This is a genomic window from Kribbella hippodromi (assembly GCF_039531045.1).
Lineage (GTDB): Bacteria > Actinomycetota > Actinomycetes > Propionibacteriales > Kribbellaceae > Kribbella > Kribbella hippodromi.
The window spans coordinates 1-57,671 of the sequence record NZ_BAAAPH010000010.1 but is presented as its reverse complement, the minus strand read 5'-3'; the positions used below and the strand labels follow the sequence as shown (position 1 = coordinate 57,671).

Below are 57,671 nucleotides of genomic sequence, written 5' to 3'. Positions count from 1 at the left end.
GCGGCAGGCGGCGCTCACCAAACCGGCCGGTTCGCTGGGTGTACTCGAGGAACTGTCCGTTCGCGTGGCCGGGATGACCGGCACCTGCCCGCCCGCGATCCCAGCACCCGCGGTAGTGACCGTTTTCGCGGCTGACCACGGCGTCCACGCCCAGAACGTCTCGCCCTGGCCGCAAGCGGTGACCGCCGCGATGCTGGCCAACTTCGCCGCCGGTGGCGCCGCGGTGAACGCGTTCGCGAAGAACAACGGCGTCGACGTACGCGTGGTGGACGTCGGCGTAGCGACCCCGGTCGACCAGCTCGACATCATCCACGCCAACGTACGCCCCGGTACCCGCGACCTCTCGCAAACCCAAGCGCTCACCGAAGACGAGGTCGCCGCCGCGATCGCGGTCGGAGCCGACCTGGCCGACAGCCTGGTCCGCGACGGGTACCGCTGCCTGCTCACCGGCGACATGGGCATCGCGAACACCACCGCCTCGGCCGCGCTGATCGCCACCTTCACCGGCGCGACCGCCGCCGTGGTGACCGGCCGCGGCACCGGCATCGACGACGCCACGCTGGCCCACAAGACAGCAGTCGTCGAAACCGCCCTCGTACGCCACGCCGTGCCGCCGACCGAACCGCTCAAGGCCCTCCAGGCGTACGGGGGTCTCGAGCACGCCGCACTTGCCGGCTACATCCTCGGCGCCGCCGCCAACCACGTCCCGGTGATCCTCGACGGCGTGATCGCCGGCGCGGCTGCACTCGTGGCGCAGGCGCTGCACCCGGCCGCGATCGACTACTGCGTCGCCGGCCACCGCTCGGCCGAGCCGGGTCATGCGGTCGCGCTGAAGACGCTCGGCCTGCAGCCGCTGGTGGATCTCGACCTGCGGCTCGGTGAGGGTACCGGCGCGGTGCTCGCGTACCCGATCCTGTCCTGCGCGGTGCGTGCGCTCGCCGAGATGGCCACCTTCGAGGACGCGGGGATCACTTCGTGACACACCAGTACCTGTCCGGCCTCGTCCTCGACGGGCGGCGCGTGGTCGTCGTCGGCGGCGGTGGTGTCGCGCAGCGGCGGTTGCCGCGGTTGCTCGAGGCGGGCGCCCGGATCGACCTGATTTCGCCGTCGATCACGCCGACGATCGAGGGTCTGCTCGGCAACGCGTCGCTGACCTGGATCGAGCGCGGATACCAGGCCGGTGATCTCGACGGCGCCTGGTACGTGGTGGTCGCGACCGATGACGCCGACGTGAACGACCAAGTTTCGGCGGAGGCGGAAGAGCGGCGGATCTTCTGCGTACGGTCCGACGACCGTTCCCGCGCGACCGCGTGGACGCCGGCCTCGGGTCAGCACGACAACGTCACGATCGGCGTACTGGGTGGTGGCGATCACCGGCGGTCCGCGGCCGTCCGCGATGCGATTCTCGAAGGTCTGCGAATCGGTGAACTGGCGGCGCGCGATGTGGACCGCCGACCGGGCGTGTACTTGGTCGGTGGTGGGCCGGGTGATCCGGATCTGATCACGGTTCGCGGGCGGAGGCTGCTGGCCGAGGCCGACGTGGTGGTGGCGGACCGGCTCGCGCCGCAGCAGTTGCTGGATGAGCTGCATCCGGACGTCGAGTTGTTCGACGCGGCCAAGTTGCCGCGGGGACGGGCGGCGCAGCAGGAGGAGATCAACCGGATTCTGATCGAGCGCGGCCGGGAGGGGAAGGTCGTCGTCCGGTTGAAGGGCGGGGACCCGTACGTGTTCGGGCGCGGGTTCGAGGAGGCGCTGGCGTGTGCGGCGGCCGGGGTGCCGTGGACGGTGGTGCCGGGGATCACGAGCTCGATCTCGGTGCCGGCAGTGTCGGGGATTCCGGTCACACATCGTGGCGTGACGCATGAGTTCACCGTGGTGTCGGGGCATATTCCGCCGTCGCATCCGGATTCGCTGATCAACTGGGATGCGCTGGCGCAGTTGCACGGGACGCTGGTGTTGCTGATGGCGGTGCAGAACCTGCCGGCGATCGCGGCCCGGTTGATCGCGGCGGGGCGGCCGGCTGACACCCCCGCGGCGGCGATTGCCGACGGCACCCTGCCCGGTCAGCGGATGGTTACGTCGGACCTGGCCGGAATCGCGCAGGCGATGGCCGACGAGGGCGTCAGCGCTCCCGCGATCGTTGTCATCGGCAACGTGGTGGACGTGGCAGCGCAGGCACAATGAGCCCATTGGTTGAAATAACAGAATCAACTGACTCTCGGCTGGCTGATTATGTGCAGTTGCGGGAGGTGAATCTGCGGCGGTTGCTCGAGGAAGAGCATGGGCTGTTCATTGCCGAGGGCGACAAAGTCATCCGCCGCGCCGCCGACGCCGGGTTCGAGCCGCGGTCGTTCCTGCTCGCGCCGCGCTGGCTCGACTCGTTGCGGGACGTCATCGCGCAGTGGCCGGACAAACCGGTGTACGTCGTTTCCGAGGAACTCGCCGAACAGGTCACCGGGTTCCACGTCCACCGCGGCGCGCTCGCCTCGTACAAACGCCGCGCGCCGGTCCGGCTGAGCGACCTGCTGACACCGGACGTACGCCGGATCGCGATCTTCGACGAAATCGTTGACCACACCAACGTCGGCGCCGGGTTCCGGGCCGCGGCCGCGCTCGGCGTGGACCTCGTCCTGGTGACTCCGACCTGCGCGGATCCGCTGTACCGGCGGTCGATCAAGGTCTCGATGGGTACGGTCTTCCAGGTCCCGTGGACGCGCTTGCAAAGCTGGCCGGGCGACCTGCGGCACCTGCAGGACAACGGGTACGTAGCGGCCGCGATGGCACTCACCGACGACTCGATCACGCTCGACGAACTGTCCGACCGCAAGGACGAGAAGCTCGTACTCATCTTCGGCACCGAAGGTCACGGCCTCAAACCGAACGTCCTGCGCCAGGCCGACCTGACCGTACAAATCCCCATGTCCGGCGGCGTCGACTCGCTCAACGTAGCTTCCTCGGCAGCCGTCGCCTTCTACGCAACGCGACCAGAAATTCACTAGACGGCACTGATCCAATAGGGCGCATGCAGAAAGTAGTTCTCATCACTGGTATGCAGGCGGCCGGGAAGTCCACGATCGCGCCGATGCTGGCTGAGCGGCTCGGGCCGCCGGCGGCCACGCTCGACGGAGATGTGTTTTATCGCGGTGTGGTTGCGGGCGCCGCGGACATGACGCCTGACCCGTCGCCGGAAGCGCTCCGGCAGCTCGCGCTGCGGTACGACTCGACCGCGATGATCGCGCAGCACTACGCCGACGCCGGCTTCGACTTCGTCTGCAGCGACATCATCCTCGCCGCCGACGTCGAGCGCTGGTTCGACCGGTTGCGCGGCATCGAGCCGTACCTGGTCGTGCTCACGCCGTCGGTGGAGTCGATCGTGGAGCGCGAGATCGGGCGCGGCGGTGCCAACTCGTACCGCGATTGGCAGGAGGCGGGCGCGACGCTGGCTGACGGCGTCCGCGCGCTGCAGGCGGAGCTGGCCAAGATCCCGCGCCGGGGCCTGTGGCTGGACACCACCGGCCAGACCCCGGCCCAGACGGTCGAAAAGATCCTCGCCGACCTGCCCGCCGCCCGCTGGTAAACCTGTCGCCCCGGGCGGGCGACAGGGCAGCGCGTCAGGTGGCGGGGGTTTCCTCGTGGTCGTGGTCGACCATCGGGGTCACCGGCCAGTCCGACGGGTAGTCCGGCGCGAACTCCTCGGCCTCCGCGAACAACCGCTTCCGGTACTTCCGCGACAGCCGGTCACCGAAAACCATGCCCTGCGTGTGATCGGTCTCGTGCTGCAGGCAGCGCGCCAGCAGCCCGTTCCCTTCGTACGAGACCGGCTGACCGTGCTCGTCGACGCCGGTCACCTTCGCGTAGTCCGGGCGCGCGCACTTGGTGAACGCGCCCGGCAAGGACAGGCAGCCCTCGTCGCCCTCGTCGAGGTTCCGGTCCTTGCCCTCCGGCAACTCCAGCACCGGATTGCACACCACGCCCTGGACGCGATTGCCCTCCTTGTCCGGGCAGTCGAACACGAAGAGCTGCAGATCCACACCGACCTGGTTCGCGGCCAGGCCGACGCCTTCGGCCGCGTTCATCGTGGCAACCATGTCCGCGACCAGCGTCTGCAGCTCGTCCCCGAAGTCGGTCACGGGCTGATTGAGCCGATGCATGACATCTTCACCCCACCGGGTGATCGCCCGCACCGAACCATTCCCAGGCAACGTAGACATGCCCGAAATCCTAACCGCCCCACAAACCGCCGCCGCCACGCACCTCCCACCCCGGCTCTGAGAAGCCACCACGTGTTTTCGGGCCGGGTTTTACGTGGTGGCTTCTCAAAGGGCGCTGTCGGGCGCGGGCGGTCGGGCGTACGGGGGGAGGTGCTACTTGGAGTTGATCTCGTCGCGCCAGGTGATCCATTCGCGGAGCAGGCCGAGGTCGTAGTCGGGGCCGGACGAGGACACCGTGAAGAGGCGGGTGCCGACGTCCAGCAGGCCCTTGCCGATGGCTTCGGGGGACTTGTCGCCGACGCCCGCGGAGCGCTCGATCTCGCCCGGGTCGCGGCCGATCGCCTTGCAGTGCTCGTCCAGTACGGCGTGCTTGTGCGCGATCGTTTCCGCGTCACCGAAACCGTGCCAGATGTTCGCGTGCTGGGCGACCAGGCGGAGCGTCTTCTTCTCGCCGCCACCACCGATCAGGACCGGGATGTCCCGGGTCGGCGCCGGGTTGAGCTTGGTCCAGCGCTGCTCGATCCGCGGCAGCGCCTCGCCGAGCGCGTCCAGCCGGCGGCCGGCGGTGCCGAACTCGTACCCGTACTCGTCGTAGTCGCGCTCGAACCAGCCGGAGCCGATGCCGAAGATCAGCCGGCCGTCGCTGATGTGGTCGACCGTCCGCGCCATGTCGGCGAGCAGGTCCGGGTTCCGGTACGAGTTGCAGGTGACCAGGGCGCCGATCTCGACCCGCTCGGTCGCCTCGGCCCAGGCCGCGAGCATCGTCCAGCACTCGAAGTGCAAGCCGTCCGGCTCACCGGTCAGCGGATAGAAATGATCCCAGTTGAACGCGATGTCGACCCCCAGCTCCTCGGCGGAGGCGACCGTACGCCGGATGTCCGCGTACTGAGCATGCTGGGGCTGTACCTGCAAACCGATCCGTACCGGCAAAGCACTGTACGCACGATCGGTGGACTCGGAAGCTGTCATGCTGTGAATCCTATCCGGCGTTTCGGAGGGTCCTCCGGATAGGACCGGAATCCGAGAGGAGTACGGCCACGATGCCGGATGACGTCGACGAGTTCGCGCGGTTGTTCACGGGGTTCCTGGAGCGGATGCGGGTGGCGGGGGAGCCGCGGCCACGGCGGGAGAGCTTGCTGGGGCGGTTGCGCGCGCATCTCGGCGTGGAGCCCGAGCAGGTACCGGTGGTGAAGTCGGCGTACCCGGCGTACGACCTGCCCAATGTGCAGCGGGCGCTGGAAGCGTGCTTCGACTCGTACGAGGTGGTCGGGCTGGCCGGAACGAACCGAGACCATCATTCGCTCGGTGAGCTGCTGGAGCTGTCCGAGTACGACCGGTTCGGGGTCGGGCCGGTCGACTACCGGCGGATTCAGATCGACATCGACGAGGAGATGGACTGCGTCGCGTTCGGCTTCTACCTCGGGGTCCGGGACGGCGATCGGCTCGTCGTACTGCTTCGGGGGCCGAACGAGCAGTACGGGCGGGGGAACGTCGAGCTCGAGGTGCTTGCGGCGGAGCGGTCTGCCGGCGAGCGGTTCCTCGCCGCATTGCCGGAGCTGATCCGCGTGCACAACGTGTTCCGGCGCAAGGTGGTGTCGTTCGAGGGGCATGAGTTCGGGCAGGGCGCGGGGCCGTTCCGGTTGCATCCGCGGCCCGGTATTACGCGGGACGACGTCGTACTGCCGGAAGGTGTGCTCGAGCGGGTCGAGCGGGAGGTTCTCGGGATCGCCGAGCACCGCGAGCGGTTGCTGGCGGCGGGACAGCACCTGCGGCGGGGCGTGCTGCTCTACGGGCCGCCTGGTACCGGGAAGACACACACCGTGCGGTACCTGTTGTCGCGGATGCCCGAGTTCACGGTCGTACTGCTGGCGGGGTCGAGTATTCACTTCATCTCGTCGGCCTGTGCGTTGGCGCGGATGCTGCAGCCGGCGCTGGTCGTACTGGAGGACTGTGACCTGGTGGCGGAGGCGCGGGACTTCTCGCATGGGATGGACAACCCGCTGCTGTTCCAGGTGCTGAACGAGATGGACGGGTTGGCGCAGGACGCGGACGTCGCGTTCCTGTTGACCACGAACCGGGCTGATCTGCTGGAGCCGGCGCTGATGCAGCGGCCGGGGCGGGTGGACATGGCTGTCGAGGTGCCGTTGCCGGACGTGGCTGGGCGGGCGCGGTTGCTGGAGTTGTACGGGCCTGCGTTGACGCTCGATGACGGTGTCGTCGAGGAGGTCGTGGCGCAGACGGAAGGTACGACTGCTTCGTTCATGAAGGAGCTGGTGCGGCGCACTGTGCTGCTGGCGGCACAGGCAGACGCGACGCCCGGCGCCGAGCATCTCCGGGCGGCCGTTGCCGAACTCTTGTCCTCCCGCGACGCCCTCACCAGACGCCTCCTCGGCGCCACCGACGAAGAACCAGCCGCCGCAGTCAGCCCAGCCCCAAACACCCGCCACCGAGGCCCGATGCCCGGCGTCTACAAAGGCCTCATCAACTGAAAGGGAAGGACCCGTACCGAAGTACGGGTAGTGGTCCGGCCAACGACCACCGAACGCGGGTGCCGCACGCTCAGGATCTGGTGAAGGTGCAGAGCACTACCCGTCCTTCGGTACCAATGACGCAGGCCGTTGGGTTGTGTGCGGCACCTCCGGGTAGCCGTACGCCGTCTGCGGGGTCAGCCCCCGAGCAGGTGGGTTGGCCCCTCAAGATTCGAGGGGCCAACCCTCCTGCTCAGGGGTCAACCCCTGAGCGAACCTGCGCGCCGCACCTGGCCGCACGCCGTCTGCGGGGTCGACCCCGTCTGAGGGGTCGACCCCTGAGTTGGAGGGTTGGCCCCCGAAATTTCGAGGGGGCAACCCGCTGCGTCAGGGGTTGACCCCTCAGACGGGGAAGGTTCGGTCAGATGGGGATGGTTCGGTCAGATGGGGAAGGTTCGGTCAGGCGGGGGAGGTTCGGTCAGGCGGGGGAGGTTCGGTCAGGCGGGGAAGGTTCGGTCAGTGGGACGGGGGTGCGCATCGACTCGCCTGCGCTCGGAGTATGCGAATCGGAACCCTGGGCAACGGCCAGATGGCAACTGCCCTGGCCACCCACTGGATCGCCGCCGGCCACGACGTGATGATCGGTGGCCGCGACCCGCGCCGGGCCGCCGAGGTCGCGGACCAGTTCGGTGCGAAAGCCGGATCACTGGAAGAGGCAGCCGCGTACCGTGACGTGGTCCTGCTCGCCGTACCGGCCGATGCCGCCCTCGACGTCGCCGAAGCCGTGCCAGCCGACGCCGCCCTCGATGTCGCCAAAGCCGTGCCAGCGACGCTGCCCTCGACGTCGCCAAAGCCGTGCCAGCCGGCCGTACCTTGATCGACTGCACCAACGCTCTCGATCACCGCGATTTCACCCTCACCAACCCCGCCACGGCGGAGTCCCTCGCCCAGGCGCTCCCCGGCGTGAACGTCGTGAAGGCCTTCAACCTCGCCCCCGACAGCGCCTGGCGAAATCCACCTGCCAACCTCGGGGTACCGTTCTGCGGTGACGCCGACCTCGAGACCGTCGCCGAACTGATCAAGGACGTCGGTGGCGTACCTGTCCCCGCCGGCGCGCTGTCCCGGGCAAAGTTGCTGGAGGCAACCGCCGCGCTGGCGATCGGTATCTGGGCAACCGGCGGTGACGTACGCTCCACGTTCGTCTCGGTGACCGACGCCGTCGGCGATTCGCTGGACGCAATCCGCCCGGCACGCTCCGCGTAAGCACGCTCGCGGATCACGCCGGGGTCGACCCAATCGACGACCGCAGGCCCGATCGTGGAGCGCAGGCCCGATTGTGGAGCGCGGGCCCGATTGTGGAGCGTGGGCCCGATTGTGGAGTGCGGGCCCGATCCGATGAGCGCGGGCCGCGGTCAGGCGCGCTTGGGTGGTCGCGCGAAAAGGGTGTTGAGTTCGGCCTGGGGGATCTGGTCGGCGGCGAAGGTGATCGTGCCCTGAGTCGCCAGCTCCTCGGCGCTGCGCCGGACGAACGCGAGCGCGGCGCGCGCGATCGACCCGCCGAGGCTGATCCGGGTGACGCCGGCGGACTGAAGGTCGGCCACCGTGAGGGTGGATTGGCCCAGGCCGAGGACGACGTTGAGAGGTGCGTCGAGCTCGCGGACGAGCGTGTGGATCGTGTCCAGGTCGTTCATCCCGGGGACGTACACGCAGTCCGCACCGGCCGCGTGGAAGCGGTTCGCCCGGTCGATCGAGTCGGCAAGCGGCGGCGGCGTACGCAGCAACTGCCCGTCAGTGCGGGCCGTAAGGACGAAGTCGGGTCCGGCCGCCTCGCGGGCCGCGGTGATGCGGTCGATCGCGAGCTGTACGTCGTACAGCTCGCGGCCGTCGTAGTCCTCGATGTTCCCGCCGGCCAGCCCGGCTTCGCGGGCCAGCGTGATTGTCTCGGCGACCCGCTCCGGCGCGGCGCCGTACCCGTCCTCGAGGTCGCCGTTCACCGGTACGTCGACGGCGGCCGTGATCGCCCGGATGCGATCGAACATCTGCTCCCGGGACACCGCCGGCGCACCGTCCGGCAGGGTGTGATCGCCCTTGGCCAGCGAGAACGCGATCCCGGCGCTGGTCGTCGCGATCGCCGGAAACCCGGCCGCCGCGAGGATCACCGCACTCCCCGCATCCCACGCGTTCGGCATCACGAACCGGCCGTCGTGCAACTCCCGGAAGCTAGTCATACCCGCGAGTCTCCCACCCCAACACTTCGGCCCCCACCGAACTCCCGCACGCCCGGGAAGCCTACGCCCGAGAGCCCACGCACGGGGCGCGGCTCCCCGGGAGCTGGGGAGCCGACGGCCGGGCGTGGGTCAGCCGAGCTGTTGTGCTGCTGCCTGGTCGAGGAGCCAGAGGGTGCGCTCCTGTCCCTTCGGGTGCGCAGCGGGTACGTCCCCGCCGGCAAGCGCCTTGCCGACCGCCTCCGCCTTGTCATCACCGGAGACCACGAACCACACCTCCCGCGCCCGATCGAGCACCGGGAACGTAAGCGAAACCCGCGTAGGCGGAGGCTTGGGCGAGTCATGCACGGCCACCGCCGCCGCGTCCGTGACCGTCAACTGCGGATACCCCGGAAAGAGCGAAGCCACATGCCCATCCGGCCCAACCCCAAGCATCAGGATGTCGAAGACTGGTTCAGTAGTGAGCTCTTTCGCGTACGCCGCCGCGGCTGCCTCCGCGCCCTGGCCTGTGTCGGGGGCCATTGGGTGTACGCGGGCCGGATCGACGTTCACGTGGGACAGCAACGCGTCGCGGGCCTGTGTTTCGTTGCGTTCCGGGTCACCATCCGGCAGGAAGCGCTCGTCGCCCCACCAGAACTCGACTCGCTGCCAGTCGATCGCCGACCGGGCGGGGGAGTCGGCCACCGCCGCGTACACCCGGGCAGCCACCCGCCCGCCGGTCAGCACCACCTGCGCAACCCGGCCGTTGCTCTGGGCATCGACAACCGAAGTGATGAACCGCGCCGCCACCGCAGGCACCAAAGCATCCGCATCAGGATGCAGCAAAACCAGCGGTTCGCTCATTTCTTCTTCGCCGTCCGCTTGGAAACAGTCTTCGCAACAGCCTTTTTCGCCACCGTCTTCTTCGCGACAGTCTTCCGGGCAGCAGTCTTCCGGGCCGCGACGGTCTTCTTCGGCTCGATCACCTTCTTGCCGGCCGCGGTGACCTTCGCCGCGGTCGACTTCCGCGCCGTCGCGTCGACCTTCTTCTGCTCCGCCGGAAGCGCATCCCGTTCGACCATGCACGCCAGCGTCTTCGCGTACACATCGTCCGGATCCAACCGCCGCAGCTCCTCACTGAGCAGCTCGGAAGTCGTCCGCCGCTTCAGCGCCACCGGACGATCCGGCTGCCCCGGCACGCTGAACGTCGCCACCGCGCCGTCCGGCCGCGTCAACGCGATCGGCCCCGACGGCGTGAACAACCGCACTGCCGTCACCCCAGGCCCGCGCGTATTCCGCTGCTCGACCGGCACCTTCAACCGCGACTGCAACCAAGCAGCCATCAGGTCGGCGCTCGGGTTCCCACGCGCCGCGGAAACCTCAGCCCCGGTCACCTTCGTCGGATACTGATCAAGGGCAGCCGCCATCAGCGCCCGCCAAGGCGTCAACCGCGTCCACGCGAAGTCGGTATCACCAGGCGCGTACCCCTCGGCCCGCGCGGTGTAGTCCACCGACGCCCGCCGAGTCGCCGCCGCATCAGTCACGCGCCGCCGCCCGAGCCGGCCCAACGGGTCCTCGGCCGGCACCCGCGGCCCACCGCCCGGCCACCAGACGATGACAGGGGAGTCGGGCAGCAGCAGCGGCGTGATCACGGACTCGGGCACCTTGGCAAGCTCACCGTGCAGCCGCAGCAGCACCGCCTCGCCCGGCACGCCCTCGCCGATGCGTACCTCGGCGTCCAGCCCAGGCGCGCCCTTGCCAGGCCGCAGGATCGCGACCAGCACCCGCGACGGGTGCTCGCGACCGGCCTCGTTCGCGGCCTTCATCGCATCGTGGTGGGACGCTTCGTCGACAACGACCACGATGGTGCCGACCATGCCCATGGCCGGCGAGCCGGCGTTCCGGCGTGCCTTCAGCAGCGCGGAGGCGATCCCGCTGGACGTGGTGTCGGTCAGGTCGATGATCAAGGCCGCCTCCAGGCGCGTCCGTCGCGGGCGAGCATCTCGTGCGCCGAGTCCGGTCCCCAGTCGCCGGAGGCGTACTGCTCCGGCTTCCCGTGCCGGGCCCAGTAGTCGAGCACCGGGTCGAGGATCTTCCAGCCCAGCTCGACTTCGGTGTGCTGCGGGAACAACGGCGGATCACCGAGCAGTACGTCCAGGATCAGCCGCTCGTACGCCTCCGGGGACGACTCGGTGAACGAACCGCCGTACTGGAAGTCCATGTTCACGTCGCGGATCTCCATCGACGTACCAGGCACCTTCGCGCCGAACCGGACCGTGATGCCCTCGTCCGGCTGAATCCGCAGCACCAGCGCGTTCTGCCCGAGCTCTTCGGTCTCCGTCTTGGTGAACGGCAGATGCGGCGCCCGCTTGAACATCACCGCGACCTCGGTGACCCGCCGGCCGAGCCGCTTGCCAGTACGCAGATAGAACGGGACGCCCGCCCAGCGCCGCGTGTCGACGTCCACGCGCAATGCGGCAAACGTCTCGGTCGCCGACGATGACGGGATGCCGTCCTCCTGCAGGTAGCCCTTGACCTTCACACCACCGGCCCAGCCAGCCGCGTACTGGCCGCGGGCGGTGTGCAGGTCGAGGCGCTCCGGCAGCTGGACCGCGTTCAGGACCTTCTTCTTCTCCTGCCGCAACGACCAGGCGTCGAAGCTGACCGGCTCCTCCATCGCGACCAGGGCGAGCAGCTGGAGCAGGTGGTTCTGGATCACGTCCCGGGCGGCGCCGATCCCGTCGTAGTACCCGGCGCGGCCGCCGATGCCGATGTCCTCGGCCATCGTGATCTGGACGTGGTCGACGTAGTTGCTGTTCCAGATCGGCTCGAACATGGCGTTCGCGAACCGCAGCGCGAGGATGTTCTGGACGGTTTCCTTGCCCAGGTAGTGGTCGATCCGGAAAACCGCCTCGGGCGGGAACACCGACTCGACCACGTGGTTCAGCTCACGAGCGCTCTTCAGGTCGTGGCCGAACGGCTTCTCGATCACCACCCGCCGCCACGAGCCCGGCTTCTCGTCGGTCAGCCCGCGCTCGGACAACTGCCGCACGACCTCCGGGAACAGCCCCGGCGGGATCGACAGGTAGAACGCGTGGTTGCCGCCCGTGCCGCGGGTGATGTCCAGCTCGTCCACGGTCTCGCGGAGCCGCTTGAACGCCTCGTCGTCGGTCAGGTCACCCGGCACGAACCGGAAGCCCTCGGCAAGCTGCTGCCAGACCTCCTCGCGGAACGGCGTCCGCGCGTGCTCCTTCACCGAGTCGTGCACGATCTGGGCGAAGTCCTGGTTGGTGTAGTCCCGGCGGGCGAACCCGACCAGGGCGAAACCGGGCGGCAGCAGCCCCCGGTTCGCCAGGTCGTAGACCGCCGGCATCAGCTTCTTGCGGGCCAGGTCACCGGTGACCCCGAAGATCACCAGGCCACACGGCCCGGCGATCCGCGGCAGCCGGCGATCCTGGGGATCGCGCAGCGGGTTCACCGGTGCGGCCGGCTCTTCGTTGAGCTCAGCGGTCATCGCCGCTTCCTCCGTGTATTAGAGGGTTTACTTGAACAGGGACAGAAGCTGCTGTACGCCGGCCGCGACGTCCGTGAGGTGCAACCGCAGCACCGGACGGCCACGCTCGGCCAGTACGTTCGCGTCCCCGGCTGCCTGCGCCGAGATCAGCGTGCCGAAGGTGAACGGCCGGTCCGGGATCTCCACGTCGGCCGGGTGCGCGCCCGTGATCTGCAGGAACACGCCCTCCGGGTGGCCGCCCTTGTGGTACTGACCGGTCGAGTGCAGGAACCGCGGTCCCCAGCCGAAGGTCACCGGACGACCGGTCTTGGTCGCCAGCGCCGGGCGTACGCCGACCAGGTCAGCGTCCCGCTCGGAGTCGAGGTACGCCATCACGGCCAGGTACCCGACGTCGTCCAGCTTGCCGAGGAGCGCGTCCACCGCGCCCTGCAGCGAATCCACCCCGTCCAGCAACCCTTCCGAGCCACGAACCTCGACCGCGCCGTCGGTGAAAGCGGCCGCCTCGGGCTTCGGCTGCGCGTCGAGCAGACCGCGCGCGGCCTTCTTCGCGCTCTCCACGTCCGGCTGGTCGAACGGGTCGATGCCGAGCAGGTAGCCCGCCACCGCCGTCGCCATCTCCCAGAGCAGGAACTGGCCACCGAGCGATCCGGAGGTCAGCGCCGTCGGCACGCTGCTGGTCGCCTTCTCTGCGAGCAGCGCGTTGGTCAGGTCCTTCGCCTCGCTGCGCAGCTCCGGCGCGCCGACCTCGACGGCCACCGGCAGCACGCCAGTGCCCTGCTTGCCGGTGCTCTCCGCGATCAGCTGCTCGGCCCAGTCGGGGAACCCGACGATGTCCGAACCGTCAGCGGTGATGATCACCTTGTCCCGGCCCGCGCTGGCGGCGATCACCGCGCCCAGCCACAGGGCCGGGTTGTCGGTCGAGTCGGCCTGCAACGCCGGCGCGGCCTCGGCGGCCTGGTCCAGCAGCTCGGAGATGTCCGCGCCGGCCAGACCGGACGGCACCAGGCCGAACGCGGTCAGCGCGCTGTACCGGCCGCCGACGTTCGGGTCGGCGAGGAACGTCTTGCGGTACCCCTCGTCCTTCGACAGCTTCTCGAACGGCGAGCCCGGGTCGGTCACCACCACGATCCGCGACGCGGCGTCGATGCCCGCGTCCGTGAACGCCTTCGCGAACGTACGCCGGTGGCTGTCCGTCTCGACCGTCCCGCCGGACTTGCTGGACACCACGATCACGGTCTTCGACAGGTCACCGGCCAGCGCCCGGCCGACCACGCTCGGGTCGGTCGAATCCAGTACGACCAGGTCGACGCCCGCGGTCCGGGTGATCACCTCCGGGGCCAGCGACGAGCCGCCCATCCCGGACAGCACGATCCGCGTCAGGCCCTCGGACCGCAGGTCCGCGACGAGTGCCTCGACCTCGGCCAGCAGCGGCCGCGAGGTCTCGTGCAGGTCGACCCAGCCGAGCCGGATCGACGCCTCGGACTCGGCGTCCAGGCCCCAGATCGTCGCGTCCTTGGCGGCGATCCGGGACGCGATCTTCTCCGCGACCAGCTTGCCGACGACCTCGCTCCAGTCGCCGTTCTGGGTGGTTACAGCGGTCACTTGGCGGCACCCTTCAGCGCGGCGGTCACGGTGTCCTGCAGCTCCGACCAGGACGCGTCGAACTTCGCCACGCCCTCGTCCTCGAGCACCTGCACGACCTCGTCGTACGAGATGCCGAGCCGCTCCAGGTCGTCGATCACCTTCCGGTCGCCGGCGTAGTCGCCGCGGACCGTGTCACCGCTGAACTCGCTGTGCTCCTCGGCCGCCTTGATGGTTGCCTCCGGCATCGTGTTGACGACGCCGCGGGTGACCAGGTTGTCGACGTAGAGCGTGGGGGAGTACGACGGGTCCTTGGTGCCGGTCGACGCCCAGAGCGGACGCTGCGGCTTCGCACCGGCCGTCTCCAGCTCGCGCCAGCGGTCGGTGTCGAAGATCTCCTCGTACGCCTGGAAGGCGAGCCGCGCGTTCGCGATCGCGGCCTTGCCCTTCAGCGCCTTCGCCTCGTCGGTACCGATCGCGTCCAGGCGCTTGTCCACCTCGGTGTCGACCCGGCTGACGAAGAACGACGCGACACTGGCCATCTTGGTGACGTCGTGGCCGTTCTCGACGGCCTGCTCCATCCCGGCCAGGAACGCGTCGGCGACTGCCTTGTAGCGCTCCAGCGAGAAGATCAGCGTCACGTTCACGCTGATCCCGGCGGCCAGCGTGGTGGTGATCGCCGGCAGCCCCGCCTTGGTGGCCGGGATCTTCACGAACACGTTCTCCCGGCCGACGATGTCCCACAGCTCCTTGGCCTGCCGGACCGTGCCCTCGGTGTCGTGCGCGAGGCTCGGCTCGACCTCGATCGACACCCGGCCGTCCTGGCCCTCGGTGTCGTCGTAGGTCGGCTTGAACACGTCCGCGGCGTCCCGGACGTCGTCGGTGGTGATCACCCGGATCGCCTCGTCGGTCGAGACGCCCTGGGCGGCCAGGCTCGCGACCTTCGACGCGTACGCGTCCGCGTCCGAGATGGCCTTCGCGAAGATGGTCGGGTTCGTGGTCACGCCGACCACGTGCTTGTCCTCGATCAGGGCCTGCAGGCTGCCGCTGGTCAGCCGCTCCCGGGACAGATCGTCGAGCCAGATGGAGACACCCGCGTCGGCGAGTGCTTTCAAGCGATCGTTCATGATCCGATGCCTTCTTCCGGAATGTTCTGTTGTGGGTGTCAGTTGGCGGCGTGGGCGTCGGCCGGTCCGACCGGCCCGGCGGCGGCGCGGCCCGGCGGTACGCCCGGTCCGCTGACCTGCGCGGCGGCGGCGATGCTGTCCTTGGCGGCCTGCACGACGGCCTCGGTGGTGATGCCGAACTCGTCGTACAGCGTCTGGTACGCGGCCGAGGCGCCGTAGTGCTCGAGGCTGACCGAGCGGCCCGAGTCACCGACGATGTCGTGCCAGCTCTGCGCGATGCCGGCCTCGACCGAGACCCGGGCGCGAAGGTCCGCGGGAATCACGGACTCGCGGTACGCGTCGTCCTGCTCGTCGAACCACTCGCGCGAGACCATCGAGACGACCCGGGCCTTGACGCCCTCCTCGGCCAGCTTGGTCCGGGCCTCGACCGCGATCTGCAGCTCGGAGCCGGTGCCGATCAGCACCACGTCCGGCGTGCCGTCGCTGTCGATCAGGACGTAACCACCCTTGTGCACGTTCTCGGTGGTGGCGAAGCCGTCGGTGCCACGCGGGAAGGTCGGCACGTTCTGCCGGGTCAGCGCCAGGCCGGCCGGGCGGTCGGTGTGCTTGAGGATCGTCGCCCAGGCGGCCGCCGTCTCGTTCGCGTCACCGGGGCGTACGACATCCAGGCCCGGGATCGCCCGGAGCGCCGACAGGTGCTCGATCGGCTGGTGCGTCGGGCCGTCCTCGCCGAGTCCGATCGAGTCGTGCGTCCAGACGTACGTGACCGGCAGCTGCATCAGCGCGGCCAGCCGGACCGACGGGCGCATGTAGTCGGAGAAGACCAGGAACGTCCCGCCGTACGGGCGGGTCAGGCCGTGCAGGGCGATGCCGTTCAGGACCGCGCCCATCGCGTGCTCGCGGATGCCGAAGTGCAGCACCCGGCCGTACTCGTCGCCGGAGAACTCCTTGGTCGAGTACTCCGGCGGGATGAACGACGGCTGGCCCTTCGGGGTGGTGTTGTTCGAGCCGGCCAGGTCGGCCGAACCGCCCCACAGCTCGGGCAGCTCCGGCGCCAGCTTGCTCAGCACGTCACCGGAGGCGGCGCGGGTCGCGACCCCCTTGGCGTCCGGCTCCCAGCTCGGCAGCGCGTCCTCCCAGCCGGCCGGCAGCTCCCGCTTCGAGAGCCGGTCCAGCAGCGCGGCGCGCTCCGGGTTCGCGGCCTTCCACGCGTCGTACTTGGTGGTCCACTCGGCTTCCAGGGCCTTGCCCCGGTCGAGCGCGCCGCGGGTGTGCGCGATCACCTCGTCGGCGACCTGGAAGGTCTGCTCCGGGTCCCAGCCGAGCACCTTCTTGGTGGCCGCCACCTCGTCCGCGCCGAGCGCGGAACCGTGGATCTTGCCGGTGTTCTGCTTGTTCGGCGCCGGCCAGCCGATGATCGTGTGCAGCCGGATGAAGCTCGGCTTGTCGGTGACCGCGTTCGCCGCCTCGATCGCGTCGTACAGGGCCTGGACGTCCTCTTCGTACCCGGTGCCGCCGTTCGTCCAGTCGACGTCCTGGACGTGCCAGCCGTACGCCGCGTACCGGGCCGCGACGTCCTCCGAGAACGCGATGTCGGTGTTGTCCTCGATGGAGATCTTGTTCGCGTCGTAGATCACCGTCAGGTTGCCGAGCTTCTGGTGACCGGCCAGCGACGACGCCTCGGCCGAGACGCCCTCCTCCAGGTCACCGTCGGACGCGATCACGTAGATGTTGTGATCGAACAGACCCTCGCCCCTCGGCGCGTCCGGGTCCAGCAGGCCGCGCTCGCGGCGGGCCGCCATCGCCATCCCGACCGCGTTGCCGACGCCCTGGCCGAGCGGACCGGTGGTGGTCTCGACGCCGGGGGTGTGCCGGTACTCCGGGTGGCCCGGGGTCTTGCTGCCCCAGGTCCGCAACGACTTCAGGTCGTCCAGCTCGAGGCCGAAGCCGGCCAGGTACAGCTGGATGTACAGCGTCAGGCTGGAGTGGCCCGCGGACAGCACGAACCGGTCGCGGCCGGCCCAGTGCGGGTCCGCCGGGTTGTGCCGCATCACCTTCTGGAACAGCAGGTACGCCGCGGGCGCCAGGCTCATCGCGGTGCCCGGGTGACCGTTCCCGACCTTCTCCACGGCATCCATCGCGAGCACCCGCACGGTGTCGACCGCACGCTGATCGAGCTCGGTCCATTCAAGCTTGGGGCTGGTCTTCTCCGTCACGCCGCCGGCGCTCCTCTCGATGCTGCTGTTCTGAGTACTCAGTCAAGGACGAGCCTACTGTGGTGGAGTCCCTTGGCCGCGCACCTTCTCTGTGCCTCTCGACTGTTTGTCAACCGTTCAGCACCCTTGCCTGTTCCCCGATCCGCGATCGGTATGAGGGGGGTGCGGGAACCCCTCCTACGGGGCGTCGTAGACTGCTGAATCGTCAGCGCCGGAGCTCCGGCGGCAACTCAGTAGATGTTCGAGGTGTTCGTGACCGCCGTCGACCCGCGTCCCGCCGCGACGACGTCGTACCCGACGCCGCTGCCGGACGCCACCGCTGTGGTGAGTCCGTCAGTGCGCGACGTGGTGAAGGCGTACGTCGGTCTGACCAAGCCGCGCATCATCGAGCTGCTGCTGATCACCACCGTGCCGGTGATGTTCCTGGCGGCGGCCGGCGTGCCGGGGCTGAAGGTGGTGGTGGCGACGCTGATCGGTGGCATCCTCGCCTCCGGCAGCGCGAACACGATCAACTGTGTGCTCGACCGCGACATCGACGAGCAGATGCGCCGGACCAGGCGCCGCCCGCTGCCGCGGCACGCGGTCAGCCCGCGCTCGGCCACCGCGTTCGGCGTCGTCCTCGGTGTGCTGGCCACGCTCGAGCTCGGCTTCTTCGTGAACTGGCTGTCCTCCGGCCTGGCGCTGGCGGCGAACCTGTTCTACGTCTTCGGCTACACGATGCTGCTGAAGCGCCGGACCGTGCAGAACATCGTCTGGGGCGGGATCGCCGGCTGCTTCCCGACCCTGATCGGCTGGACCGCGGTCACCGGCAAGCTGGCCTGGACGCCGATCGTGCTGTTCCTGGTGGTGTTCTTCTGGACGCCGCCGCACACCTGGTCACTGGCGATGCGCTACCGCGAGGACTACGCCTCGGTCGACGTGCCGATGCTCCCGGTGGTCGCCACCCCGATCTCCACCGCGCGGCAGATCATGGCGTACTCGGTGGTGATGGTGCTGACCTCGATCGCGCTCTGGCCGGTCGCCGGCACCGGCTTCGTGTACCCGCTGGCCGCGATCGTGCTCGGTTTCGCCTTCCTCCGCGAGGCCCGCCGCCTGCTGCTCCGCGCCCACACCGGCGCCGAGGGCGCGGCCCTGCGCCCGATGCGGCTGTTCCACTTCTCGAACATCTACCTGGCGCTGCTCTTCATCGCGGCCGCGATCGACCCGCTGCTGCGCTGATCCTGCCGGGCTGATCGTGCCGAACTGATCCTGCTGGGCCGAAGTTCCTGAGTCCGCACTGAGCGTCGCGCGCCGTACGCTCAGCGTCCTCCCGTTGACCGCACCCGGTCCGCGTGCTCCTATGGTCAGGTCTGTGGAGGGGGTTCCACGCCTGGGGAGACGTAGCTTCAGGGGGATGCAGATGGGGGTACGAACACGCATTGCCGCGCTCGCGGCACTCGCCCTGGCCGGCTCGGTGCTGGTCGCGGGACAAGCCGATGCCGGCGGTCACCACTCGAGCCTGAAGCCGGTGGCGACCGGCCTGGACGGTCCGCGTGGGGTCGCGACGTACAGGAATCAGGTCGTCTACAGCGTCACGGACGGTTCCGTGTACGCGACGGACGGCCGCAGGACCTGGAAGCTCGGCCAGGTCCCGGGTGGGTTCGCGCCGGCGATCGACACCGACCGGTGGGGGCGCACGTACGCGTTGACGGGCGGCGGCGGTCCGGAGGGTGACACGCCACCGGGCGGCGCCACGCTGTTCCGGCTGCGGCCGGGCAAGTCGCCGGTCGTAGTGGCCGACATCGGGAAGTACCAGGCCACCGACCCGGATCCGTACAACGTCGCCGACTCGCCGACCGAGTCGAACCCGTTCGGTGTGGTGGCGCTGAAGGACGGCACGGTGCTCGTTTCCGATGCCGCCAACAACGACCTGCTCCGGGTCTGGCCGAACGGCCACATCAAGACCGTCGCGCGGCTCAAGCCCCGGGTGGTCAAGGTGCCGCCCGGTCTCGGCAACCAGGCACCACCAGCCGGTACGCCGATCCTGGCCGAGGCTGTTGCGACCTCGGTGACGGTCGGGGCAGATGGCTACTGGTACGTCGGTGAGCTGCGCGGCTTCCCGGCCACCCCGGGTACGTCGCAGATCTGGAGAATCAAGCCGGGCTCGGTGGGCGCGGTCTGTGATCCGGTGAAGCCCGCGAAGGGCAATTGCCAGCGGTACGCGGATGGGTACACGTCGATCGTCGACCTGGCCGGTGGGCCGCGCGGCACGCTCGCCGTCGTCGAGCTCGCGAAGGCGAGTTGGCTGCAGTTCGAGCTGAGCGGCAAGCCGCAGGTAGGTGCGCTGTTCCTGCAGTTCCCCGGCCGCAACCACCGGGCCGGCTACCGCACCGAGCTGGTGAAGGGCCAACTCACCCTGCCGGGTGGCACGGCGTTCAACCGCAGCGGTCAGCTGTTCGTTTCCGCACCGGTCTTCGGGCCGGGCGCGGTCTACCGAGTGAAGTGAGTTGCGAGCGGTGCGCCCGTGCTAGGTCGCGGGCGTACCGCGTTCGCCGTACACAGCTGTGACGAGCGCGATCAGCAACCCGGCCAGGAACATGTGGACGAGCACAACGGGCCAGGGCAGACCGGTGAAGTACTGCGTGAAGCCGACGGCGCCCTGCACCAGCTCGATCGCCAGCAACCAGGCAGCCAGCTTGCGGAGCGTACGCGAAGTGGCCGTGACGCGCGTCGCGATCACCAGCGCGATCGTGATGCCGAACAGCCCGAACACCACGTCCGAGTGCAGCTGACTGACCAGCTCGGGGTTGAACCCGTTACGCCCGGTCTCCGGGTCACCGGAGTGCGGGCCGGCGCCGGTGGTGACCGTGCCCAGGGCAACGGTCAGCCAGACCGCCACCACAGCGGCGGTAGCGAGCGCGCGGACCACCGGGGGAGTGTGTGGATACGGGCTGTTGCGCGACCGGCGCAGCATCGACACCGCGAGCGTGATGATGATCGGCGAGACGAGGAAGTGCGCGGACACGATCCACGGGTTCAGCCCGGTCAGCACCGTGACGCCGCCGATCAAACCCTGCAGCGGTACGCCGAGCGCTGCCGCCGTCGCCAGCCTGCGCAGGTCGCGGCGGATCGGGCGGTACCGCATCACGACCAGCCAGGTGCAGATGGCAACGATCGCGACCACGAAGCCGAGCATCCGGTTGGTGAACTCGATCGCGCCATGGACACCGAGCGCGGCATGCGGAACGTACGACTCGTCGGTGCACGACGGCCAGGTCGGGCATCCCAGACCGGAGCCGGTCAGCCGGACCAGGCCGCCGGTGACGACGATGCCGATGTTGACCGCCACCGAGGCCCAGCCCCAGCGCCGGACCACGTCCAGGCTCGGCTCGGGCACCAGCCGCCAGAATCCGCTGACTGGCTCGGTCTCTTGGGGCGGGGTTTCCGTCGTCATCACCGGCACACTCTAAAGCTCTGAATCACGCTCAGTCCCATCGGAACGTTCGGGAGACCAGGTACCCGAGGACTGCCGCCCAGAGCGCAAGCGATAGCGCAGCGGCCCACGGGATCACCCCTTCCACGGTCGAGTTGGCCAGGCCGTTCGCCAGCGCGGCACTCGGCAGTACGCGGACGACGCCCTGCATGCCGCCGGGATACTCGTCCACCGGCGTCATCACCGCGCCGCCGACCAGCAGCAGGAGGTACAACAGGTTGGCGGCGGCGAGCGTCGCCTCGGCCCGCAGCACGCCGGCCATCAGCAGTCCGAGCGACGCGAACGCCGCCGTACCGCAGAGAATGGTGAGAATCACACCGACCGCGGCCCGGGCGCCGCCGTGCGGATGCCAACCGAGCGCGAAGCCGGTGCCGATCAGGACCGCGAGCTGGATCACCTGCACGATCAGCACGGCGCCGATCTTCCCGGCCAGCAGACCGGTGCGGGACAGGGGAGAGGCGCCGAGCCGCTTGATCACGCCGTACCGGCGCTCGAACCCGGTCGCGATCGCCAAGGACGTGAACGACGACGACAGCACAGCAAGCGCCAGCACCCGTGGCACCGCCTCGTCGATCGGCCGCCCGCTGCCGAGCGGCAACCGCTCACCCAGACCGGTACCGCCGAGCAAGAGCAGGATGCCGAGCGGGATCACCAGCGCAAGCAGCAGTTGCTCACCGTTCCGGATGAGGAGCTTGAACTCCATCCGGGTGTGGCTCAGCACCTTGCGCGGCCAGGGCGCGCTGCCGGGCTGCGGTGCGTACGTGGTCATCGGGCATCCGGCTTCGTGAGCTCGAGGAACACGTCCTCGAGGGACTTGGTGTGGTGCTCGGTGAGGCTGTCCGGCGTTCCGGAGGCGATCACCGTGCCGGCCGACACCACATGCACCTGGTCGGACAGTTGCTCCGCCTCGTCCATCGCGTGCGTGGTGAGTACGACCGTGACTCCATCGTCGCGCAGGTCGCGAATCAGCTGCCAGATCTCCCGCCGGCCGTGCGGGTCCAGCCCGGTGGTCGGCTCGTCCAGGAACGCGATCTCCGGCCGGCCGACGATCGCCAGCGCGAACGACAGCCGCTGCTTCTGGCCACCGGACAGCCGCCGGTACGGGGTGCGTCCGCAACTGCCCAGGTCGAGCCGCTCGACCAGTCCGTCGAGGTGGAGCGGATGGGCGTGCAGCGTCGCCACGTACCGGAGCATCTCCACCGCGCGGACGCCCGACCACGCTCCGCCTTCCTGGAGCATCACGCCGATCTTCGGCATCAGCTTGTCGTGGTCGGCGAGCGGGTCCAGGCCGAGGACCCGGACGCGGCCGGAATCCGGGCGCCGGAAGCCCTCACAGGTCTCAACGGTCGTGGTCTTGCCGGCCCCGTTCGGGCCGAGCACGGCCGTCACCGTGCCGGCGGCTACGGTGAGACTCAGGCCGTCGACCGCGGTCTTCTCGCCGTACCGCACGACGAGCTTGTCGATCTCCACCGCGACTGGCACGTGCTGAGCATAGAGAAGGGCCCGGAGTGACCTCGCTCACGCCTCCCCCCTGAGCCCCGCCTGAGCACCCCCTGCGCCGGTGAACCGGTTAGGGGAACCTTATTTGAAGGCCCCGGGGAATTACGCGACACTGATGTTGTGAAAAATCCTGCGACCGGCGGAGCCGCCTCCCACGGCACCGGCAGCGCGCGGGACGAGTCCACTCGGGACCGGGTCGCGCGCTCGATCCTGACCAACGGCCCGTCCAGCGCCGCGGTGCTGGCCGAGCGGCTCGAGCTCACCCCGGCGGCGGTCCGCCGCCATCTGGACCACCTGCTCGACCAGGGCCTGGTCGAGGCCCGCGAGGAGCGGGTCTACGGCCCGCGCGGCCGCGGCCGCCCGGCGAAGGTGTTCGTGCTGACCGACACCGGCCGGCACGCCTTCCACCAGGCCTACGACGACCTGGCCGCGACGGCGATGCGGTTCATCGCCGAAGCCGGCGGTGACGACGCGGTCGCGGAGTTCGCCCGGCGCCGTGTCGCCGAGGTCGAGGAGCGGTACCGGGAGCAGGTCGCCCTGGCTCCCGAGAGCCGGAAGGCGGAGGTGCTCGCGCAGGCCCTGACGGCCGACGGGTACGCCGCTTCCACGGCGGAGGCGGGCCACGGCGCCCAGCTCTGCCAGCACCACTGCCCGGTCGCGCACGTGGCCGAGCAGTTCCCCCAGCTGTGCGAGGCCGAGACCGAGGTGTTCTCGAGACTCCTCGGCAAGCACGTGCAGCGCCTGGCCACCATCGCCCACGGCGACGGTGTCTGCACTACCCATATCCCGGGTGCGGTTCCTGCTGCCCCGGTTACCGACGGCGAATCTGCGAGGACTACCCGATGACGCAAACCGCTCACCCCGAACTGGAAGGCCTCGGCAACTACCAGTACGGCTGGGCCGACTCCGACGCCGCCGGCGCGGTGGCTCAGCGTGGCTTGAGCGAGGACGTGGTGCGAGGCATCTCCACCCTCAAGAACGAGCCGGAGTGGATGCTCGAGCTGCGCCTGAAGGGCCTGAAGCTCTTCGGCCGCAAGCCGATGCCGTCCTGGGGTGCCGACCTGTCCGGGATCGACTTCGACAACATCAAGTACTTCGTCCGGTCCACCGAGAAGCAGGCCACCTCCTGGGAGGACCTGCCGCCGGACATCAAGAACACCTACGACAAGCTCGGCATCCCGGAGGCGGAGAAGCAGCGCCTGGTCGCGGGCGTCGCCGCCCAGTACGAGTCCGAGGTCGTGTACCACCAGATCCGCGAGGACCTGGAGGCGCAGGGTGTCATCTTCCTGGACACCGACACCGGCCTGAAGGAGCACCCGGAGCTCTTCAAGGAGTACTTCGGCTCCGTCATCCCGGTCGGCGACAACAAGTTCGCCTCGCTGAACACCGCGGTCTGGTCCGGCGGCTCGTTCATCTACGTCCCGAAGGGCGTCAAGGTGGACATCCCGCTGCAGGCGTACTTCCGGATCAACACCGAGAACATGGGCCAGTTCGAGCGCACCCTGATCATCGTCGACGAGGACGCCTACGTGCACTACGTCGAGGGCTGCACGGCGCCGATCTACAAGTCGGACTCGCTGCACTCCGCGGTGGTCGAGATCATCGTGAAGAAGGGCGCCCGCTGCCGGTACACGACGATCCAGAACTGGTCGAACAACGTGTACAACCTGGTCACCAAGCGCGCCACCTGTGAAGAGGGCGCGACGATGGAGTGGATCGACGGCAACATCGGCTCCAAGGTGACGATGAAGTACCCGGCCGTCTACCTGATGGGTGAGCACGCCAAGGGCGAGACGCTGTCGGTCGCGTTCGCGGGCGAGGGCCAGCACCAGGACGCCGGCTCGAAGATGGTGCACAACGCCCCGTACACGTCGAGCTCGATCGTGTCGAAGTCGGTGGCCCGGGGCGGCGGCCGCACCTCGTACCGCGGTCTGGTCGAGGTGGCGCCGGGCTCGCACCACAGCAAGTCCACGGTGCGCTGTGACGCGCTGCTGGTCGACACCATCAGCCGTTCGGACACGTACCCGTACGTCGACGTCCGCGAGGACGACGTGGCGATGGGGCACGAGGCGACCGTGTCGAAGGTCAGCGACGACCAGCTCTTCTACCTGATGAGCCGGGGCATGGCCGAGGACGAGGCGATGGCGATGATCGTCCGCGGCTTCATCGAGCCGATCGCCCGCGAGCTCCCGATGGAGTACGCGCTGGAACTCAACCGGCTCATCGAGCTGCAGATGGAAGGGGCCGTCGGCTGATGTCGTCCGCTGAAACGCTTGTTGCTACCGGCAACAAGGCGCACTCGCACGGGCCGGGGTCCCCGGTCCCGCTGCAGGCCCGGAGCGAGCGGCCCACGTCGTACGACGTGGCCGACTTCCCGGTGCCGACCGGGCGCGAGGAGGAGTGGCGCTTCACGCCGGTCAAGCAGCTGAAGGCCCTGTTCGAGGACGCGGCCGGCACCGAGTCGCCGAAGCTGGACGCCTCCGGCCCGGACGGCGTGGTGATCGAGACCGTCGCCGCGGACGCGCTGAAGGTGCTCACCCCGCAGGACCGGTCGGCCGCGGTCGCCTGGAACCACGCGGGCGAGGCGCTGGCGGTGCGGATTCCGGTCGAGGCCGAGCTGACCGAGCCGGTGCACGTGAACGTCGCCAGCCTCGGCGGCCGTGGCTTCGGCCATCTGATCGTGGAGGCCGGGCGGCACAGCAAGGCGATCGTGATCGTCGACCACACCGGTGCCGGCGAGCTGAGCACCAACGTCGAGATCAAGGTCGGCGACGGCGCGGACCTGCGGGTGGTCGCCATCCAGCAGGGCGACCACGAGTCGATCCACCTGGCCCAGCACGACGCGCTGGTCGGGCGGGACGCGCGGCTGCACCACGTCGCGGTCACCCTCGGCGGCAAGGTCGTCCGGGTCGGCACCAACGTCCGGTACGCCGGACCGGGTGGCGACGCCGAGCTGGTCGGCGTGTACTTCGCCGAGTCCGGTCAGCACCACGAGCACCGGCTGTTCGTCGACCACGAGGCCACGAACTGCAAGAGCAACGTGCTCTACAAGGGCGCGCTGGCCGGTGACCAGGCCCGCTCGGTGTGGATCGGCGACGTCCTGATCCGGGCCGCGGCCGAAGGCACCGACACCTTCGAGCTGAACCGGAACCTGGTGCTCACCGACGGCGCCCGCGCCGACTCGGTGCCGAACCTGGAGATCGAGACCGGCGAGATCGAGGGCGCCGGGCACGCGTCCGCGACCGGCCGGTTCGACGACGAGCAGCTGTTCTACCTGCAGGCCCGCGGCATCCCCGAGGACGCCGCCCGCCGGCTGGTGGTGGCCGGGTTCTTCAACGACATCATCGGCAAGATCGGCGTCCCGGAGGTCACCGACCGCTTGCACGACGTGATCGAGGAGAAGCTCGCCCGCGCCGCCGAGCTGAGCGAAGCCGCACTGCGCCCATCGGGCGAAGAGGCGGTCACGGGCAAGTGAGCGACAGCTTCGAGCGCGCGTGCGCCACCGCCGACGTACCCGACGAGGGCGTGGTCCCGGTCGAGGTCGGCGGGGTGGAGGTCGCGGTCGTGAAGAGCGAGGGGCAGTTCTTCGCGGTCCGGGACGAGTGCTCGCACGCGCAGATCCAGCTGTCCGAGGGTGACGTCGGCGAGTGCGAGATCGAGTGCTGGCTGCACGGCTCCCGCTTCGACCTGCGCACCGGTGAACCGACCAGCCTGCCCGCGTACGACCCGGTGCCGATCTACCCGGTCCGGGTCGACGGCGACGACCTGCTGGTCGACGTGAAGAACCCCATCAACCAAGCTTCCCTGTAACGACGACGGAGATAGAGAAACTCATGGCGACACTCGAGATTCGCGACCTGCAGGTTTCGGTCGACACCGAAGCCGGGCCGAAGCAGATCCTGCGCGGCGTCGACCTGACCATCGCCGGTGGTCAGACGCACGCGATCATGGGCCCGAACGGCTCCGGCAAGTCGACGCTGGCGTACTCGATCGCCGGGCACCCGAAGTACAACATCACCGGTGGTTCGGTGACGCTGGACGGCGAGGACGTGCTGGACATGTCCGTCGACGAGCGGGCCCGGGCCGGCCTGTTCCTGGCCATGCAGTACCCGGTCGAGGTACCGGGCGTTTCGGTGGCGAACTTCCTCCGGACCGCGAAGACCGCGATCGACGGCGAAGCGCCGAAGCTGCGGACCTGGGTCAAGGACGTGAACACCGCGCTCGGCGACCTGCAGATGGACCCCGAGTTCGCGCAGCGCAACGTGAACGAGGGCTTCTCCGGTGGCGAGAAGAAGCGGCACGAGATCGTCCAGCTGGAGCTGCTGAACCCGAAGATCGCGATCCTCGACGAGACCGACTCCGGACTCGACATCGACGCGCTGAAGATCGTCTCCGAGGGCGTCAACCGGTTCGCCGGGCAGGGCGACAAGGGCATCCTGCTGATCACGCACTACACCCGGATCCTGCGCTACATCAAGCCGGACTTCGTGCACGTCTTCGTCGACGGCCGGGTCGCCGAGGAAGGTGGACCGGAGCTGGCCGAGGAGCTCGAGGCCAACGGCTACGAGCGCTTCCTCAAGGCAGGCGCGAAGTGACCTCTGCCCGGACCTCATTCAGCAGTCCGCTGGACCTGCAGTCGGTCCGGGCGGATTTCCCCATCCTGTCCCGTGAGCTCGCGGGCGGGTTCCCGCTGGTGTACCTGGACTCGGCGAACTCTTCGCAGAAGCCGCGCCAGGTGGTGCGGGCGATCGAGGAGCACTACCTCGAGCACAACGCGAACGTCGCCCGGGCCATGCACCAGCTCGGTGCCGAGGCGACCGCCGCGTACGAGGGTGGCCGGGACAAGGTCGCGGCCTTCCTCGGCGCCACCAACCGGGACGAGATCGTCTTCACCAAGAACGCCTCCGAGGCGCTCAACCTGGCCGCGCACACGCTCGGCGCCGGGCTGAAGCCGGGGGACGTGGTGGTGATCTCCGAGATGGAGCACCACAGCAACATCGTCCCGTGGCAGCTCGCCTGCGAGCGGACCGGCGCGACGCTCAAGTGGTTCGGCGTGACCGAGGAGGGCCGGCTCGACCTGTCGAACGTCGACGAGCTGCTGACCCCGGACACCAAGGTGGTCTCGCTGACCTGGGTGTCGAACGCGCTCGGCACGATCAACCCGATCAAGGACATCGCCGCCAAGGCACACGCGGTCGGCGCGACCGTCGTCGTGGACGCCTCGCAGGCCGTGCCGCAGTTCCCGGTCGACGTGTCCACGCTGGGCGCGGACCTGCTGGTCTTCACCGGGCACAAGGTGGTCGGCCCGACCGGGATCGGCGTGCTCTGGGGCCGGTACGACCTGCTCGCGTCGCTGCCGCCCTTCCTCGGTGGTGGCGAGATGATCGAGGTCGTCCGGATGACCGGTTCGACGTACGCGCCGCCGCCGGCCCGCTTCGAGGCCGGTACGCCGCCGATCGCGCAGGCGGTCGGGCTCGGTGCGGCGCTGGACTACCTGTCCGGGATCGGGATGGACAAGATCGCCGCGCACGAGCACGCGATCGTCGAGTACGCGCTGGAAGGGCTGAAGACCGTTCCGGGGCTCACGTTGCTCGGGCCGACGGATGCGACCGATCACGGCGGTGCGATCAGCTTCGCGCTGGACGGCGTACACCCGCATGACGTCTCGACCGTGCTGGACACCCGCGGCATCGCGGTCCGCGCCGGGCACCACTGCGCGCGGCCGGTGCACGAGCGGTTCGGAATGCAGTCGTCGACCAGAGCGTCTTTCTACCTGTACACGACTCCCGAGGAGATCGACGCGCTTGTCGACGGTCTTGGGTTCGTCCGATCGTTTTTCAAGGTGGACTGATAATGCAGCTCGACAGCTTGTACCAGGAGATCATCCTGGATCACTACCGCAGCCCGCATCACGCCGGGCTCGCGGATCCGTACGACGTGGAGGTGCACCACGTGAACCCGTCCTGCGGGGACGAGGTCACGCTCCGGGTCGAGCTGGACGGCGACACCGTGAAGGCGGTCACGCACGACAGCGTCGGCTGCTCGATCAGCCAGGCGGCGACGTCGGTGATGTCGGACCTGGTGATCGGCAAGCCGGTGGCCGAGGGGATGGCCACGTACGAGAAGTTCCTGGAACTGATGCAGGGCCGGGGGAATGTCGAGCCGGACGAAGAGGTTCTGGAGGACGGCGTGGCGTTTGCCGGCGTCGCCCAGTTCCCGGCCCGGGTGAAGTGTGCGCTGCTGGGCTGGTCCGCGTGGCGCGATGCCACCGCCCAGGCCCTGGCGACGAGAGAAGGAGTGAGCAATGGCTGACCAGACGGACGAGAAGATCGAGCTGCCCGAGGTCGACCTGACGGCCGCTCAGACCGGCTCCACCCCGCCGGCGGTGGAGGACGTGAACGAGGCCCTGAAGGACGTGGTCGACCCCGAGCTCGGGATCAACGTCGTCGACCTGGGCCTGATCTACGGCATCACCGTCGACGACACCAGCACCGCGATCATCGACATGACCCTGACGTCGGCGGCCTGCCCGCTGACCGACGTGATCGAGGACCAGACCCGGATGGCCCTCGATGGCCTGGTCAACGACTTCCGCATCAACTGGGTCTGGATGCCCCCGTGGGGCCCGGAAAAAATCACCGACGACGGCCGAGACCAACTCCGCGCCCTCGGCTTCAACGTGTGAGTTACTTCCCCGGCTCCGGCATTCTGCTAGCATTGACAGCAGATTGCCGGAGTTCAGGGAGGCGCTGATGGCCACACTCACGCTGCGCAATGTGCCTGAGGAGACCCGCCGGGCGCTGAAACGGCGCGCGGCCCGGCACAACCGGTCGATGGAGGCCGAGGCGAGGGCGATCCTGGACGCCGCAGTCGCGCCGCGGGGTTTCATCGAGGACTGGCTGGACAGTGCCGAGGACCTTCGTGGTGACGCGCTCGAGCTGCCCGACCGGTCGGCGCCCCGGGAGCTCGACCTGTCGTGATCGTTGCCGACACGAATGTGCTGTCCGAGCCGCTCCGCAAGGACCCGAGCGAGGCAGTGCTCGGCTGGCTGGCCGACCATGGCGGCTCGCTCGCTCTGACCACCGTTACGGTTCACGAGTTGTTGTACGGCGTCCTCCGGCTGCCTGAAGGACGGCGACGGACCGCGCTGACGGCGGCCGTGGATCGGTTGGTCACTTCCGCACAGGACCGGCTACTCGGGTACGACGAAGAGGCGGCCCGCGTGCACGCCGAGCTGCGAGCTGAACGGATGGCTGCCGGGCGGCCGACGTCGGTCGAGGACGGGATGATCGCCGCCATCGTGCTTTCGCATGGCGCGCAGGTCGCGACCCGGAATGTCGCGCACTTCGCCGGATTCGGACTCGAGGTCATCAACCCGTGGGACGCGTGACGCGCGTCGTCTCGGTGGGGCCGGGGCGGTTGGGGAAGTGGCTGGATGGGTTTGGGGTGCGGCACGGGGTGCTGCGGTACGAGGTGATGCCGGAGAGTGTGACGGTGTCGGCTGAGGATGGGTCTACTGCCGTTGTGACCGTGCCGTTCGAGCCCCTTGACGTGTTGTCGCGTGAGGGGCTGCTGGCGCATGTGTTGGTGGAGCGGCGGGTAGGGGTGTTGCTGGTTCGGCGGGGTGGGTATGGGGCCGGGGTGTTTGCTGGGGGCAAATTGCTGGCGTCGAAGGTTGGGGCGCGGCATGTGCAGGGGACTACCAAGGCGGGTGGGTGGTCTCAGCAGCGGTATGCGCGGCGGCGGGACAATCAGGCGCGGGAGGCGTTTGCGGCGGCTACCGAGGTTGCGGTACGGGTGTTGGTGCCGGCACGCCTCGATGTGCTGGTGTGTGGGGGTGACCGGCGGGCGATCGAGACGGTACTGGAGGATCCGCGGCTGAAGGAGCTCGCCGGGTTGGTCCGGCCGCCGTTTCTCGGGGTTGCTGATCCGAAACAGAAGGTGCTTGAGCAGGCCGGCGTCGACGCGCTGGCAATCCGCATCACCGTCGACCAGCCCGAGTAGCACCCGCACCGACCAGCCTGAGTAGCACTTGCCCTGACCGGCCTGAGTAGCCGGGTCAGATTGTCATTCCATTGGCCGGGTTGGCGGTGTGGCCTCGGCGGGCGGGGGTGCGGGGGGTGTCTTCGCCGGTGTGGGACCGGCCCATGCGGGAGTCGGTCTCGGCGAGGGCGGACGCGGGAATTCCGTGCTGCTGAAGTGCATCGACGACCGTACCGGTGAAGCGTCGTGACCCGTCGCCGGCCGCATGCAGCGCGCGGAGGTCGACCCGGCCCTCGGCGAGTACCGCGAGGCGCGGATGCAGTGTCGCGAACGCGGCCGCGAAACCACCGTCACCTCGACTCGTCATCGTCCCGTCCGGCCGAGCGACGTACGTGGTCCGCCCGCCTTCGGGTGCACGGACGGTCAGCCGGACATTCACGTGCTCCCGCCGCGCCCGGGCCAGTGCGTCCACCAACGGCTGGTACGGATGCTCGTGGTCACCAACGACATTCACCTGCACGGTCCGTACCCGTCCGGCCGGCCGTTGCGGGGCACGGTTCGCCTCCATGCGCGCCCGCATCTCGTCGTACTGGTGCCGGAACATCGTCAGGTACGCCTCACCGGAGCCCGCGTTCGGCAGCTTGCCGGTGAATTCGGCCTTGGCCCGATTGCGCCGCGTGCTCCGGAACCGCTCGAACTCCAGCCGATAGTCGACACTGACCTTGACCGTGACGACCTCGCCCGACTCGTACGCCCCGGTCTCGTGCCGCCCGCCGACCGTCCCGGTGTCCTGGTTGCTGATCATCCGGCCGGCCGTGACACTCGAACTGAGTTCGCCACCGGGCGTACCGCCACCGACTGTGCGCGAGCCCGGCAGCAACTCGTTGCTCCGCGCGGTCAGCTGGCTGACGTGCAACTCACGTGTGTTCTCACCGAGCTGCTGCGTCGAACCCTCCTTCGGATCCGAGACGAGCTCGAGCTCCGACACCTCGGCCCGCACCCGGACCACCACCGACCGTGCGGTCTGCCCAGGAATCGCGAGCGGCACCAGCTCGTACCCCGCCGAGCCGGCCATGTCCTGGAACGTCACCATCCGGTTCGCCGCGCCGAGCGCGGACTCGAGTGTGGTGCGATGCAGCTCGACGCCCTCCGGGGTCAGCAGATCAGGCTGCCCGAGCCGATCGATGGCCGCGTCGAAGAGCGTGTTCTCCTCCGCCTCGCCCGGCCGGTACGGCTGGGTGCCCTCGACCAGGTAGTTGGCCGGCAGCTCCGGTGCCCGGTGGTCCGGCGCATCGACTTCCTGCTCGGGCGGTACGGAGTCCAGCACCGACTCGGGAACGGCCAAACTCATCCGCCCAGTGGACTCCCGCCGGGTCACCGGCCGCCGGGAAGCCGGCGCACCGGGCGTCGCCGAGTCCTCGACCTCGATGATGACCTCGAAGTCACGCTCGACCCGAGCCGTGGCGACCGCCAGCCCGGTACTGATCCGGGTGTTCGTCTCGCTGCTCGCGGCCGTCGTCGACGTCCCGAGCTCGGCCCCGGCCGCGGCCGACACGGACGCTCCGTCGGTGCCGGAGATGTCGATCGTCCCACCGAACGAGGTGCCTTCGGTGGCGCTCCGCGACCGATCCCGCATGTTCCACAACTGGACGAGCCCGAAGCCGTTGCCGCTCTGACCGGTCGCCCCACCCGGTTCGGTGCTCGGCTGCCCGACGAACCTCAGGCGTACGCGAACCCGGACGTTCCGCGTCGTCATCCCGAGCTTCACCGGGAACTCGCGCACGAAGCCGCGCGGATCGAGCATGTCGTCCATCGTGTTGTTCGACCGCGTACCGGACAGGTCACCGCGCAGCGCGTTCAGCAGCACCGGGTCGTCCAGCGCCTCAGGGGAGTGCTGCGCCAGCGCAACGCAAGCCTCGCGGAACATGTCGGTGTCGTTGCCGTCCTGGTCCTGCAGCGAAGCCCAGTCGACCTGTGCGGCGCCGAGCATCCGTTCGTAGTGCCGGGGGAGTTGTGGTTCGATCCGCTGCCGAGCCAGTGCCTCGGCCTGCTCCAGCGCGCTGTCCAGACGCTGGTCGGGCTGCTCGGCCATACCGGTCGCCTTGCGGAGCAGGTCCGCCAACTGATCTTCGGAGTGCCGTGTCTGCTGCTCGGTTCGGTACCGGCGGATCAAGGCGGTTGTCGTACGCCGGGGGAGTACGAGGTTGCCGTTCATCATCCGCTCGACCGCATCGGACACCTGATGCAGCGGAAGATCGAGTTCACGCCGTCCGTACGAACGCAACGCGTCGCGCTCCGGGAGCGTGAGGACCACCGCACCGGTCTCCAGTGGAATGGCCTGGGGATTCGCGCCGCCGGATCGGAGCTGTGCCGCCAAGATCAGGTCACCGCAGAACTGGTAGTGCCGCCCGTCCCGCATCAGGGTCCGCTCGACCGCCGTACTCGCGGTTTCGGATGCGCTCGACGAAGTCGACGTCGATCTGGTCAGCCCGATCGAGCTGGCCCACGAATGCCCGTCGCCGGCGATCGAACCGGCGCCACCGCTGATCCCGCCGGTCACACCGGTGGACATCCCGGACGTACTGCCGGTGGACGCCATCGTCAGGTTGAGCTCGGCAAGGATCGGTTGCCCACTGCCGACGTACCGGAGATTCTCGACCCGGGTGGTGACGCTGAGCGTGGTCTGCCGTGGCACGAACCCGCGCTGCCGGATCGTCTCCAACGGATCGGACGGCGCGCTCCCGACCGCCAGCGCGGTCCGGTACTCGGTGGTCAGCAGCTCCGGCCGGCCGATCAGGTTCCGCGGCGCCAGGAACGCGCTCAGGTGATGCAGCGCGGAGCTGTCACCACGCCGCAGGTCCGGAATGGCCGCGGTCAGCTTCGCGATCGGATCCCGGGCGTCGACGTGGTGGATCGTTGCCGTGTCCATCAACCTCGGCGCGACCCGGCCGCGCAGCGCGAGTTCGGGCGGTTCCGGCCGGGCGCAGAACTCGCTGTCCAGCCAGACCTGCGCGCTGCCCTCCGACGACGCGATCGGCACCAGGTCACCCTTCGCCGTGACCTCGCTGATCGTGATCGTGTGCGGGATGTCGAACACCGCGACCCGCGAACTCGACTCGGCCACTGTCATCCGGTACGCGCCGCGGCTGGCCGACCAGCCCAGAAACCGGCCCCGCGAGGTACGCCCGAGCGATCCCCCCGCGTTCGGCGTACCCCCGGCCTGGCCGGCGGCCGGAGCATCGGTCAGCTTCAGCCGCGCCGACCACGGCAGGCTCTGCGACCGGCTGCCGGAGCGGCCCGACGTACTCACGCCGATGTCGACGTTGACGACCATGTCGTTGTCGGCGGCACCGATCGCGGTGGCCCGGTCGAAGTGCTGCTTGAGGTTGATCTGGTAGGACCTCACCCGCGGCGGATATCCGGTCCGGTGCTCGGTCAGCTGGAAGGTCAGCCGGTCCTGCGCGGCATGGTCGTACCCGGTCTCCAGCCGGTGCTTGGCGATCTGCTGGCAGGCGCGTTCCCAGTTCTCGGTCCGGCTCAGGATCACCGCCGGGTCCTCGCCGGCGAGGGCCGACGGCAACGGATTGCCGTCGGCGTCGAGCGGCGGGATGAGGGACTCGTCGGACAGGTGCTGCAGGAAACCGCGCAGCGCCTCGTCGGCACCGGTGAGCTGGCGGATCATCGCCGGACCGGCGCCCCGCAACTGGCCGGGCCCGGAGCCCGACCAGGTCGGCAGCCGCAGCGGTACGTCAAGTGGCTGCGGATCGCCACGCAGCAACAGCCGGCCGTCAGCGCCGCGTTGCAGTTCACCGTCCTGGTCGCGGACGAGTGCCGCTGCCGGTACCGGCAGGCCGTACCGGAAGGCGTCGCGCTCGGCCAGCCGGAGCCACGCGTCGCCGCCACCGTCGACCGAGAACGACTCGGCCCGATCGAGCCGATGCACGGTGACCTTGTGCCGCAGCGGCAGCTTCACGCCGACGGTCGGCGCGATCCGTTGGGTACTCCAACGACTTCCCAGATCGGCCGTCGAGGCGGCGTCCTCCTGACTGGTGCTCCGCCCGGCGCGTACGCCCGGCGTGAGGTCCGCGGTCGTCGATCCGAGATCCGACATCGCCGTACCGGCATAGCTCGCGCTGACGCCGACGGATCGGGACTTGCTGGCCGACTGACTGCCGGATGCGCCCGAGTTGCCGACCCGCCAGAGCTCGAGCTTGTGGTCCGGGGAACTGTCGCTGGTCAGCTCGCCCGCCTCGACGTCGGCGATGGTCTCCAGCTGTGCCCACGCCACCGGCCGGCCGCCGTTCGTGATCAGCCGCCACACCCCGCCTGGCCGAGTCGTTTCGTCCAGCCGGATCAGACCGTCCTCGGCGATCAAGCTGCGGACCCGGTCGTGGCCGACGCGATCGAGCGAGCCGAGCCGCCGGTGCAGCTCGGCTATGGTCCGGTCGCACAGCTCGTTGAGACCGTCGACCCGCGTCGCCATCCCCTCCGGCATCGCCGGGTTGCGCTCCGCGGACAGACCGAGTCGCGCCAGGTCGACCGTCTCGGCCGGGGGCGGGACGGTGTACGTGTGGATGTAACCGAGCTCGAGCGTCGTGCGGTCGCGGTCCGTACCGGTGTCGACGACGTGGGCGGGGGACCACGCGGCGGTCGGCGACTCGCGGATCCGCCAGTTCCAGCGCGGCCGGGTCGAGCGGTAGCGCAGGAACTCGCCGCGGAGCGCTTCCACCGCGCCGGTTTGCGCGTACTCGGTCGCGCCGCCGCTGACCGTACCTCCACGGCCGCCGCCGACGGTGACGCCGGGGGCGACGATCGCGGCCGCCGCTTTCAGTTTGCTGCCGTCGGGGAGGGCGTTGGTCAGGGTGCGGAGGCTGGCGTCGGTGGTCGAGCCGAGGTTCCGCATCGAGGCAGTGGTGACGCTGAAACCGGCCTGAACCACCTGACCGACCTGTGCTTCGTCGAACACCAGTGGGCTGTCGAGTACTTCCTCCAGCTCGCCGACGTCGAGTTGCAGGTGGAGCTGTACGAGGTTGTCGACGCCCGCCCGCGGGTCGTTGCCGATCGTCAGCACGAAACCGTCCGGCGAGAGCACCCGCCGGCTCTCGCCGCGCAGGGTCCGGTGCAGTACGTCCGGGGTGAACCGGTACGCCACCTTGCGCTCGGCGAGTGCCTCGTTCAACTCGTTGCACAGCGCGCTGAGGTGCGGAAGCCGCCCAGACGGCAACCCGTTGTGCTGAACATCCACCGCCGGCACGGTCGCGGCACTCGCCCGCTCATACTCCTCGACCGCCGCAACAACCCCCGCAAACCCACCACCCGAGGCGAGCCGCCCGCCCGCCCCGCGCGCCCCGGCGTCCGGGGCGAGCTGCCCGTCCGCCCCACGCACCCCGGCACCCGAGGCGAGCTGCCCGCTCGCCCCACCCACCCCGCCTAGAGCGGCCTCGCGGCACATGTGGGCAGCGCCTGTTGCCCTCTCGGCGGCGGTGGTGCAGGCAGTGGCGATCTTGGTATGCCGTTCAGCGACCCGAAGCCGCGCGACCGCCCGCACCCGCAGCCTCCGCGCGCGCTCACCCGCAGCCGTGTCCTCCAACGCCCCCTGACGATCGGCCTCCGCGAACAGCTCGGCAGCCTGCTCCCGCGCCGCGGCCGCGCTCGCCGTCCGCACCTCGGCCCGCTGCCCGTGATGCGCGGCAGCCGCCTCCAACTGCCCAACCAGCAGCCCCACCCGCCCCCGAACCCGCTCCTCAACCCCACCCGACCCCCGCGCCTCAGCTGCGCCCGGCTCCCGGACCGAGGCGTCGCCCGGCTCCCGGACCGAGGCGTCCCCCGGCTTCCGGACCGGCGCGTCGACCGGCTCGAAGAGCCGCTCGGCCGAGGCGGCGTCTGGCGGCAGGTGACGATCACGGCGGATCAAGCGGGCCAGCTTTGCCAGCTCGCGCTCGATCTCCGCGGTCGGGCGCCCACCCAGCCCGGTCTCCGCCTGGTACCACTCCCGGCTGAGCGCGCGGTACTCGGCGAGCCGCTGCACGGACCGCTGCGCCCGCGCCTCCCGGTAAGCCTGCAGCCGGGACACGCGACGAGGAGCCGGGGCGGGGGACGGGCTCAGCTGTTCGGCATCGTCTTCAAAGGTCGGCCCGGGCTCGCGGGCGAGGCTGCGAGCGGTGGCGAGGAGATCCGCGGCGTACGGGCGGTGGCTGACGTCCCGCGCGCGGGTGCTGGTCAGGCGCTGCAGATCGGCGTCGGTGCTCAGCGGGTTGCCGTCGAGCACGTTCTGCAGGAGCGCCTCGGCTTCCGCGCGGCGCGGATCCGGGAGGTCGGGGAGATCCAGCAAGGTGTCCAGCGCGGCGGTCGCGCCGTCGGCGGGGGAGCCGCCGCGAGTGCGGCTCAGCTCGGCACCGACCAGTGCGACCGCCTCGGCGACGAGCCGATCGTCGGTGTCGGCACGGCCGGCGGCGCGACGGGTCAGCCGGCGTTCGAGCCTTCTGAGGTTCTTGCGGCGGAGGACGCGGGCGACGGCATCCGGCGCGAGCAGACCGAGGGCTACCCCGAGTGCTGCCCGCGCTCGTGCGCGGGCGCCGGCCGCCGCTGACGCCACTGCTGAACTCCCCGTTCGTCACCCCGGCGCCACGGAACGGCACCGGCTGCTGTGGACGGGGACATTAGCAATGAACTGTTCAATATTTCGCTACAAATCCCACTGGAAGAGTTAACAATCGCCGGTGCCGTTTCTCACATCAGGATCGCTTGTACAAGGTGCGGAAATCTTCCAGCGTGCCGCGGTAGTACTCGAGGTCGTCGTACAGCTTGGCGCGGCTGACCAGGTGCGGGTGCCGGGCCTTCGCCTGCCGGCCGTACTCGGTCCAGATGTCCGCGTCCGGCACCTCGTCGGCACCGTCCGGCAGGAACTTGATCGCCTCCGCGACCGCGTCCGCGGCGAACTCCCAGTTCAGTTCCACCACCGACCCGTCCTGCCCGGGGGCACCCGTGTACGCCATGTCGGCGTCGAGCGCGCGCCGGGCGAACGAAGCGGACACGATCGCCCACTGGGCCGCGTCGATCAGCTCCGACTTGCCGAGCCCGAACCGGGCGCCGATCGTGGTCGCGGCGCGCTCGGAGTCGTACCGGACGGTGATGTCACCGGCCGCGGACGCGAACGTCCAGGCCTCCGGCCCTTCGGTCACGTTCACGCCCGGCCGCGGCCCGGCCGGCGGCACCGCCGGGACGTCCGGGTCCGCGGCGGTCGCCAGGCTCACGTAGATCTGGGCTTCGGTCAGGGTCCTCGCGGTCAGCATCGGTTATCTCGCTCCTGTGTCGCCAATGTCCGAGACCAGCTCCTGGTAGGTGTCGCGCGCGATCAGCAGCGGCTCGAGCCGGAACCGCCCGGGGTCCGCGGCCCGGACCGCCCGCCCTTCGGGCGTCCAGAACTCGTCCTCCGGTACGGCATCCGCACCAGGCGGTACGAACTTGATCACTTCCGCGATCGCCGCGCACGCGACGGCCAGCACCTTACCGGCCTCGGCGGCGTCCGTCGGCACATCCGCCGCGGCCCGGTCCGCCACGTCCAGCCACTGCCCGGCATCGAGTACCTCGGACGGCTCCGGCCCGCCGAAGGTCGGCCAGCCGCGGACGGGCGTCTCGTGCGCCGGCAACCCGAACACGTACTCACGTTCGGCCGAACACCCCGGACAGACCGCGGCATACAGGCTGGCGAGCTCGCCGCGGACCCGGACCAGTGACTGCTCCCAGTCCGCTTCGTCCGACCCGCAGTCCCGGCAGGGATGCAACTCCAGGTAGAGCTCGGCCTCGTCCCGGGTGCGCGCTACCGCGAATGCCATGCCGTCCCTCTCGTCCCCTCATGAAGCCTTGTCATCACGGTCCTCACAGTGACTGCCCATGGCTGGTCGTCGTCACGGTGTGCCCGGCCGCGGCACCCGCCGACGGGCGGGCGCCGTGCTGCGGTGCCGTCGGCATGGTCGCCTTCGCGGTCGAGTAGTCGAGTCGCTTCAGCACCTCCCGCGGTACACCCTGCTGCTCGAGCGCGGCGGCGACCTTCGCGCTGAAGCTGCCGTCCGGCGACGAGGTGTTGTAGAGCATGCGCAGGTCGACCTTGCCCTCGGCCATCATCGCCAGATGCGGATGCAGGCTGGAGAACGCGGACGCGAACCCGCCGTCGTTCACACCGAGCATCGTCCCGTTCGGCAGCGCCTGGTACAGCCGCTCGGTGCCGTCCGATTCGCGGACCTGCAGGACGACCGCCCGCCCCTCCGTCTTCGCCTTCTCGATCGCATCCAGCAACGGCCGGTACGGCCGGTACTCGGCTCCCGATTGGCCCTGCGCGTACTCGGTCGCCCGCAGCTCCGGCTTGCCCAGCTTCTCCGGTACGGCCTGCAACCGCGAGCCGGCCAGTACGGAATCCAGCGACGCGCCCTGCTCCATCTGGCGAAGCGCCTCGAGGTACCGGTGCCCGAGCATCTTCACGTACATCTGGCCCTGGGCAACGTTCGGGAAGTGGTCGCTCTTCCGCACCACCTGCTCACCACGGCCGTTGTCGCTCGTGGTCCGGATGGTCGCGTTGAACATGACCGGGATCCGGACCGTCACCATTTGGCCTTCGAGGAAGCGGCTGCCCTCGAGCCGGGAGCCGTACCCGTCCGAGGACTGCTCCTTGACCTGCTCACCGATCGAGCCGCCGACCGAGACCAGGCCGGCGTCGATCCCGGCGTTCGCGGCGACCGGAGTCCGCCGGTTCCGGGAGTGCGACTTCCGCGCTGCCCGCTGACTACGCCAGACATGACCTTCCTGGCCCTCGGTCGGCGCTCCGTCCACGCCGTCCAGTTCGAAGCCGGTCGGCTCGGCCTTGATCGTGACGCTGACCATCGAGTTCCCGTTGCCCGGCCGGGCCAGCGGCGGCAGGTCGATCCCGCCGTGCATCAGCCGCCCGATCTTCGCCTTCAGTGACGTCGGCTTCAGGATCGGCCGGACGAAGTGCCGGAACTCCGCCATCCCGCGCCGGCCGAGGTACTCGGGCTGCCGGAGGATCGCGGTCAGGTTCCGGTACAGCTGGTCGTGCTTCGCCAGACCTCTTCCGTGCGGTATGTACCGCAGCGCGATCGCCCCTTCGGGCAGCCGGAACGACCGGTGATCGGCCTGCGACTCGACCGCTTGCGCGGCTTCCTGCTCGGCCGGCCGCGGGCCGTCGGCGAGCTCGCCCTTCGGCATCATCAGCGACAGCGTGGCCTTCAGCTCCTGCTTGCCGGAGCTGATCGTCACGTCCTTCGGGTCGATCTTGCCGAGCTTCCAGCGGGCGCTCGCCATCGCCGCCGCGCCGGCGTTGCGAATCCGGATCACCTCGGTGGTGAAGACCACCTCGCGCTCGACCAGGTGCCGGACGAAGACACCGTTGCGGCGCAGGTTGGTATTCTGGATGCCGTCGCCGTGGGTGTCGGTGGTGGTCAGGTCTGTCGACAGGCCGGCCGAGCCGGCCCCCAGTGCGCCCGGCATGCCGCCGTCGACACCGCCGGTGATCGACGTGGTGTGGCTCGCGGACCGGTCCTCCTGCTCGTAGTCGTAGGTCTGCTCGACGCCACCGGCGTCCTCCGTCGCGAGCCGCGGCTTGCCGTCCTTGTCCCGGAGGATGTTCCCTTCCTCGTCGACCAGGACGGCGCGGACCTGCATCTCACCGGTGAACCGCGCGGTCACGTGGTTGAGCAGCACGTCGGGCCCGTTCTGGCCCTGGATCGGTACCTCGACCGGGATGTAGTCCCCGTCCGGGCCGAGCATGTTCTCGATGTGACCGTGGAAGCCACGGGGCTTGAAGTTGACGTCCAGCGCGCCTTGCAGCACGTAGCTGGCGTTGCGCAGCCCGGGCGCGACCTGGTCGATCTGCGGCTCGAGCTGGGTCCGCAGGTCGACCATCTTGTCCGGGTCGTCGGCCAGTACCAGCGATTCGATGTCCGCGCCGCCGAGGCTGTGCTGGTACGCGTCGGAGGCGTGCATCGCCCGGACCTGCTGTGCGATCACATCGGCCTGGTCGAGCGCGGCGGTGAGGCGGTCGTCCCCGGTCTGGTTCCCGTCCGGATCGGTGCGGTACTGCTCGCGCAGCTTCGCGGCCAGCCGCTCGGCAGTGTGGGTCGCGGCGAGCCCGGTGGTGACTCCGTCCTTCTCCAGCTTGTACCGGCGGATGAACCCGCTCGCGGTCCGCTCCGGCAGCTCGAGTTTGTCGTTCAGGTACCGCTCGCAGGCGTCCTCGGCCACCCACAGCGGCAGGTCGAGTTTGCCGCTCGCGTACAGCTCGAGGGCCCGGCGCTCGGCCATCGCCTTCTGTACGAGCGCGTCCGGAAGCTCGACGGTGCGGACCACCTGGCCGTTGTGCACGATGTCGGCGTACATCTTGTGCCGCTCGAGGAACTCGTGGTGCAGCCCCGGGTTGATCAGCAGCCGTTCTTCACCCGACGTCTCGCTGATCGTGGTCGACTGCGAGGTGCCGGTGGTCCGGCCGAGGGAAAGACCGCCGGTGGTCTGGGTACCGTCCGCGCCGCCCATCCCGCCGCCGAGGTTGCCGCTGAACCCACCGGACTTCGAGGTGCCGGAGGTGTGCCCGACCGCGCTCATGGTGAAGTTGATGTCGACGGTGACCTGCTTGTTCATCGCGACATGGGTCAGGCTGGCCGCCTCACCACGGATGACGACCTGGTACTCCTGCGGCAGGATGGTGCCGTCCTTGAAGGCGTGCACCGGGTTGCCCGGCGCCTGCGTGACGACGAAGGGCAGCCGGTAGCTCCCGTTCATCCACTCCCGGTTCGCGACCAGGCTGGACGGTCCGAGCGCGGCGTGCAGCGCCGGCAGCGCGGTCGAGTCGGACCGGATCGCGGGGATCGCCGCGCAGATCTCGTCGGCGATGTTGCCCGCGTCCACGGCGACCGGGAGGGCCTGCTGGACGGCCTGGTCGTGCGGCTTGGCCGGGTTCTCCTCGAACACCGGCTCGGCGGCGTTCGCCAGCGAGCTCTCGTACGCGACGTCCATGGTGCCGTCGACCCGCGCCAGCGGTTCGGCGTCGCCCTGGTCGGTGATCTCGGCGAACTCGATCACGACATCTTCGCGGACCTTGACGAGCGTCTCGGCGCTCTCGGTCAGCGGCGCCTGGTTGATCCGGTCGTCCACCGACCAGCTCCACGACCGGCCGACCGCGGTCTTGCTGAACTTGACGCCCAGCTTCCCGATCCAGCCGCGGAGCCCTTCGGCCGGTCCGTGCGAACCACCGACACCGGCCGACCACGGGATCGACTTCGACCGGCTGATGGACCGGCCGCTTGCCTGCGAGCTGATGGCCAGCTTGACGATGTTCTCGTTGGTGCTGGTGCCAAGGCCCTCGGCCTGGAACCTGCCGGTCGTCTGGTCGTGCTTCTGCCGCATGGTCAGCCGGTACGGCCGCCAGCGCGGCGTCCCGGCGAAACCGGTGTCCTCCAGCATCACGATCAGGCCGCCCTGGCAGGCCTGGTCGGCGCCGGCCTCGAGCCGCGGCGCGTTGATGTTCGTCATCACGCGCTCGTAGTTCGCGTGCTGCGCCCGGGTCGCGTTGCCGACCGGGCGGCCTTTCTCGTCGATTTCCGGCACCAGGCCGAGCTTGCGCAGCCCGGCCAGCGCGTCCGCGCGGGCCTCGTCGGCGCCGACGATGTTCTGCGGCAGCGCCTTTCCGACGCCGCGGATCTTGTTCTCGCCGCGGCCCATCCACGGCGGCGCCGACTGCGGGCCGGTCGGCGGCGCCGGGTCACCGCGAAGCAGCGCCCGGCCCTCCTTGTCGGTCCGGATCGCGCCGGTCTCGTCCCGCTCGATCGCCTTCGCGTCCGCGCGGCCACCGGCCCGGAGCAGGTCGTTCTCCGCGACCCGCAGGTGTCCCGTGCACGGGCCCCGCTCGACAATCGGCGGCCGGGCGTCGCCGATCTTGCGCAGCGAAGCGCGCGGCTCGAAGCGCATCACGACACCCTGCGTCGGTCCCTGGAACCGGTGCACGAACGGCGTGATCGTGGTCGTACTGACGCTTTGGCCGCCCGTCCGGGTGACGTTGCGTCCGGCGGACACGTTGGGGCCGATGTTCACGCCGGACCCGAAGACGTTGTTCAGCGCGGTCGCCGCCGCCACCGGGTGCTGTTTGTCCAGCACACCGGGGAATCCGAGCGAGCCGGTGCCGGTCAGGGACGCGCCGTACGTCTGGCTGGCGCTGTTGCCGGCGAAGTCGACCAGTACCTCTTCCATCCACATCTCGGTACTGGACTCGCCCTTGAGCTCGACACTGCTCCAGACCGGTTCGAGCTCCCACGTCAGCTCGTACTCGCTGCCGTCCTGGCCGTTGAAGCTCCGGGTGATGCCGCCCGGCTGGCTGAGCTCACGGAGCAGGCGCGGGCTGTCGTTCACGATCAGGCCGGCGATGTGGTTGTACGCAATCTCGTCCAGGTCGCCGTACTGCGCCTGCGCCCGCTTGGTCAGGCGCTCGGCGACACCTTGCAGGCCGTCGATGCTGTCGACGGTGTGCCGCGGGAACGCGCCGGTGACGTCCTGACCGCGCCCGATCTCGGCCAGCGTGACCGTCTGGGCCGGCGCCTTCACGGTGTACGCGCTGGACACCCAGGTCTGCTGCTGCCCGGCGTCGATGCTCTCGACCGGCGACCATTCCTCGTACGGCGAGCTGCGGACCTCCATCTCCAGCACGCCGTCCCACTCGCACAGCACCGACTCACCGCGGTTGTCACTCACCCAGCCGGACTGGTAGTGCCCGGTCGCGCCGCTGTTGTCGGCGAGCGTGCGGCCCCGGCTGACCGTGACCTTCGGCGAGAGCACCTGCGCGGCGGCGTGGAGGGGCGTGCCCGGCGCGGCCAGCGCGAGCGGCACCTGCAGGTTCACGCCGATGTTCAGGCCGGTCGAGTGGGTGTTCGTGGTGCCGACCGAGGTCCCGCCCTCGCCGAGGGTGCCGGACATCTGCTCGGCCATGTCGAAGTCGCGGTTGGTGATCTCGCGAATGTTGCGCGGCCGCATCCGGAGGCGTACCTGCGGCATGCTGCCGAGGTCGCCGTCACCGTCGCCGGGGACGCTGAACACCATGCCGTCTTCCGACAGCAGCCGCCGGTACTCCGCACTCGGCAGCGGCAGCGGGCCACGGGTCGGCATCCGGCGCCGGATGCCGTTGGCCGCGAGCATGCGGTTGATGTCATTGACCGGCAGGTCGAGCGGCTGGCCTTCGGGTACGCCCGTCAGCAGCATGTCCTTGACCGGAAGCGCGGCCTCGCGACTGCGCTCGTACACGCCGACCTGCTGGTGCGCCGCGCCGGCCAGTTGGCCGAGGCGGGCCTGCGGCTCACCGGCGTCGATACCGCTCAGGAGATCGCGGTACGAGTCGAGTGCGCTCTGCGCTTCGCCGGCCGCCGCGGCGTACGCCCCGCTGATCTCGGTGTGACGACGGGCCTTGTTCCGCTGGGTGGTGGCGGTGTTGCGGAGCGCGCGGGCCCGTTCGGGCGCGGTGAGGTCGAGTTGCTCGTCCTCCGCCGCGGCCTCGGTCTCGCTCGCCTCGGCTTCGCTCGTCGCGATCTCGGCGGTGCCGGCCTTGGTCGCCGACTGCTTCTTCAGCTCCGCGACCGCCGACTCGAGCGACTCGATCTGGGTGACCACCTCCGCCCGCAGGTGCGCGACGGAGTTCCGGGCGGGCTTCTGGCTGGCCCGGGCCGCCGCGACGCCGAAGGCGGCCACGTCCGCGCCGAGCATCGCCCCCGGCTCCCAGGGGAGCGTGGGCGGGGTGCCGCCGTGCCGGCGGATCGTCCGGGCCAGGCCGTTCAGGTCGCGTTCGAGGTCCTCGAGTGTGCGCGGACCGCTCGGGCGGCCGTGCGCCAGCGTCTCGTTCCGGGTCTGGTGCCAGTCCCGGACCGTCACCTGGAAGGCGGCGTAGTCGGCGTGCAGCCGGCGGTCCCGGCGATCGTGACCGAAGACCGACCGCAGCCGGCCCAGCACCCCGCGCGGCCGCTCCGCCTGGGCGGCCGAGATCTCCTGGGTCAGCAGCGCCAGCTGGTGCGTCAGCGCGTACCGGATCTCGGCGTCGCCAAGTCCGGGCGGAAGCCGGAGTACATGCGGCTGCTGTGCCGTACCGGCCCGGACGATGCCCTGGGCGGTCGCGCCGAGAGTGGTCGAGCCGACCTCGATGTGTACGTGCTGAGGCGCTTCGCTGACCGTGGTCCGCAGGATTGCCCGCTGGTTCTGCAGATCGATGACCGGTGGCTCGGTCACCGACGCGGACGCGAGGTCCACTTCGCTCATCCCGCCGAGCGTGTTCAGCGCGGTCGTCGCGGCCAGGATCGGATCGGCGGCCGGACGCCGGTTGGCGTCGGCGTTCAGGCTGGTGCCACGGACCCGCGGGGTGAAGACCCGGCGGCCCTCGGCCCGCCGGTGGTTGCTGCCGACCTCCGGCCGGGCGCCGGACCGTTGCCGCGCCGGGCCGGGCGCCGATTCCTGCGCCGGATTCTGGGCAGGATTCTGGTTGGGAGCGGCGCCGAGCAGTTGCGCGTCGCGCTCGATCTCGGCCGAGGCCGACACGATCCGGGTGAAGGACACCGGTGCCTGCGATCCCGGCAGCCGGCGCAGCCGTTCGGCCGCGTCCCGGTCGTCGGCGGCGGCGGCGCTGAGCGCGACGCGGAGCATCGCCTCCGCTTCGGTCCGCCGGTTCTGGTCCTGGCCCGGCGCCCGCAGGAATCGGTCCAGGGCCTCGGTCGCTCCGCGGGCGGGCAGCTCACCGCGCGCCCGGGCCACCTCGGAACCGATGACGCCGACCGCCTCCGCGAGCAGGCGCGCGTCCGAAACCCGGTCGGCCGCCCGGCGGCTGAGCAGTTCCTCCAGGCCCTGCATCACCTGCGCCGACAACGTGTCGTCGCGACTCGTCAGCCAGACCTGGCCGTTCCGCAGCCGCACAGCGGATGGCTGCACGATCGCGAGCGCGGTTCCCGCCGCCCAGCGGGCACGCAGCAGCGCATCCGCGGCGGAAATCGTGGGCGTGGTCACCAGACACACCCCTCCCCATAGGTGGCCGGGTGCTCACCAGTGTCACCCGGACCGTCTGGTTCCGGAATTTAGCAAACTTTTGGTTACTATCCAGCTACTCGATCTACCCGAAATGTTAACGATTCACGACGGTCTGTTACCTAGGATCGACGGCATGGTCGACCGGCTTGGTACATCGAAGTGGAGCGTAAGTGAGGCGCGCAGCTGGGTCGCGCGGTTCCGGCATGTCGCGGACGACGGTCCGGAGTACGACGGTGTCGAGCTCTTTCTCGCGCTGAGTGAGTACCTGGACGAGCTGCACGGCGGGGCCGGATTCGACTACGTGTTCACCGGCGCGGAGCAGCAGGCGCTGACGGACGCGATCCGGAAGATCCGCGGGCCGCACCCCGTACCGGATCCGGAGGGGGAGCGATTGGTCCAGCCGGTGAACGCGGCGGTCACGCTGGCCGACGGCCGGGCCCTGACGACCTGGCTGGAGGAGCGGGACGGATGGCAGCAGGAACTCGGCAAGGCGCTGCACGCGCTGTACAGCTATCTAGACCAGTTGTACGGCGGGCCGGGCGCTTTCGACGAGCTGCTGACCACTACAGAGCGCAGTCGCGTCGCGGCCCGGTAACAGCACCTGCCTCCGTGCCTGGTTGGTACCTCACTGCCATTACGGTAGGCGCGTGAGTCTCTCGTCCTCCACGCGTACCCCTGCCCAAGGCGCCCGCGCAGCGGGCCGATCGGCGGGTGGCGGCTCGACCCGCCTGCCGAGCAGCCGAGAGCGTCGTCCCGCCCTCGCCGCGCTCGCGGTGATCCTGATCCTGCTCGGCGCGGCCGGTTCCGCGCTGATCGCGCTGAACAGCGGCAACCGGTCCGACTTCGTCGCGATCTCGGCCGACGCGCTGCCGCCCGGCCACAAGCTCGAGGCCAAGGACCTGTCCCGTGGTGACCTGGCCGGCGCGACCGGTGGGCTGGTGCCGTGGTCGGAGGCCAGCAAGTACATCGGCCGGTACACGACGACCTGGCTGTACAAGGACCAGTTCATCACCAAGAACAACTTCACCAAGGACGCGACGCAGCCGATCCCGCCGGGTGGCGCCCTGGTCGGCGTCACCCTCGAGGCCGGCCGGGCGCCGTCCGACGGGCTGCTCGTCGGCGACATCGTGCGGGTGGTCCGGGTACCCACCGCGAACTCGGAGACCGCGGCCACGCCGCTCGTGATGGCTGCCACGGTGACGTCGGTGTCCGGCGCGATCACGGACGCGAAGACGTCCGCGAACAGCTCGCTGAACGTGACGATTCTCGTTCCGGACAACAAGATCACCGTGGTCAGCGCGGCCGCCGCGGCGAAGTCGCTGATCCTCGCGAAGCTTCCGCCGGGTACGCCGCCCGACGTACCGCAAAGCGGGTCGAACTGATGGCGCTGGTGGCACTGGCGAGCGGGAAGGGCTCGCCTGGGGTGACCACGGCCGGACTGGTCTTCGGCGCGCTCTGGCCGCGGCAGGTGCTGCTGGCCGAGTGCGACCCGGCCGGCAGCGATGTGGCGATCCGGATGACCGGACCGGGTGGCGCGGCGCTCAACTCCGATCGCGGCCTGGTCAGCCTGGCCGCCGCGAGCCGGAAGGGATTGGGCGACGAGGTGATCCTCGCGCACAGCCAGCAGCTCGACGGTGGTCTCGACGTCCTGCTCGGTGTTCGTTCGCCGGAGCAGGTCGGTGGCATGGGCGGCCTGTGGCATCCGCTCGGCATCACGTTCAACCAGATGCAGCACGGTGACGTACTGGCCGACTGTGGGCGGATCGGTGCGTCGTCGCCGCAGCTTCCGGTGATCCAGTCCGCGCGCCTTGTGGTGATGATGTGTACGGCGACCGGTTCGTCCGTGGCGCACTTGCGGGAGCGGCTGGCCAGCCTGGTGCATCACGTCGACGCGCAACTCGCCGTTGTCGTGGTTGCCGACCCGAAACAGCGTGACGCGGTCAAGCAGGTGTGGTCCGTCCTCGACGCGATGTCGGTTCCGGTGCGGCATCGCTGGCACTTGGCGTACGACCCGGTGGGCGCGGCGTTCTTCGACGGGCGCGGCCACGGCCGGCTCGACAAGACACCCCTGATCCGCACCGCCACCGAAATCACCGCGGAGCTGGCGTCCCTCGTCGCCGCCCCGCCACCGCAGGACTACGACATGGCGAACACGGCCTTTCCGCCGGGTGAGTACCGATGAGCGCTGACCAGGAGCTGGTCCGCAAGCTGCGGGTGCAGGTGGCGGAGCGGCTGAACGAGCAGCGCCGCCGGGACCAGGTCAACGGCGTACCGCCGATGAGCGCGGAGGACGAGCGCGAGTACGCCCGGTCGCTGATCGTGCAGGTGCTCGAGGACCACGCCCGGTACGAGCTGGCCGAGGGCCGTACGCCGCCGACGCCCGACGACGACGCGCAGATCGCCGGTGCGATCCACTCCGCGCTGTTCGGGGTCGGCCGGCTGCAGCCGCTGATCGACGACCCCGAGGTCGAGAACATCGACATCAACGGGTGCGACCAGGTCTTCGTGCAGTACGGCGACGGCCGCGAGGAGACGCCCGGTCCGGTCGCCGAGAGCGACGAGGAACTGGTCGAGCTGATCCAGGTGCTGGCCGCGCACGCGGGTCTGACCAGCCGCCCGTTCGACTCGGCGAACCCGCAGCTGGACCTGCGGCTGCCGGACGGTTCCCGGTTGTCGGCCGTGATGGGCGTGACGTCCCGGCCGGCGATCTCGATCCGGCGCGCCCGCCTGGGCCGGGTGTTCCTCAAGGACTTGGTTGCCAACGGCACCATTTCCGACGATGTCGGCTCGTTCCTGCGGGCGGCGGTGGCGGCCCGGAAGAACATCATGATCGCCGGCGCGACGAACTCCGGGAAGACCACGCTGCTGCGCGCGCTGGCGAACGAGATCCAGCCGCACGAGCGGCTGATCACGGTCGAGCGGTCGCTTGAGCTGGGGCTGGGGGAGTTCAAGGACCTGCACCCGAACGTGGTCGCGTTCGAGGAGCGGCTGCCGAACTCCGAGGGCGTCGGCGAGGTCACGATGGCCGACCTGGTCCGCCGGTCGCTGCGGATGAACCCGTCCCGGGTGATCGTCGGTGAGGTCCTCGGTGACGAGATCGTGACGATGCTGAACGCGATGAGCCAGGGCAACGACGGCTCGCTGTCGACGATCCACTCGAACAGCTCGATGGAGGTGTTCAACCGGATCAGCACGTACGCGATCCAGGCGATGGAGCGGCTGCCGATGGACGCCACCCAGATGCTGATCGCCGGTGCGCTCGACTTCGTCGTGTTCATCCGCAAGCACAACGACTACCAGCGCGGCGGCGGCCTCAGCCGGTACGTGGAGAGCATCCGCGAGGTCACCGGCTGGGACGGCCGGGTGCTGTCCGGCGAGGTGTTCGCGGCCGGACCGGACGGCCGGGCCGCGGCGCACGCGCCGATCGCCTGCATGGACGAGCTCGAACACTTCGGCTACCAGCCGCTGGTCCACGGAACGTGGGCGTGATGCGATGACTCCCTCTACGTTGGCGGCATTGCTTTGCGGAGCCGTGGTCGGTGGTGCGGTGATGCTGTTGATCGTCGCGCTCCGCGGCACGGAGCCCAAGGACGACACCCCCTCGCTGTTCCGCAACCGCAGCACCGAACACCGCCGGAACCTGATCCGCCTGGGCGCCGGCGTCGCGGTCGGTCTGCTCGTACTGGTGGTGACCCGCTGGCTCGTACTCGCGGTGGCCCTTGGTCTGCTGGCCGCGATGGCCGACCGGTTCTTCGGCGGCACCGGTGAGGAACGGCGCGCGATCGATCGCCTCGACGCGCTCGCCACCTGGACCGAGGCGCTCCGCGACACCATCGCCGGCGCGGTCGGCCTGGAGCAGGCGATCCCGGCCACCGCGGTGAACGCGGCACCCGCGATCAAGCCGAGCCTCAACCTGCTGGTCGACCGGCTGCGGATCCGCGAACCGTTGCCCTCGGCCCTGATGCGGTTCGCCGACGACCTGAACGACCCGTCCGCCGACCTGATCGTCGCGGCCCTGGTCCTGAACGCCCGGCTGCGCGGACCCGGTCTGCGTGAGGTACTCAGCGCGTTGGCCGACTCGGCGCGGGAGGAGCTCGACGTACGCCGGAAGGTCGCGGCAGAGCGTCGATCGACCCGGCGCAGTGTCCAGGTGGTGGTCGCGATCACGCTGATCATGGCGGCCGGACTGGTGCTGTTCAACCCGACGTACATGGCCCCGTACACGAGCTTCATCGGCCAGGTCGTGCTGGGCATCGTCATCGGCCTGTACGCGCTCGGCCTGCTGTGGCTGCGCCGGCTGGCGAAGATCGAGGTGCCGGAGCGGTTCCTGATCGGTACGTCGAGGGACCAGCGGATGAGCGGCAGCGGCGAGCAGCGGATGGAGGTGGTGAGCGGATGACGTGGGCCTTCATCACCGGCGGCCTGGCCGGACTCGGTGTGTACGTGCTGGTGCGGATGTTCATCAAGCCACGGGCCAATGTGCTGTCCACGATCGCGCGGATCGACGCCGGCCGTGGCGGGTACACCAGCGGTGCCACCACCAGCGCGGCCGGTGAACGCGTCCTGGGCGGCGTCGACCGGGCCCGGGAGTCGCTCGGCCGGCGGCTGGAGGCCGAGGCGAACGCGCGCGGCTGGGCGTTCGGGAAGCTGCGCCGCGACCTCGCCGTGATGAATCAGCCGTTCGCGGCGATGCTGGCGACCAAGGTGTTCTTCGCGCTCGGCGCACTGATCTTCATCCCGATCGTGCTGTTCCTGTTCGCCGCGATTGGGTTCAGCGCACCGGGCGCGGCCCCGGCGATCGTGACCGTTGCCTTCATGGCGCTGGCGTTCTTCCTGCCCGACCTGACCCTTCGCCAGCAGGCGGAGAAGCGGCGGCGGGACTTCCGGCACGTGGTCGGCAGCTTCCTCGACCTGGTCGCGATGAACCTGGCCGGCGGCCGCGGCCTGCCGGAGGCGCTGATGACCGCGTCGACCATCGGCGAGCACTGGGCGATGGCGCGGATCCGGCAGGCGCTCGCGAACGCGCGGCTGATCGGCATCACGCCCTGGGACGCGATGGCCCGGCTCGGCGAGGACCTCGGTGTCGACGAGCTCCGCGACCTGGCCTCCGCGCTGGCGCTGGCCGGTGACGAGGGCGCGAAGATCCGGGCCTCGCTGCTGGCCCGGGCCGCGTCGCTGCGGCGGAAGGAGCTCGCCGATGTCGAAGGCAAGGCCGGAGAGCGCTCTCAGTCCATGCTCGTCGCGCAGCTGGTGATGATCGCGGCGTTCTTCCTGTTCCTGGCCTTTCCGGCCGGGGTGGCCATCCTCGGAAGTTAGGCCGAACAGTGACCTGGGCAAGGGATCTTTTGGGCCGAGTCGCCCGTCCAACACGGCATACTGAGGCCTGGTTCGGCCTCACGATCTGGAAGGCATGCGGATGACCTCGGAGTTGATGTTCTGGCGAGCGATGACCGGCTACGCGGTCGCGCGGGCGAAGGCCCAGCGGGCCAGGGCCCGGCAGGGGCACACCGAGCTCGGTGCGTCCGCCCTGGAGTGGGCGATCATCTCCGGCATCCTGGTGGTCGCCGCGCTCGCGATCGGCGTAGTGGTGAAGAAGGTCATCAGCAAGCACACCGCCGACATCGACCAGGGCTGACGGCCGGACCGATGAGGCGACTGCTCCGCCGGCGGCGCGGGCGGTCGGAGCGTGGCGTCAGCACCTTGGAGCTGGCGATTCTCGCGCCGGCCATCCTGACGCTGATCTTCCTGTCCATCCAGACCGCGCTCTGGCTGTACGGGCGGTCCGTCGCGCTCAACGCCGCCCAGGAGGGCGTTTCCCGGCTGCGGCTCGTCCAGCCACCCGTGTACACGACCGGGGTGGGGGAGAAAGTGCGGTCCGACATCCAGTCGTACGCGGCGCAGCTGGGCGGGACCACCTTGCAGCACACGGAGGTGCCGTTCCCTTCGTACAACAGCCCGGAAGGCATGGTTTCGTTCACCGTCACCGGTGAGACCGTGTCGCTCGTACCAGGCCTGACGCTGAAGGTGAGCCGGACCGCGACCGGCCGGATAGAACAGTTCGAAGCCGACAAGTGAGCGAACAGATGACGCTGCTGGGGATCCGCCGCCCGGCCCGGCACGCCCGGCCGGTGCACGCCGCCGGGCCGCTGGAACGCGTCCAGACCATCGGCCGGCACCGGCGGAGCGACCGCGGCACAATGGCGCTGGAGATGGTGATCCTGGCGCCGGTGCTGCTCCTGCTGTTCATGTTCCTGCTCGCCTGCGGAAGGTACTTCCAGACGTCGTCGCTGCTGGAGAGCGCGGCCCGCGACGGTGCCCGTGGCGCCAGCCAGGCGAGATCGTTGCCCGAAGCCCAGAGCCGGGTCGACCAGGCCGTCAGTGACGCGATGGGGCAGGGGGTCAAGTCCTGCAAGGCGACCGCGGCCGGTTCGATCACCACCGGGTTCGTGGCCGGGCAGCCGTTGTCGGTCGAAGTCACTTGCACGATCAACTACCGCGACCTCGGCCTGCTCGGGCTCGGTGGCGACACCACCATCACCAAACGGTTCACGTCGTCCCTCGACCCGTACCGGGGGGTGCGCGGTGACGGCTCCTGAGTCCACGCCGGACGGGCACCGGTCCCGAGTGGTCGAGTTCTTCCGGATCGATGCGCCCGGCAACCATCGGCTCTTCGCCCGCGGCGCGCTCAGCCCGGCGGTGGCGATCCTCGCGGTGATGATCTTCACCCTGGCCGGCCTCGTCATCGACGGTGGCCGGCAGCTGGGCGCCCGGTCGCGCGCGGTCGGGTACGCCCAGGAGGCCGCCCGGGTCGGCGCGGCCGCGATCCAGCTGAACGTGGCCGAGGCGAAGATCGACCCGGCCAAGGCGGCCGCCGCGATCGCCGCGTTCTGCGGGCAGGTACGCGCCAACGACCCGGCGGTCACCAACTGCGGGCCGACCGTGCTGACCGACAAAGAGATCGACATCCAGGTCGACATCGCCAACAAGACCACGTTCCTCGGGCTGATCGGCAAGACCTCACTGAAAGCCTCCGGTACCGGGCAGGCGCACGCTGAGCAAGGCGTGGAGAAGGCCGACGACAGCCCGAGCATTCCGCCGATCGTGGTCAACCCGACCACGGACGGGCCCGGCGCGCCGATCACCACCGCGCGGCCGCCGACCATCGACCTGCCGTGCCCGAGCTGGACGGTCGGTTCGCCGACGCCTACCTGGACGTTGTCGCCGTTCCCGTTCCCGGCGACCTGCACGCCGAACGTGACGCCGCCGCCGGACCCGTCCAGCTCGCCGCCGCCCAGCTCCCCGCCGACCGGCGGCCCGTCATCCGGCCCCTCGTCGGCACCCACCTCGACCTCGCCGCCACGGCGCTAGACACCGGAGGACTGTTCTTTCGTGCGTAGGTTTGCCCTTCCGGCCACACTTCTCGCCGGGGTCGTCCTGGTCAGCGGGTGCAGCAAAGGCTCGAACGACGGCGGCCTCCCGGTCCCCGCCGGCGGGGACGCCGGCCCGACCACGACGTCGGCGACGCCCGCGCCCTCATCCGCGCCCAGCAAGACGACTGCGGCGCCCACCGAACCGCCTGCCTCCACTGCCAAGCCGACTGCCAAGACCAAGCAGGTGATCGTGGTCGCCGGGAACTACGCGTCCAATCCGGCCGTCCAAGGCCTCGTGACCAGCTACCCGCTGTACTTCCAGGCTTTGGTCTCGAAGGACGACACGATCCTGAAGCAGAAGTTCCCGTCGTTCTTCTACTCCGATGTGTCCCAGGGCATCTTCGATGCGCAGCGCAACGGCTGGATCATGCGGCCGCCCGGCAGCGTGGTGGTCGTCGGCGCGCACAGCACGCCGGACGACACGGTGGCAGTACAAACCTGCCGCTCACAGACCACCCAGTACTGGGATCCGCGTGGCAAACGCTGGACGGTGGTGACACCGAAGGGCTCCGCGGAGGTCATCGAGATGATCAAGACCGGCGTCGGCTGGCTCCCGTACCGCCTCGGCTCGGCCAAGGGCGTGAACTGCGCAAACGTGCACTATCCGGCCTAGATCAGAACGTCGAAATGAACATTCCGAATAGGTGACGGGCTACTCGCCAACGGGCATGATGCCCCTGACCGAAGATAACCTGCGGATAGCCAAGCCTGGGGAGTGAGGATGCACAACCGAGTCGCCCGCACACTACTCACCCTGAGTGCGGTCCTGGCTTTGTTGACGGTCGGTCCCACGTCCAGTGCGTTCGCGGACACGATCCAGACCGGCAACCGGGTGTGCAGCATGTACGTGAACTCGGTCGGCTTCGGCGCTTACTGCAGCTCCGGAGTGGCTTACATTCCGTCGGGAACGAACCCGGGGCCGCCGCCGACCTGGCGGGAGAAGCTGGGCGGCAAGCCTTTCATTCCTTGCCGCGACTTCGAGATCCCGCAGGGCATCCGGCTGCCGAAGGCGCCCGAGGGCAAGTCCTGGGCGCTGCGGATCACGATCACGGACTACGAGCTCGACAGCTACAACGGCGGCCCGAGGGCACATCTCGAGCGCGCCTACGTCGCCGTGGATGATGCCGAACGTGCCCAGTGCCCGTTCCCGGACTACATGAAGAAGTTCTGGTGGCGGTTCGACGACACCTACCCGGCTCCGGCTCTGCAGATCATGCCGACGTACACCCCGCGGGTGAACGTGCCGGCGTATTTCACGCTGACGCGGGAAAGCTCGGAGGTCCTGAAGAGCGACACCAGGACGCTTGACCCCGAGGAAATGCTGAGCGGCATGTACGACGCGACGCACAACCTCACCATGCGCGGCATGGTGGTGAACCTGAACATCGACCCGGGTGACAACACCGGCACCTTCGACTGCAAGGTCGGGATCACGCCGGTCGACCAGCCGGATGGTTACGACCACAGCAAGGATCCGTACAACCAGCTCAACACGTGCAAGCACATCTACCAGAAATCCAGTGCTGACCAGCCTGACGGCATGTATACCGTCAAACTGACCATCACTTGGGAGGTGTCGTACTGGATCGGCAAGGACGCGGGTGGGTGGAAGTCGATCGGCAAGGCGAATGTCACCGCCGTGCAGCGTCTGCCGGTGCAGGAAGTTCAGGCCATTGGTGGCTGATGGTGGGGGTATGGAGGAGCGATGGTAAGGACGAATGAGCCGGTTCGGGCGGCGCGGTTGCCGCAGCGGGCGCAGGGGAGTCCGGGTGCGGACCGGCTGAAGGGGTTCGTCGCGCTGCTCGCGATCCTGGCGATCGTCGGCGGGGTGCCGTACGTGCTGGTGCGGTTCTTCGGTGCGCCGTGGCCGGACAAGATGCCCAGCCGGGACATGCTGTTCAGTGAGCTGAGCATCGAGACGGTGCTCGGCATCATCGCGGTCGTCATCTGGCTGGCCTGGCTGCATTTCGTGATCTGTCTGGTCGCCGAGGCGGTGGCGGAGATCCGCGGCCACGGTCTGTCTCCACGCGTTCCACTGGGCGGCGGCTCGCAGGCCCTGGCCCGTCGCCTGATCGGCACTGTCGTACTGATCGCGGCCGGCGCGGGTGTCAGCCTGCCGGTCGCGAGCGCGGTCACCACCAGCGGTCCGGCCGCTCCGGTTTCGGTCAGCGCGCGGCACGGTGAAGAGCAGAGCGAGACCGCGAAGTTCCGCCAGACCGAGGCCGCCAGCAAGCTCATGACCGGTACGAAGACCACCACCGGCGTGCGTACGAACCATGACCACAAAGGGCAGGTCGTCAAGTACACGGAGGTCCGTCCGCCGCACGGCCGGAACTACGACTGCCTCTGGGACATCGCGGAGCGGTACCTGGGCGAGGGTCGCCGGTACAAGGAGATCTACGACCTCAACAAGAACAAGCTGCAGCCCGACGGCCGCCGGCTGACCAACCCGGACCTGATCATGCCGGGCTGGCAGGTGCGATTGCCGAGCGACGCGAAGGGGCCGGGCGTCCACACGGTCCGGGTCAGCATCGACGACCACGGCACCACCAAGACCACGGTGATGCCGAAGACGTCCACCACCGAGAGCAAGAGCACGGTCAAGCCGTCGGCGAAGTCGACCGTCGAGACGAAGGCGCGGACCTCGATCGGCGCCGAGAAGTCCGGCCCGAGCCGATACTCGGAGCAGGGCATCGAGCCGGGCTCGAAGGTCGTGATCGGGTCCGCGAAGACCGACCCGGGCGCGAAGAACGCGAAGCCGGGCCAGCCGAATGTCACTGTCGAGCCGCACGTACCCGGTGCCGGGCAGGCAGAGCAGGGTGAGCCCGCGGGCGGCGGTGTCCGGGTGCCGACGGCGGCTCCGGTCGCGGCCCACGACGGCGGGATCGGCCTCAAGGAAGCCGGCATCTTCGGCTTCGGCGCGACCCTGCTCGCCGCCGGTCTAGCGCTGGCGCTGAAGCGGCGCCGCGGCTGGGCGCAGGGCCCCGGCCCGAAGGCCGCCGGTCACCGGCAGACCGAGATCGGTCTGCGGCTGGCCTCCGACGTGCCGACCGCGCAGTTCGTCGACAACTCACTGCGCAAGCTGGGTTCCGACATGGCGCAGCTCGAGCGGACAATGCCGAGAGTGGTCGCCGCATTGGTGACCGATCGGGCGCTGACGCTCGTGCTCGACCCGTACGAGGCGCAGCCCGCGCCGCCCGGTCCGTGGCAGGCGATCGCGGACGGTACGCGGTGGACGTTGCGGCGGGCGTACGGTCCGAGCGGCGAGGTGAACGCCCCGGCGCCGTACCCGACGCTGGTGACCGTCGGCCAGAACGCGGACGGCGCGACCGTATTGATCGACCTCGACACCGCGAACGGGATCGTCGCGTTCGGCGGGGTGAACAACGCGTCTCGCGACGTGGTCGGTTCGCTCGCGGTCGAGCTGGCGACGAACCTGTGGTCCGAGGGCGCGCACATCAGCATGGTCGGTTTCGGTGACGACCTGTCGTCGTTGTCGCCGGCGCGGCTGAGCTACTGGATTCGCCTGGACGACGCGATGGCCGAGGTCACGCGCCGGACCGAGGCGCAGGTGCAGGCCTGCCAGCGGCGGAACGTGGGCTCGGTCGCCGAGGCGCGACTGTCGCACCCGGACGCGGCGCTGTGGGGCGCGGAGATCATCTTCGTGTCGGCGCCGCCGTCGCCGGAGGAGCAGGACCAGCTGAACCGGCTGGCCGCGGACACCAAGCGCAGCATCGCGGTAGTCGTGGTCGGTGACGTGATGAACTCGCCGTGGCGGTTCGTGGTGGACGAGAAGAACCAGGCCGTCTGCCGGCTGCTCGGGCTCGAGGTGGACGCGCACAGCGTCAACCCGGAGCAGTTCGCCGACCTGGTCGCGCTGTTCGACGCGGCCGAAGCGGATGCGCGGGACAAGCGCCGGACGGAGCAGGACATGCCGGCGTACGAGTTCTCGACCACCGATCTGAGCCAGCCGGCCCCGGTCGAGGTCGATCTGCTCGGTCCGGTCGAGGTGGACGCGCGTGGTGTCATCGACGAGGGCCGGATCGCTCTGTCGACCGAGATCATCGCGTTCCTGGCGAGCCAGGACTACGGCGTACACCCGAACGTACTGGCCGGGGCGATCTGGCCGCGGGGGATCAGCGAGGAACTGCGGGACGCCGCGCTGGAGCACACCCGCCGCTGGGTCGGCGTCGACGCCATGTACGCCGACGAGTCCGGCCGCTGGATGCTCAACCGGAGCATCGTGCGAGTCGACTGGGACGTGTTCCGTACGCTCGCCAAGCAGGCGACGATGGTCGACGACCCACGCGGCCCGCTGTCCACGGCGCTCAGCCTGGTCCACGGCCCCGCCTGGTCGAACCTCCCCGGCGGCCGCTACTCCTGGCTGGCCGCCTCCGGCATCGAACGCCGGATGGCCGAGGCGGTCGTCGACGCCGCCCTCCGCCTGGCCGAGGCGTCGCTGAACCACAACGACGGCAACCTGGCCCGCACCGCCCTCCAAACCGGCCTGAGCTTCGCCCCGGCCTCCGAGGACCTCTGGCGAGCCACCCTCCGCCTGGCCTCCCACTTCGGCACCACCGCCGACGTCACGAACGTAGCCACCCAGCTCTACACCGCCCTGACCAAACACGGCGCCCCCCGAGGCGCAGAACCAGAAACCGACGCCCTGGTAGACGAACTACTCCCCGGCTACCACCGCCCCGCCCAGGTCGCCTGACCGAACCAATCCCACCACCCCGCACCCGCCTCGGTCGCAGTCCCACCGCGCCAGCTTCCGTCTGAGGGGCCAGCCCCTGAGCCGATGGGTTGACCCCCGAGAATCTCGCGGCCGAACCCATCGCCTCAGGGGCTGACCCCTGAGACGGTGAGGGCTGTGTCGGGGGTGGGGCGGGTGGATGTCAGAGGGAG

At 69.6% G+C, this 57,671-nt stretch carries 49 protein-coding genes (1 of these 49 running past the window's edge); 33 read left to right on the top strand and 16 right to left on the bottom strand.

The genetic code is table 11. The features are described 5' to 3' along the window. The 4 genes in view from cobT to ABD260_RS17010 are tightly spaced (at most 23 nt apart) and all read left to right on the top strand, a layout consistent with a single transcriptional unit that may run on beyond the window. Positions 1 to 979 carry the 3' portion of a nicotinate-nucleotide--dimethylbenzimidazole phosphoribosyltransferase gene (gene cobT / locus ABD260_RS17025; protein WP_344234544.1) on the top strand. 62 nt of this gene lie to the left of the window's left edge, so only the last 979 of its 1,041 coding nucleotides appear in the window; the start codon falls outside the window, past its left edge; its stop codon occupies positions 977 to 979. Continuing rightward, the gene (gene cobA, locus ABD260_RS17020) at positions 976 to 2,184 is read left to right on the top strand and encodes a uroporphyrinogen-III C-methyltransferase (RefSeq protein ID WP_344234543.1); all 1,209 of its coding nucleotides are present in this window, start codon (positions 976 to 978) and stop codon (positions 2,182 to 2,184) included. The genes cobT and cobA overlap by 4 nt, the downstream gene beginning before the upstream one ends. After that, positions 2,181 to 2,999, top strand: a complete 819-nt coding sequence (locus ABD260_RS17015; protein ID WP_344234542.1) for a TrmH family RNA methyltransferase — start codon at positions 2,181 to 2,183, stop codon at positions 2,997 to 2,999. Before cobA ends, ABD260_RS17015 begins: the two co-directional genes overlap by 4 nt. 23 nt (positions 3,000 to 3,022) lie before the next feature. Next, positions 3,023 to 3,577, top strand: a complete 555-nt coding sequence (locus tag ABD260_RS17010; protein WP_344234541.1) for an AAA family ATPase — start codon at positions 3,023 to 3,025, stop codon at positions 3,575 to 3,577. 34 nt (positions 3,578 to 3,611) lie between these two features. Here the strand turns inward: ABD260_RS17010 and def are convergent, their stop codons facing one another. Together def and ABD260_RS17000 are read right to left on the bottom strand one after the other, a co-directional pair. Then, complete coding sequence (gene def, locus ABD260_RS17005) at positions 3,612 to 4,211, bottom strand: peptide deformylase (RefSeq protein ID WP_344234540.1); 600 nt, start codon at positions 4,209 to 4,211, stop codon at positions 3,612 to 3,614. A 153-nt stretch (positions 4,212 to 4,364) separates the two neighbouring features. Continuing rightward, positions 4,365 to 5,180, bottom strand: coding sequence for an LLM class F420-dependent oxidoreductase (locus ABD260_RS17000; protein WP_344234539.1), 816 nt, complete (start codon positions 5,178 to 5,180; stop codon positions 4,365 to 4,367). Positions 5,181 to 5,251: 71 nt separating this feature from the next. On the opposite strand from ABD260_RS17000, the gene ABD260_RS16995 reads away from it, so the two are divergent. From ABD260_RS16995 to ABD260_RS16985, 3 genes are all read left to right on the top strand, one after another. Then, a complete protein-coding gene (locus ABD260_RS16995; protein ID WP_344234538.1) occupies positions 5,252 to 6,700 on the top strand; it encodes an AAA family ATPase in 1,449 nt (482 codons plus the stop codon). Positions 6,701 to 7,238: 538 nt separating this feature from the next. After that, positions 7,239 to 7,556 carry an NAD(P)-binding domain-containing protein gene (locus tag ABD260_RS16990; protein WP_344234537.1) on the top strand — a complete coding sequence of 106 codons (318 nt, stop codon included), beginning with the start codon at positions 7,239 to 7,241 and terminating at the stop codon, positions 7,554 to 7,556. Continuing rightward, on the top strand, positions 7,535 to 7,942 hold the full coding sequence (locus tag ABD260_RS16985) for an NAD(P)-binding domain-containing protein (RefSeq protein ID WP_344234536.1): 408 nt from the start codon (positions 7,535 to 7,537) through the stop codon (positions 7,940 to 7,942). The genes ABD260_RS16990 and ABD260_RS16985 overlap by 22 nt, the downstream gene beginning before the upstream one ends. Before the next feature lie 149 nt (positions 7,943 to 8,091). Here the strand turns inward: ABD260_RS16985 and ABD260_RS16980 are convergent, their stop codons facing one another. The 7 genes from ABD260_RS16980 to tkt form a co-directional block, all read right to left on the bottom strand. Next, entirely contained in the window at positions 8,092 to 8,907 is an 816-nt protein-coding gene (locus ABD260_RS16980; protein WP_344234535.1) for an isocitrate lyase/PEP mutase family protein, read from the bottom strand. A 129-nt stretch (positions 8,908 to 9,036) separates the two neighbouring features. Next, positions 9,037 to 9,747, bottom strand: coding sequence for a 6-phosphogluconolactonase (gene pgl, locus ABD260_RS16975; RefSeq protein ID WP_344234534.1), 711 nt, complete (start codon positions 9,745 to 9,747; stop codon positions 9,037 to 9,039). Further along, positions 9,744 to 10,850: a glucose-6-phosphate dehydrogenase assembly protein OpcA gene (locus ABD260_RS16970; RefSeq protein WP_344234533.1), complete on the bottom strand. Its 1,107-nt coding sequence runs from the start codon at positions 10,848 to 10,850 to the stop codon at positions 9,744 to 9,746. Before ABD260_RS16970 ends, pgl begins: the two co-directional genes overlap by 4 nt. After that, positions 10,847 to 12,397 (bottom strand): glucose-6-phosphate dehydrogenase, encoded by a 1,551-nt coding sequence (gene zwf / locus ABD260_RS16965; RefSeq protein ID WP_344234532.1) that lies wholly within the window; start codon positions 12,395 to 12,397, stop codon positions 10,847 to 10,849. The genes ABD260_RS16970 and zwf overlap by 4 nt, the downstream gene beginning before the upstream one ends. 27 nt (positions 12,398 to 12,424) lie before the next feature. Further along, positions 12,425 to 13,999, bottom strand: a complete 1,575-nt coding sequence (locus tag ABD260_RS16960; protein ID WP_344234531.1) for a glucose-6-phosphate isomerase — start codon at positions 13,997 to 13,999, stop codon at positions 12,425 to 12,427. Then, a complete protein-coding gene (tal, locus tag ABD260_RS16955; protein WP_344234530.1) occupies positions 13,996 to 15,105 on the bottom strand; it encodes a transaldolase in 1,110 nt (369 codons plus the stop codon). Before tal ends, ABD260_RS16960 begins: the two co-directional genes overlap by 4 nt. A gap of 38 nt (positions 15,106 to 15,143) precedes the next feature. Then, complete coding sequence (gene tkt / locus ABD260_RS16950; protein WP_344234529.1) at positions 15,144 to 17,321, bottom strand: transketolase; 2,178 nt, start codon at positions 17,319 to 17,321, stop codon at positions 15,144 to 15,146. 237 nt (positions 17,322 to 17,558) lie between these two features. Between tkt and ABD260_RS16945 the strand changes: the two genes are divergently transcribed. Together ABD260_RS16945 and ABD260_RS16940 are read left to right on the top strand one after the other, a co-directional pair. Then, a complete protein-coding gene (locus ABD260_RS16945) occupies positions 17,559 to 18,539 on the top strand; it encodes a heme o synthase (RefSeq protein WP_344234527.1) in 981 nt (326 codons plus the stop codon). Between the two features lie 181 nt (positions 18,540 to 18,720). Beyond that, positions 18,721 to 19,806 carry a ScyD/ScyE family protein gene (locus ABD260_RS16940; RefSeq protein WP_344234526.1) on the top strand — a complete coding sequence of 362 codons (1,086 nt, stop codon included), beginning with the start codon at positions 18,721 to 18,723 and terminating at the stop codon, positions 19,804 to 19,806. Between the two features lie 21 nt (positions 19,807 to 19,827). Here ABD260_RS16940 and ABD260_RS16935 read toward each other — a convergent pair whose 3' ends face one another. Genes ABD260_RS16935 through ABD260_RS16925 form a run of 3 tightly spaced genes read right to left on the bottom strand, consistent with a single transcriptional unit; the run spans position 19,828 to position 22,275 of the window. Further along, a complete protein-coding gene (locus ABD260_RS16935; RefSeq protein WP_344234731.1) occupies positions 19,828 to 20,754 on the bottom strand; it encodes a COX15/CtaA family protein in 927 nt (308 codons plus the stop codon). Between the two features lie 31 nt (positions 20,755 to 20,785). Then, on the bottom strand, positions 20,786 to 21,562 hold the full coding sequence (locus ABD260_RS16930; RefSeq protein WP_344234525.1) for an ABC transporter permease: 777 nt from the start codon (positions 21,560 to 21,562) through the stop codon (positions 20,786 to 20,788). Beyond that, complete coding sequence (locus ABD260_RS16925) at positions 21,559 to 22,275, bottom strand: ABC transporter ATP-binding protein (RefSeq protein WP_344234524.1); 717 nt, start codon at positions 22,273 to 22,275, stop codon at positions 21,559 to 21,561. Before ABD260_RS16925 ends, ABD260_RS16930 begins: the two co-directional genes overlap by 4 nt. Positions 22,276 to 22,413: 138 nt before the next feature. Between ABD260_RS16925 and ABD260_RS16920 the strand changes: the two genes are divergently transcribed. The 11 genes from ABD260_RS16920 (at position 22,414) to ABD260_RS16870 (ending at position 30,297) form a co-directional block, all read left to right on the top strand. After that, positions 22,414 to 23,139, top strand: a complete 726-nt coding sequence (locus tag ABD260_RS16920; RefSeq protein ID WP_344234523.1) for a helix-turn-helix transcriptional regulator — start codon at positions 22,414 to 22,416, stop codon at positions 23,137 to 23,139. Then, the gene (gene sufB, locus ABD260_RS16915) at positions 23,136 to 24,548 is read left to right on the top strand and encodes a Fe-S cluster assembly protein SufB (protein WP_344234522.1); all 1,413 of its coding nucleotides are present in this window, start codon (positions 23,136 to 23,138) and stop codon (positions 24,546 to 24,548) included. The genes ABD260_RS16920 and sufB overlap by 4 nt, the downstream gene beginning before the upstream one ends. Next, on the top strand, positions 24,548 to 25,768 hold the full coding sequence (sufD, locus tag ABD260_RS16910; RefSeq protein WP_344234520.1) for a Fe-S cluster assembly protein SufD: 1,221 nt from the start codon (positions 24,548 to 24,550) through the stop codon (positions 25,766 to 25,768). Before sufB ends, sufD begins: the two co-directional genes overlap by 1 nt. Then, on the top strand, positions 25,765 to 26,103 hold the full coding sequence (locus ABD260_RS16905; protein WP_344234518.1) for a non-heme iron oxygenase ferredoxin subunit: 339 nt from the start codon (positions 25,765 to 25,767) through the stop codon (positions 26,101 to 26,103). Before sufD ends, ABD260_RS16905 begins: the two co-directional genes overlap by 4 nt. A gap of 23 nt (positions 26,104 to 26,126) precedes the next feature. Next, on the top strand, positions 26,127 to 26,888 hold the full coding sequence (sufC, locus tag ABD260_RS16900; protein WP_344234516.1) for a Fe-S cluster assembly ATPase SufC: 762 nt from the start codon (positions 26,127 to 26,129) through the stop codon (positions 26,886 to 26,888). Next, positions 26,885 to 28,144 carry a cysteine desulfurase gene (locus tag ABD260_RS16895; RefSeq protein WP_344234515.1) on the top strand — a complete coding sequence of 420 codons (1,260 nt, stop codon included), beginning with the start codon at positions 26,885 to 26,887 and terminating at the stop codon, positions 28,142 to 28,144. The genes sufC and ABD260_RS16895 overlap by 4 nt, the downstream gene beginning before the upstream one ends. 2 nt (positions 28,145 to 28,146) lie before the next feature. Then, positions 28,147 to 28,605 carry a Fe-S cluster assembly sulfur transfer protein SufU gene (sufU, locus tag ABD260_RS16890; RefSeq protein WP_184833096.1) on the top strand — a complete coding sequence of 153 codons (459 nt, stop codon included), beginning with the start codon at positions 28,147 to 28,149 and terminating at the stop codon, positions 28,603 to 28,605. After that, positions 28,598 to 28,978 (top strand): metal-sulfur cluster assembly factor, encoded by a 381-nt coding sequence (locus ABD260_RS16885; protein WP_344234513.1) that lies wholly within the window; start codon positions 28,598 to 28,600, stop codon positions 28,976 to 28,978. Before sufU ends, ABD260_RS16885 begins: the two co-directional genes overlap by 8 nt. Before the next feature lie 67 nt (positions 28,979 to 29,045). Then, complete coding sequence (locus tag ABD260_RS16880; RefSeq protein ID WP_344234512.1) at positions 29,046 to 29,273, top strand: FitA-like ribbon-helix-helix domain-containing protein; 228 nt, start codon at positions 29,046 to 29,048, stop codon at positions 29,271 to 29,273. After that, on the top strand, positions 29,270 to 29,683 hold the full coding sequence (locus ABD260_RS16875; RefSeq protein ID WP_344234510.1) for a type II toxin-antitoxin system VapC family toxin: 414 nt from the start codon (positions 29,270 to 29,272) through the stop codon (positions 29,681 to 29,683). The genes ABD260_RS16880 and ABD260_RS16875 overlap by 4 nt, the downstream gene beginning before the upstream one ends. Beyond that, positions 29,671 to 30,297: an acVLRF1 family peptidyl-tRNA hydrolase gene (locus ABD260_RS16870; RefSeq protein ID WP_344234509.1), complete on the top strand. Its 627-nt coding sequence runs from the start codon at positions 29,671 to 29,673 to the stop codon at positions 30,295 to 30,297. The genes ABD260_RS16875 and ABD260_RS16870 overlap by 13 nt, the downstream gene beginning before the upstream one ends. 55 nt (positions 30,298 to 30,352) lie before the next feature. Here ABD260_RS16870 and ABD260_RS16865 read toward each other — a convergent pair whose 3' ends face one another. The 4 genes from ABD260_RS16865 to ABD260_RS16850 form a co-directional block, all read right to left on the bottom strand. Further along, positions 30,353 to 36,871: a hypothetical protein gene (locus ABD260_RS16865; protein ID WP_344234507.1), complete on the bottom strand. Its 6,519-nt coding sequence runs from the start codon at positions 36,869 to 36,871 to the stop codon at positions 30,353 to 30,355. Between the two features lie 139 nt (positions 36,872 to 37,010). Next, positions 37,011 to 37,568, bottom strand: a complete 558-nt coding sequence (locus ABD260_RS16860) for a hypothetical protein (protein ID WP_344234505.1) — start codon at positions 37,566 to 37,568, stop codon at positions 37,011 to 37,013. 3 nt (positions 37,569 to 37,571) lie between these two features. Continuing rightward, positions 37,572 to 38,111 carry a hypothetical protein gene (locus ABD260_RS16855; RefSeq protein WP_344234504.1) on the bottom strand — a complete coding sequence of 180 codons (540 nt, stop codon included), beginning with the start codon at positions 38,109 to 38,111 and terminating at the stop codon, positions 37,572 to 37,574. A 43-nt stretch (positions 38,112 to 38,154) separates the two neighbouring features. After that, entirely contained in the window at positions 38,155 to 45,312 is a 7,158-nt protein-coding gene (locus ABD260_RS16850) for a serine/threonine-protein kinase (RefSeq protein ID WP_344234503.1), read from the bottom strand. A 154-nt stretch (positions 45,313 to 45,466) separates the two neighbouring features. Between ABD260_RS16850 and ABD260_RS16845 the strand changes: the two genes are divergently transcribed. The 13 genes from ABD260_RS16845 (at position 45,467) to ABD260_RS16785 (ending at position 57,480) form a co-directional block, all read left to right on the top strand. Next, positions 45,467 to 45,928, top strand: coding sequence for a hypothetical protein (locus ABD260_RS16845; RefSeq protein ID WP_344234502.1), 462 nt, complete (start codon positions 45,467 to 45,469; stop codon positions 45,926 to 45,928). A gap of 52 nt (positions 45,929 to 45,980) precedes the next feature. Next, positions 45,981 to 46,715 (top strand): hypothetical protein, encoded by a 735-nt coding sequence (locus ABD260_RS16840; RefSeq protein ID WP_184833083.1) that lies wholly within the window; start codon positions 45,981 to 45,983, stop codon positions 46,713 to 46,715. Further along, positions 46,715 to 47,515: a hypothetical protein gene (locus ABD260_RS16835; RefSeq protein WP_344234501.1), complete on the top strand. Its 801-nt coding sequence runs from the start codon at positions 46,715 to 46,717 to the stop codon at positions 47,513 to 47,515. Before ABD260_RS16840 ends, ABD260_RS16835 begins: the two co-directional genes overlap by 1 nt. Continuing rightward, on the top strand, positions 47,512 to 48,822 hold the full coding sequence (locus ABD260_RS16830) for a TadA family conjugal transfer-associated ATPase (protein ID WP_319039508.1): 1,311 nt from the start codon (positions 47,512 to 47,514) through the stop codon (positions 48,820 to 48,822). The genes ABD260_RS16835 and ABD260_RS16830 overlap by 4 nt, the downstream gene beginning before the upstream one ends. A 61-nt stretch (positions 48,823 to 48,883) precedes the next feature. Beyond that, complete coding sequence (locus ABD260_RS16825; RefSeq protein ID WP_344234500.1) at positions 48,884 to 49,732, top strand: type II secretion system F family protein; 849 nt, start codon at positions 48,884 to 48,886, stop codon at positions 49,730 to 49,732. Beyond that, entirely contained in the window at positions 49,729 to 50,649 is a 921-nt protein-coding gene (locus ABD260_RS16820; protein ID WP_344234499.1) for a type II secretion system F family protein, read from the top strand. Before ABD260_RS16825 ends, ABD260_RS16820 begins: the two co-directional genes overlap by 4 nt. A gap of 100 nt (positions 50,650 to 50,749) precedes the next feature. Beyond that, a complete protein-coding gene (locus tag ABD260_RS16815) occupies positions 50,750 to 50,968 on the top strand; it encodes a hypothetical protein (RefSeq protein ID WP_184833073.1) in 219 nt (72 codons plus the stop codon). A gap of 11 nt (positions 50,969 to 50,979) precedes the next feature. Next, entirely contained in the window at positions 50,980 to 51,408 is a 429-nt protein-coding gene (locus ABD260_RS16810) for a TadE family protein (RefSeq protein ID WP_344234497.1), read from the top strand. Between the two features lie 8 nt (positions 51,409 to 51,416). Further along, positions 51,417 to 51,929: a TadE/TadG family type IV pilus assembly protein gene (locus tag ABD260_RS16805; RefSeq protein ID WP_344234496.1), complete on the top strand. Its 513-nt coding sequence runs from the start codon at positions 51,417 to 51,419 to the stop codon at positions 51,927 to 51,929. Beyond that, complete coding sequence (locus tag ABD260_RS16800; protein ID WP_344234494.1) at positions 51,916 to 52,701, top strand: TadE/TadG family type IV pilus assembly protein; 786 nt, start codon at positions 51,916 to 51,918, stop codon at positions 52,699 to 52,701. Before ABD260_RS16805 ends, ABD260_RS16800 begins: the two co-directional genes overlap by 14 nt. 21 nt (positions 52,702 to 52,722) lie before the next feature. Beyond that, positions 52,723 to 53,376 (top strand): hypothetical protein, encoded by a 654-nt coding sequence (locus tag ABD260_RS16795; protein ID WP_344234493.1) that lies wholly within the window; start codon positions 52,723 to 52,725, stop codon positions 53,374 to 53,376. Between the two features lie 108 nt (positions 53,377 to 53,484). After that, complete coding sequence (locus ABD260_RS16790) at positions 53,485 to 54,447, top strand: hypothetical protein (protein WP_344234492.1); 963 nt, start codon at positions 53,485 to 53,487, stop codon at positions 54,445 to 54,447. A gap of 21 nt (positions 54,448 to 54,468) precedes the next feature. Further along, a complete protein-coding gene (locus ABD260_RS16785) occupies positions 54,469 to 57,480 on the top strand; it encodes a hypothetical protein (RefSeq protein ID WP_344234490.1) in 3,012 nt (1,003 codons plus the stop codon). Positions 57,481 to 57,671: the final 191 nt, after the last annotated feature.

What these genes read in the sequence shown, in the direction of transcription:
- ABD260_RS17015 (WP_344234542.1), top strand. Translation starts at nt 2,181, where the DNA reads ATGAGCCCATTGGTTGAAATAACAGAATCAACTGACTCTCGGCTGGCT.
- ABD260_RS17010 (WP_344234541.1), top strand. Translation starts at nt 3,023, where the DNA reads ATGCAGAAAGTAGTTCTCATCACTGGTATGCAGGCGGCCGGGAAGTCC.
- def (WP_344234540.1), bottom strand. Translation starts at nt 4,211, where the DNA reads ATGTCTACGTTGCCTGGGAATGGTTCGGTGCGGGCGATCACCCGGTGG.
- ABD260_RS17000 (WP_344234539.1), bottom strand. Translation starts at nt 5,180, where the DNA reads ATGACAGCTTCCGAGTCCACCGATCGTGCGTACAGTGCTTTGCCGGTA.
- ABD260_RS16995 (WP_344234538.1), top strand. Translation starts at nt 5,252, where the DNA reads ATGCCGGATGACGTCGACGAGTTCGCGCGGTTGTTCACGGGGTTCCTG.
- ABD260_RS16990 (WP_344234537.1), top strand. Translation starts at nt 7,239, where the DNA reads ATGCGAATCGGAACCCTGGGCAACGGCCAGATGGCAACTGCCCTGGCC.
- ABD260_RS16980 (WP_344234535.1), bottom strand. Translation starts at nt 8,907, where the DNA reads ATGACTAGCTTCCGGGAGTTGCACGACGGCCGGTTCGTGATGCCGAAC.
- pgl (WP_344234534.1), bottom strand. Translation starts at nt 9,747, where the DNA reads ATGAGCGAACCGCTGGTTTTGCTGCATCCTGATGCGGATGCTTTGGTG.
- zwf (WP_344234532.1), bottom strand. Translation starts at nt 12,397, where the DNA reads ATGACCGCTGAGCTCAACGAAGAGCCGGCCGCACCGGTGAACCCGCTG.
- tal (WP_344234530.1), bottom strand. Translation starts at nt 15,105, where the DNA reads ATGAACGATCGCTTGAAAGCACTCGCCGACGCGGGTGTCTCCATCTGG.
- ABD260_RS16945 (WP_344234527.1), top strand. Translation starts at nt 17,559, where the DNA reads ATGTTCGAGGTGTTCGTGACCGCCGTCGACCCGCGTCCCGCCGCGACG.
- ABD260_RS16940 (WP_344234526.1), top strand. Translation starts at nt 18,721, where the DNA reads ATGGGGGTACGAACACGCATTGCCGCGCTCGCGGCACTCGCCCTGGCC.
- ABD260_RS16935 (WP_344234731.1), bottom strand. Translation starts at nt 20,754, where the DNA reads ATGACGACGGAAACCCCGCCCCAAGAGACCGAGCCAGTCAGCGGATTC.
- ABD260_RS16930 (WP_344234525.1), bottom strand. Translation starts at nt 21,562, where the DNA reads ATGACCACGTACGCACCGCAGCCCGGCAGCGCGCCCTGGCCGCGCAAG.
- sufB (WP_344234522.1), top strand. Translation starts at nt 23,136, where the DNA reads ATGACGCAAACCGCTCACCCCGAACTGGAAGGCCTCGGCAACTACCAG.
- sufD (WP_344234520.1), top strand. Translation starts at nt 24,548, where the DNA reads ATGTCGTCCGCTGAAACGCTTGTTGCTACCGGCAACAAGGCGCACTCG.
- sufC (WP_344234516.1), top strand. Translation starts at nt 26,127, where the DNA reads ATGGCGACACTCGAGATTCGCGACCTGCAGGTTTCGGTCGACACCGAA.
- sufU (WP_184833096.1), top strand. Translation starts at nt 28,147, where the DNA reads ATGCAGCTCGACAGCTTGTACCAGGAGATCATCCTGGATCACTACCGC.
- ABD260_RS16885 (WP_344234513.1), top strand. Translation starts at nt 28,598, where the DNA reads ATGGCTGACCAGACGGACGAGAAGATCGAGCTGCCCGAGGTCGACCTG.
- ABD260_RS16880 (WP_344234512.1), top strand. Translation starts at nt 29,046, where the DNA reads ATGGCCACACTCACGCTGCGCAATGTGCCTGAGGAGACCCGCCGGGCG.
- ABD260_RS16860 (WP_344234505.1), bottom strand. Translation starts at nt 37,568, where the DNA reads ATGCTGACCGCGAGGACCCTGACCGAAGCCCAGATCTACGTGAGCCTG.
- ABD260_RS16855 (WP_344234504.1), bottom strand. Translation starts at nt 38,111, where the DNA reads ATGGCATTCGCGGTAGCGCGCACCCGGGACGAGGCCGAGCTCTACCTG.
- ABD260_RS16845 (WP_344234502.1), top strand. Translation starts at nt 45,467, where the DNA reads ATGGTCGACCGGCTTGGTACATCGAAGTGGAGCGTAAGTGAGGCGCGC.
- ABD260_RS16835 (WP_344234501.1), top strand. Translation starts at nt 46,715, where the DNA reads ATGGCGCTGGTGGCACTGGCGAGCGGGAAGGGCTCGCCTGGGGTGACC.
- ABD260_RS16830 (WP_319039508.1), top strand. Translation starts at nt 47,512, where the DNA reads ATGAGCGCTGACCAGGAGCTGGTCCGCAAGCTGCGGGTGCAGGTGGCG.
- ABD260_RS16825 (WP_344234500.1), top strand. Translation starts at nt 48,884, where the DNA reads ATGCTGTTGATCGTCGCGCTCCGCGGCACGGAGCCCAAGGACGACACC.
- ABD260_RS16820 (WP_344234499.1), top strand. Translation starts at nt 49,729, where the DNA reads ATGACGTGGGCCTTCATCACCGGCGGCCTGGCCGGACTCGGTGTGTAC.
- ABD260_RS16815 (WP_184833073.1), top strand. Translation starts at nt 50,750, where the DNA reads ATGACCTCGGAGTTGATGTTCTGGCGAGCGATGACCGGCTACGCGGTC.
- ABD260_RS16810 (WP_344234497.1), top strand. Translation starts at nt 50,980, where the DNA reads ATGAGGCGACTGCTCCGCCGGCGGCGCGGGCGGTCGGAGCGTGGCGTC.
- ABD260_RS16805 (WP_344234496.1), top strand. Translation starts at nt 51,417, where the DNA reads ATGACGCTGCTGGGGATCCGCCGCCCGGCCCGGCACGCCCGGCCGGTG.
- ABD260_RS16790 (WP_344234492.1), top strand. Translation starts at nt 53,485, where the DNA reads ATGCACAACCGAGTCGCCCGCACACTACTCACCCTGAGTGCGGTCCTG.
- ABD260_RS16785 (WP_344234490.1), top strand. Translation starts at nt 54,469, where the DNA reads ATGGTAAGGACGAATGAGCCGGTTCGGGCGGCGCGGTTGCCGCAGCGG.